Origin of the sequence: Caballeronia sp. LZ003, assembly GCF_031451465.1 — a bacterium.
Lineage (GTDB): Bacteria > Pseudomonadota > Gammaproteobacteria > Burkholderiales > Burkholderiaceae > Caballeronia.
Genome location: NZ_JARUXJ010000001.1, coordinates 2,524,628 through 2,579,273, shown reverse-complemented (window position 1 = coordinate 2,579,273; position 54,646 = coordinate 2,524,628). Strand labels below are relative to the sequence as shown.

55 protein-coding genes (2 of these 55 cut by a window edge) are annotated in these 54,646 nt (G+C 62.5%); 25 read left to right on the top strand and 30 right to left on the bottom strand.

Annotated features, from left to right (window positions below):
* From QCE79_RS11635 to QCE79_RS11625, 3 genes are all read right to left on the bottom strand, one after another.
* A protein-coding gene (locus tag QCE79_RS11635) for a phage holin family protein (protein ID WP_244826182.1) crosses the window boundary here: on the bottom strand, positions 1–275 show its 5' portion. It extends 106 nt beyond the left edge of the window; only the first 275 of its 381 coding nucleotides appear in the window; the start codon lies at positions 273–275; its stop codon lies off the left edge, out of view.
* A gap of 197 nt (positions 276–472) precedes the next feature.
* On the bottom strand, positions 473–775 hold the full coding sequence (locus tag QCE79_RS11630) for a YqjD family protein (RefSeq protein ID WP_244826181.1): 303 nt from the start codon (positions 773–775) through the stop codon (positions 473–475).
* Between the two features lie 250 nt (positions 776–1,025).
* Positions 1,026–2,216 carry an acyl-CoA dehydrogenase gene (locus tag QCE79_RS11625; protein ID WP_309844264.1) on the bottom strand — a complete coding sequence of 397 codons (1,191 nt, stop codon included), beginning with the start codon at positions 2,214–2,216 and terminating at the stop codon, positions 1,026–1,028.
* Positions 2,217–2,597: 381 nt separating this feature from the next.
* Here QCE79_RS11625 and QCE79_RS11620 point away from each other — a divergent pair, with 381 nt between their 5' ends.
* Entirely contained in the window at positions 2,598–3,350 is a 753-nt protein-coding gene (locus QCE79_RS11620) for an IclR family transcriptional regulator (protein WP_309845294.1), read from the top strand.
* A 124-nt stretch (positions 3,351–3,474) separates the two neighbouring features.
* Here QCE79_RS11620 and kynA read toward each other — a convergent pair whose 3' ends face one another.
* The 3 genes from kynA to kynB are packed head-to-tail and all read right to left on the bottom strand — an operon-like array spanning position 3,475 to position 6,302.
* On the bottom strand, positions 3,475–4,371 hold the full coding sequence (gene kynA / locus QCE79_RS11615) for a tryptophan 2,3-dioxygenase (RefSeq protein WP_309844262.1): 897 nt from the start codon (positions 4,369–4,371) through the stop codon (positions 3,475–3,477).
* 12 nt (positions 4,372–4,383) lie between these two features.
* Positions 4,384–5,634 (bottom strand): kynureninase, encoded by a 1,251-nt coding sequence (kynU, locus tag QCE79_RS11610; protein WP_309844260.1) that lies wholly within the window; start codon positions 5,632–5,634, stop codon positions 4,384–4,386.
* 35 nt (positions 5,635–5,669) lie between these two features.
* On the bottom strand, positions 5,670–6,302 hold the full coding sequence (kynB, locus tag QCE79_RS11605; protein ID WP_309844259.1) for an arylformamidase: 633 nt from the start codon (positions 6,300–6,302) through the stop codon (positions 5,670–5,672).
* A gap of 130 nt (positions 6,303–6,432) precedes the next feature.
* Here kynB and QCE79_RS11600 point away from each other — a divergent pair, with 130 nt between their 5' ends.
* Positions 6,433–6,939, top strand: coding sequence for an Lrp/AsnC family transcriptional regulator (locus tag QCE79_RS11600; RefSeq protein WP_244826176.1), 507 nt, complete (start codon positions 6,433–6,435; stop codon positions 6,937–6,939).
* Between the two features lie 33 nt (positions 6,940–6,972).
* Here QCE79_RS11600 and QCE79_RS11595 read toward each other — a convergent pair whose 3' ends face one another.
* Positions 6,973–7,485 carry a flavin reductase family protein gene (locus QCE79_RS11595; RefSeq protein WP_250465581.1) on the bottom strand — a complete coding sequence of 171 codons (513 nt, stop codon included), beginning with the start codon at positions 7,483–7,485 and terminating at the stop codon, positions 6,973–6,975.
* Positions 7,486–7,919: 434 nt separating this feature from the next.
* Here QCE79_RS11595 and msrA point away from each other — a divergent pair, with 434 nt between their 5' ends.
* A complete protein-coding gene (gene msrA / locus QCE79_RS11590; protein ID WP_244826174.1) occupies positions 7,920–8,480 on the top strand; it encodes a peptide-methionine (S)-S-oxide reductase MsrA in 561 nt (186 codons plus the stop codon).
* A gap of 244 nt (positions 8,481–8,724) precedes the next feature.
* Here the strand turns inward: msrA and QCE79_RS11585 are convergent, their stop codons facing one another.
* From QCE79_RS11585 to pdxH, 3 genes are all read right to left on the bottom strand, one after another.
* Positions 8,725–9,738, bottom strand: coding sequence for a DUF72 domain-containing protein (locus QCE79_RS11585; RefSeq protein WP_309845293.1), 1,014 nt, complete (start codon positions 9,736–9,738; stop codon positions 8,725–8,727).
* A gap of 155 nt (positions 9,739–9,893) precedes the next feature.
* On the bottom strand, positions 9,894–11,108 hold the full coding sequence (locus tag QCE79_RS11580; RefSeq protein ID WP_244826172.1) for a cyclopropane-fatty-acyl-phospholipid synthase family protein: 1,215 nt from the start codon (positions 11,106–11,108) through the stop codon (positions 9,894–9,896).
* A 139-nt stretch (positions 11,109–11,247) separates the two neighbouring features.
* Positions 11,248–11,889, bottom strand: coding sequence for a pyridoxamine 5'-phosphate oxidase (gene pdxH / locus QCE79_RS11575; RefSeq protein WP_250465577.1), 642 nt, complete (start codon positions 11,887–11,889; stop codon positions 11,248–11,250).
* A 267-nt stretch (positions 11,890–12,156) separates the two neighbouring features.
* Here pdxH and QCE79_RS11570 point away from each other — a divergent pair, with 267 nt between their 5' ends.
* Positions 12,157–13,002: a tRNA threonylcarbamoyladenosine dehydratase gene (locus QCE79_RS11570; protein ID WP_309844257.1), complete on the top strand. Its 846-nt coding sequence runs from the start codon at positions 12,157–12,159 to the stop codon at positions 13,000–13,002.
* Between the two features lie 274 nt (positions 13,003–13,276).
* On the opposite strand, the gene trxA is transcribed toward QCE79_RS11570, so the two are convergent.
* Together trxA and QCE79_RS11560 are read right to left on the bottom strand one after the other, a co-directional pair.
* Positions 13,277–14,125 (bottom strand): thioredoxin, encoded by an 849-nt coding sequence (gene trxA, locus QCE79_RS11565; RefSeq protein WP_244826170.1) that lies wholly within the window; start codon positions 14,123–14,125, stop codon positions 13,277–13,279.
* A gap of 97 nt (positions 14,126–14,222) precedes the next feature.
* A complete protein-coding gene (locus tag QCE79_RS11560; RefSeq protein ID WP_250465572.1) occupies positions 14,223–15,122 on the bottom strand; it encodes a pirin family protein in 900 nt (299 codons plus the stop codon).
* Positions 15,123–15,335: 213 nt separating this feature from the next.
* Between QCE79_RS11560 and QCE79_RS11555 the strand changes: the two genes are divergently transcribed.
* Both QCE79_RS11555 and QCE79_RS11550 read left to right on the top strand, forming a co-directional pair.
* The gene (locus tag QCE79_RS11555; protein WP_244826168.1) at positions 15,336–15,602 is read left to right on the top strand and encodes a hypothetical protein; all 267 of its coding nucleotides are present in this window, start codon (positions 15,336–15,338) and stop codon (positions 15,600–15,602) included.
* Positions 15,603–15,774: 172 nt separating this feature from the next.
* Entirely contained in the window at positions 15,775–16,656 is an 882-nt protein-coding gene (locus tag QCE79_RS11550; protein ID WP_250492687.1) for an EamA family transporter, read from the top strand.
* Between the two features lie 355 nt (positions 16,657–17,011).
* Here QCE79_RS11550 and QCE79_RS11545 read toward each other — a convergent pair whose 3' ends face one another.
* Both QCE79_RS11545 and tsaE read right to left on the bottom strand, forming a co-directional pair.
* Positions 17,012–18,547: an N-acetylmuramoyl-L-alanine amidase gene (locus QCE79_RS11545; protein WP_309844253.1), complete on the bottom strand. Its 1,536-nt coding sequence runs from the start codon at positions 18,545–18,547 to the stop codon at positions 17,012–17,014.
* Positions 18,529–19,092 (bottom strand): tRNA (adenosine(37)-N6)-threonylcarbamoyltransferase complex ATPase subunit type 1 TsaE, encoded by a 564-nt coding sequence (gene tsaE, locus QCE79_RS11540; protein WP_244826165.1) that lies wholly within the window; start codon positions 19,090–19,092, stop codon positions 18,529–18,531. The genes QCE79_RS11545 and tsaE overlap by 19 nt, the downstream gene beginning before the upstream one ends.
* An 18-nt stretch (positions 19,093–19,110) precedes the next feature.
* On the opposite strand from tsaE, the gene queG reads away from it, so the two are divergent.
* The 5 genes from queG (at position 19,111) to plsY (ending at position 23,023) form a co-directional block, all read left to right on the top strand.
* The gene (gene queG / locus QCE79_RS11535; protein WP_309844250.1) at positions 19,111–20,370 is read left to right on the top strand and encodes a tRNA epoxyqueuosine(34) reductase QueG; all 1,260 of its coding nucleotides are present in this window, start codon (positions 19,111–19,113) and stop codon (positions 20,368–20,370) included.
* Positions 20,367–20,843 (top strand): methylated-DNA--[protein]-cysteine S-methyltransferase, encoded by a 477-nt coding sequence (locus QCE79_RS11530; protein WP_309844248.1) that lies wholly within the window; start codon positions 20,367–20,369, stop codon positions 20,841–20,843. Before queG ends, QCE79_RS11530 begins: the two co-directional genes overlap by 4 nt.
* A complete protein-coding gene (xerD, locus tag QCE79_RS11525; protein ID WP_250465563.1) occupies positions 20,840–21,766 on the top strand; it encodes a site-specific tyrosine recombinase XerD in 927 nt (308 codons plus the stop codon). The genes QCE79_RS11530 and xerD overlap by 4 nt, the downstream gene beginning before the upstream one ends.
* Before the next feature lie 81 nt (positions 21,767–21,847).
* Entirely contained in the window at positions 21,848–22,339 is a 492-nt protein-coding gene (ybaK, locus tag QCE79_RS11520; protein ID WP_244826161.1) for a Cys-tRNA(Pro) deacylase, read from the top strand.
* A 39-nt stretch (positions 22,340–22,378) separates the two neighbouring features.
* A complete protein-coding gene (gene plsY / locus QCE79_RS11515) occupies positions 22,379–23,023 on the top strand; it encodes a glycerol-3-phosphate 1-O-acyltransferase PlsY (RefSeq protein WP_244826160.1) in 645 nt (214 codons plus the stop codon).
* Between the two features lie 140 nt (positions 23,024–23,163).
* On the opposite strand, the gene QCE79_RS11510 is transcribed toward plsY, so the two are convergent.
* Positions 23,164–23,649, bottom strand: a complete 486-nt coding sequence (locus tag QCE79_RS11510; protein ID WP_244826159.1) for a YajQ family cyclic di-GMP-binding protein — start codon at positions 23,647–23,649, stop codon at positions 23,164–23,166.
* Between the two features lie 149 nt (positions 23,650–23,798).
* On the opposite strand from QCE79_RS11510, the gene murB reads away from it, so the two are divergent.
* On the top strand, positions 23,799–24,833 hold the full coding sequence (gene murB, locus QCE79_RS11505; RefSeq protein ID WP_309844245.1) for a UDP-N-acetylmuramate dehydrogenase: 1,035 nt from the start codon (positions 23,799–23,801) through the stop codon (positions 24,831–24,833).
* Positions 24,834–24,989: 156 nt separating this feature from the next.
* Here murB and argF read toward each other — a convergent pair whose 3' ends face one another.
* Complete coding sequence (argF, locus tag QCE79_RS11500; protein WP_250465558.1) at positions 24,990–25,919, bottom strand: ornithine carbamoyltransferase; 930 nt, start codon at positions 25,917–25,919, stop codon at positions 24,990–24,992.
* 505 nt (positions 25,920–26,424) lie between these two features.
* On the opposite strand from argF, the gene QCE79_RS11495 reads away from it, so the two are divergent.
* On the top strand, positions 26,425–26,760 hold the full coding sequence (locus tag QCE79_RS11495) for a DUF3579 domain-containing protein (RefSeq protein WP_244826156.1): 336 nt from the start codon (positions 26,425–26,427) through the stop codon (positions 26,758–26,760).
* A gap of 134 nt (positions 26,761–26,894) precedes the next feature.
* Here QCE79_RS11495 and rpsT read toward each other — a convergent pair whose 3' ends face one another.
* A complete protein-coding gene (gene rpsT / locus QCE79_RS11490; protein ID WP_244826155.1) occupies positions 26,895–27,173 on the bottom strand; it encodes a 30S ribosomal protein S20 in 279 nt (92 codons plus the stop codon).
* A 499-nt stretch (positions 27,174–27,672) separates the two neighbouring features.
* Here rpsT and murJ point away from each other — a divergent pair, with 499 nt between their 5' ends.
* Entirely contained in the window at positions 27,673–29,223 is a 1,551-nt protein-coding gene (gene murJ, locus QCE79_RS11485; protein ID WP_309844240.1) for a murein biosynthesis integral membrane protein MurJ, read from the top strand.
* Positions 29,223–30,068, top strand: coding sequence for a SirB1 family protein (locus QCE79_RS11480; RefSeq protein WP_309844237.1), 846 nt, complete (start codon positions 29,223–29,225; stop codon positions 30,066–30,068). Before murJ ends, QCE79_RS11480 begins: the two co-directional genes overlap by 1 nt.
* Before the next feature lie 30 nt (positions 30,069–30,098).
* Here QCE79_RS11480 and QCE79_RS11475 read toward each other — a convergent pair whose 3' ends face one another.
* From QCE79_RS11475 to lpxK, 5 genes are all read right to left on the bottom strand, one after another.
* A complete protein-coding gene (locus QCE79_RS11475; protein ID WP_250509450.1) occupies positions 30,099–30,857 on the bottom strand; it encodes a 3-hydroxyacyl-CoA dehydrogenase in 759 nt (252 codons plus the stop codon).
* A gap of 150 nt (positions 30,858–31,007) precedes the next feature.
* Positions 31,008–31,670, bottom strand: a complete 663-nt coding sequence (gene adk / locus QCE79_RS11470; RefSeq protein WP_244826151.1) for an adenylate kinase — start codon at positions 31,668–31,670, stop codon at positions 31,008–31,010.
* A gap of 285 nt (positions 31,671–31,955) precedes the next feature.
* Positions 31,956–32,747, bottom strand: coding sequence for a 3-deoxy-manno-octulosonate cytidylyltransferase (gene kdsB / locus QCE79_RS11465; protein ID WP_244826150.1), 792 nt, complete (start codon positions 32,745–32,747; stop codon positions 31,956–31,958).
* 9 nt (positions 32,748–32,756) lie between these two features.
* Complete coding sequence (locus QCE79_RS11460) at positions 32,757–32,963, bottom strand: Trm112 family protein (protein WP_244826149.1); 207 nt, start codon at positions 32,961–32,963, stop codon at positions 32,757–32,759.
* Positions 32,944–33,960: a tetraacyldisaccharide 4'-kinase gene (gene lpxK / locus QCE79_RS11455; RefSeq protein WP_244826148.1), complete on the bottom strand. Its 1,017-nt coding sequence runs from the start codon at positions 33,958–33,960 to the stop codon at positions 32,944–32,946. The genes QCE79_RS11460 and lpxK overlap by 20 nt, the downstream gene beginning before the upstream one ends.
* Positions 33,961–34,433: 473 nt before the next feature.
* Here lpxK and xseA point away from each other — a divergent pair, with 473 nt between their 5' ends.
* From xseA to QCE79_RS11440, 3 genes are all read left to right on the top strand, one after another.
* A complete protein-coding gene (gene xseA, locus QCE79_RS11450; protein WP_309844231.1) occupies positions 34,434–35,801 on the top strand; it encodes an exodeoxyribonuclease VII large subunit in 1,368 nt (455 codons plus the stop codon).
* Between the two features lie 198 nt (positions 35,802–35,999).
* Positions 36,000–36,581: a superoxide dismutase gene (locus tag QCE79_RS11445; protein ID WP_250465492.1), complete on the top strand. Its 582-nt coding sequence runs from the start codon at positions 36,000–36,002 to the stop codon at positions 36,579–36,581.
* Between the two features lie 204 nt (positions 36,582–36,785).
* Positions 36,786–36,938, top strand: coding sequence for a hypothetical protein (locus tag QCE79_RS11440; protein ID WP_244826145.1), 153 nt, complete (start codon positions 36,786–36,788; stop codon positions 36,936–36,938).
* Positions 36,939–36,947: 9 nt separating this feature from the next.
* On the opposite strand, the gene QCE79_RS11435 is transcribed toward QCE79_RS11440, so the two are convergent.
* The 3 genes from QCE79_RS11435 to QCE79_RS11425 form a co-directional block, all read right to left on the bottom strand.
* Complete coding sequence (locus QCE79_RS11435) at positions 36,948–38,222, bottom strand: EAL domain-containing protein (RefSeq protein ID WP_244826144.1); 1,275 nt, start codon at positions 38,220–38,222, stop codon at positions 36,948–36,950.
* Between the two features lie 281 nt (positions 38,223–38,503).
* Positions 38,504–39,937 (bottom strand): multidrug transporter subunit MdtD, encoded by a 1,434-nt coding sequence (mdtD, locus tag QCE79_RS11430; RefSeq protein WP_309844228.1) that lies wholly within the window; start codon positions 39,935–39,937, stop codon positions 38,504–38,506.
* A gap of 19 nt (positions 39,938–39,956) precedes the next feature.
* Positions 39,957–40,703: a GntR family transcriptional regulator gene (locus QCE79_RS11425; protein WP_244826142.1), complete on the bottom strand. Its 747-nt coding sequence runs from the start codon at positions 40,701–40,703 to the stop codon at positions 39,957–39,959.
* A gap of 256 nt (positions 40,704–40,959) precedes the next feature.
* Between QCE79_RS11425 and QCE79_RS11420 the strand changes: the two genes are divergently transcribed.
* Positions 40,960–41,268, top strand: coding sequence for a type II toxin-antitoxin system RelE/ParE family toxin (locus QCE79_RS11420; protein ID WP_250492673.1), 309 nt, complete (start codon positions 40,960–40,962; stop codon positions 41,266–41,268).
* A gap of 3 nt (positions 41,269–41,271) precedes the next feature.
* Positions 41,272–41,577, top strand: coding sequence for an addiction module antidote protein (locus QCE79_RS11415; protein WP_250465486.1), 306 nt, complete (start codon positions 41,272–41,274; stop codon positions 41,575–41,577).
* Positions 41,578–41,582: 5 nt separating this feature from the next.
* Here the strand turns inward: QCE79_RS11415 and QCE79_RS11410 are convergent, their stop codons facing one another.
* Positions 41,583–42,797, bottom strand: a complete 1,215-nt coding sequence (locus QCE79_RS11410) for an MFS transporter (RefSeq protein WP_309844224.1) — start codon at positions 42,795–42,797, stop codon at positions 41,583–41,585.
* A 352-nt stretch (positions 42,798–43,149) separates the two neighbouring features.
* Here QCE79_RS11410 and xdhA point away from each other — a divergent pair, with 352 nt between their 5' ends.
* From xdhA to xdhC, 3 genes are read left to right on the top strand one after another with little or no spacing between them, the layout of a single operon-like run.
* Positions 43,150–44,673, top strand: coding sequence for a xanthine dehydrogenase small subunit (xdhA, locus tag QCE79_RS11405; RefSeq protein ID WP_309844221.1), 1,524 nt, complete (start codon positions 43,150–43,152; stop codon positions 44,671–44,673).
* 15 nt (positions 44,674–44,688) lie between these two features.
* A complete protein-coding gene (gene xdhB / locus QCE79_RS11400; RefSeq protein WP_309844219.1) occupies positions 44,689–47,052 on the top strand; it encodes a xanthine dehydrogenase molybdopterin binding subunit in 2,364 nt (787 codons plus the stop codon).
* Positions 47,049–47,555, top strand: a complete 507-nt coding sequence (gene xdhC / locus QCE79_RS11395) for a xanthine dehydrogenase accessory protein XdhC (RefSeq protein ID WP_244826133.1) — start codon at positions 47,049–47,051, stop codon at positions 47,553–47,555. Before xdhB ends, xdhC begins: the two co-directional genes overlap by 4 nt.
* Before the next feature lie 9 nt (positions 47,556–47,564).
* On the opposite strand, the gene QCE79_RS11390 is transcribed toward xdhC, so the two are convergent.
* The 4 genes from QCE79_RS11390 to QCE79_RS11375 form a co-directional block, all read right to left on the bottom strand.
* Complete coding sequence (locus QCE79_RS11390) at positions 47,565–48,485, bottom strand: AraC family transcriptional regulator (RefSeq protein ID WP_244826132.1); 921 nt, start codon at positions 48,483–48,485, stop codon at positions 47,565–47,567.
* A gap of 57 nt (positions 48,486–48,542) precedes the next feature.
* Complete coding sequence (locus tag QCE79_RS11385) at positions 48,543–49,514, bottom strand: LysR family transcriptional regulator (RefSeq protein WP_244826130.1); 972 nt, start codon at positions 49,512–49,514, stop codon at positions 48,543–48,545.
* 197 nt (positions 49,515–49,711) lie between these two features.
* Entirely contained in the window at positions 49,712–50,371 is a 660-nt protein-coding gene (locus QCE79_RS11380; protein WP_244826128.1) for a 2-hydroxychromene-2-carboxylate isomerase, read from the bottom strand.
* A gap of 129 nt (positions 50,372–50,500) precedes the next feature.
* Positions 50,501–51,943: a TAXI family TRAP transporter solute-binding subunit gene (locus tag QCE79_RS11375; RefSeq protein WP_309844215.1), complete on the bottom strand. Its 1,443-nt coding sequence runs from the start codon at positions 51,941–51,943 to the stop codon at positions 50,501–50,503.
* A gap of 676 nt (positions 51,944–52,619) precedes the next feature.
* On the opposite strand from QCE79_RS11375, the gene QCE79_RS11370 reads away from it, so the two are divergent.
* Together QCE79_RS11370 and QCE79_RS11365 are read left to right on the top strand one after the other, a co-directional pair.
* Positions 52,620–52,982 carry a BON domain-containing protein gene (locus QCE79_RS11370; protein ID WP_309844213.1) on the top strand — a complete coding sequence of 121 codons (363 nt, stop codon included), beginning with the start codon at positions 52,620–52,622 and terminating at the stop codon, positions 52,980–52,982.
* 256 nt (positions 52,983–53,238) lie between these two features.
* Positions 53,239–54,646, top strand: the 5' portion of a protein-coding gene (locus QCE79_RS11365) for a D-(-)-3-hydroxybutyrate oligomer hydrolase (protein WP_309844210.1). It continues 716 nt past the right edge of the window; only the first 1,408 of its 2,124 coding nucleotides appear in the window; its start codon is at positions 53,239–53,241; the stop codon falls past the right edge of the window.

Here is a 54,646-nt window from a genome sequence, read left to right as displayed (position 1 = left end):
ATCAGCGCATAAACGAGCGTGATGCCGCCAAGCGCCTGCCAGCGATACGTGTCCCAGAAGAATATGGCGATGAGCACGGTGAGGGAGATCAGCGCCATCATTGCCAGCATCATGGCGGCGAGACCAAGAAACAGTACGCCGATAAGCCGCTCCTTCTCTTCCTGAAGCTCGATACCGATGAGTTCAAGGCGCGTCTCGAAGATGGCGAAGGCAGAACTGATGATTCGTCGCAACGGTCCGGGGGACGATTGCTGCGGTGGCCGTTCGGTCGTCATGGCTTGGGTGCGAGAAGCGCGTTGGGTGCCGCTTTGATATTGTCCCGGTCGCCGCACGAGGCGGCGTTCCGGCGCGAGAGTCGATCCGCGCGCCCCGAGCGGGCGTTGGCGGTTCGGTCCTTTCTTGATGATGGACCGTGACTGTTACGAACGTAGCAATCACCGGGCCATTGTCGAGGAGCGTGAGGAAGTGCTGCTTATTTGCGGTTGATGAGAAGCCCGATCACCGTGCCAAGGCCTGCCGCAATACCAATGGATGCCCACGGGTGTTCGTGGACGTAATCGTCCGTGGCGCGTGCGGCTTTTCTGCCTCGTTCGATCACGACAACTTGTGCATCGGCGGCTTTCTCCTTCGCTTGCTTCAGTCGAGCGAGCGCGCTCTCGCGCAGTTCGGAAGCGCGTTCGCCCGTGGCGCTGGCGGCTTGCTTGAGAAGATCTTCGGCGTCAGCGAGAACGGTTTTGATGTCCGACATGAATCGCTCCTTATTGATTTCTGACATTAAAGGCTCCAATCGGTGAGGCTACCTGATTCGCAGCCAGAGATGCGATTGCTGACGAGCAGGCTGGAACCTGCAACACAGACTCCTTGCAGGTTTCATTCCACTCGATGCTAATCAAAGGAAATCGCCGCAGCCTTGTCAAACTCTCGACATCACTGACGGTGGGAGCCGATCTGACCCGTAAAAGTTTCAGCAAACTGATCGAAAGTTACAAAGAGGATCGATTAGTCCGAGTCGCACCATACGCCTTTCAGAAAAAAGCCTGAATCCCGGTTTGCGCGCGTCCGAGGATAAGCGCGTGGATATCGTGGGTGCCTTCGTAGGTATTCACCACTTCGAGATTGACGAGATGACGCGCCACGCCGAACTCGTCCGAAATGCCGTTGCCGCCCAGCATGTCGCGCGCGAGCCGGGCGATGTCGAGCGCCTTACCGCACGAGTTGCGCTTCATGATCGAGGTGATCTCGACCGCTGCCGTGCCTTCGTCCTTCATGCGCCCGAGTCGCAGCACGCCTTGCAGACCTAGCGTGATTTCCGTCTGCATATCGGCAAGTTTCTTTTGGATCAACTGGTTTGCCGCAAGCGGACGACCGAACTGCTTGCGATCCAGCGTGTATTGCCGCGCCATATGCCAGCAGGCTTCGGCGGCGCCGAGCGCGCCCCACGAGATGCCGTAGCGCGCCGAGTTCAGACAGGTGAACGGCCCTTTGAGCCCGCGAACTTCCGGAAACAGGTTTTCTTCCGGCACGAACACTTCGTCCATCACGATCTCGCCGGTGATCGACGCGCGCAATCCAACCTTGCCGTGAATGGCTGGCGCGGACAGTCCTTTCCAGCCCTTTTCGAGGATGAAGCCGCGAATCTCATCGCGTCCGTTTTCCTCCAGCTTCGCCCAGACGACGAACACATCCGCGATAGGCGAGTTCGAGATCCACATCTTCGAGCCCGAAAGCGAATAGCCGTTCTGCACTTTCTTCGCGCGCGTCGTCATGCTGGCGGGATCGGAACCGGCGTTCGGCTCGGTGAGCCCGAAGCAGCCGATCCACTCGCCGCGCGCGAGCTTCGGCAGATACTTTTCCTTTTGCGCGTCGCTGCCGAAAGCGTGAATCGGCACCATTACGAGCGACGATTGCACCGACATCATCGAGCGATAGCCGGAATCCACGCGTTCCACTTCGCGCGCGATCAGGCCGTAGCTCACGTAATTGAGGCCCGGTCCGCCGTATTGTTCGGGGATGGTCGGGCCGAGCAGACCGAGCTCGCCCATTTCGCGAAAGATCGACGGATCGGTCGTTTCCTCGCGAAACGCCTGCGTCACGCGCGGCAGCAGCTTGTCTTGCGCGTAGGCGCGCGCGGCGTCGCGGACCATGCGTTCTTCTTCGTTGAGTTGCTGATCCAGCAAGAGCGGGTCTTCCCAGTTGAAGCGAGCGGCGGCGGCCATATGCGTCTCCTCCCATGCAGTGTCGATTGAAAAGCGCCTCGCTTCGGCGCTTGACTTGCGTTCCGCTTAGCGGAACAATGTTTTGCAAATTAGCTTCGAGTTTAGCACCCGATGTCTGCTGCTTTCAAACGTGGTTCTGGGCGTGAAACCGACGGCGAATCTCGCCGGAAAGCCGAACGTGCACCTGATGGCAGAACCGAAGACGCATTGGCCGGCGGCTCCAAAGGCGCTTCTAGCCGCGAATCTGTCCGCGCTTCAGGCCGCGAATCGAGCCGCGAGTCCGGACGTGAATCCATCCACGAATTCGGGCGTGCGGATGAGCGTAATCCCGGACACGCGTCCGACCGCGCTTCAGATCACGAGTCCGGCCGCCACTCCCATCTGTCGCCCAACGCATCCGACGATCGCAAGTTCGTCGTCGCCCTCGCACGCGGTCTCGATATGTTGCGCGCATTTCGCCCTGGCGAGACGCTTCTCGGCAATCGCGATTTCGTCGCGCGCACGGGATTGCCCAAGGCGACGGTCAATCGTCTGGCCTACACGCTGACCACGCTCGGTTACCTGCGTTTCGACGATGCCGCCGGCAAGTACGCGCTCGACACGGGCGTGCTCTCGCTCGGCTTCTCGCTATTGGCGGGCGCGGACACACTGGAACTCGCCCGGCCACATATGCGGGCGCTGGCGCGTGAGATCGGCGCGGCGGTATCGCTCGGCTGTCGCGATGGCCTCGACATGATCTATCTGGAAACCATTCGTAGCGAAACCGCGCTCACGCTCGGCCTCGCGCCCGGATCGCGTCTGTCGATGCTCACGAGTTCCATGGGACGCGCCTATCTCGCCGTGCTCGACGCCGATGAGCGCGCGGCCTTGCTAAAAGAATTGCGGGAACGGGAAGGCGCCGAACGAGTGGCTTCGGCGCAGCGCGCGATCGAAGATTTCGCGCGCGACGGCTGCTGCTATTCATTCCGTGAATGGCACGACGACGTCAACGCGATTGCCGCGCCGTTTCGCGACGTGCGCAATGGGCGCTGGCTGGTGTTGAGCAGCAGCGGGCCGGCGTCGTCGATGGATGAGGGTTATTTCCGCGAGTCGATTGCGCCGAAGCTAAGGGCGTTGGCGGGACGGCTCGCCTGAAGGACCGCTCGATTGGGCTGCTCGCGGCATCGTGAAGCAGCCGTGCTCGAAGCGTCGCCGGGCGGCGAGGGTCGCGCGCGATTGCGCAGTCGCCGCAGCTTGAGCTCATCGACCGCACGCAACCTCAAAGCATCGTGCGCACATGCCAAAGCTCCGGAAACAGCACCACGTCCAGCATCTTGCGCAGATACGAAGCGCCCGCCGTGCCGCCCGTTCCTTGCTTGAAGCCGATGATGCGCTCCACCGTCGTCACATGCCGGAAGCGCCATTGCCGGAAGGCGTCTTCCAGATCGACGAGTTCCTCCGCCATCTCATAGAGCTCCCAGTAGCGTGACGGATCGCGATACACCGCGAGCCACGCCGCTTCGACCGACGCGTCGTGCGTCGTGGGCTGAGTCCAGTCGCGCTGCAGTCGTTCGGGCGCGATCTGGAAGCCACGTCGCGCGAGCAGTCGGATCACTTCGTCGTAGAACGAAGGCGCTTCGAGCGTCTGTCGCACCTGGGCGAGAATCTCCGGCCGATGCGCATGCGGCTTCAGCATCTGCTCATTCTTGTTGCCGAGCATGAACTCGATCTGCCGATACTGATGCGACTGAAACCCGGATGACGCACCGAGATACGGCCGCATCGCGGTGTATTCGGAAGGCGTCATGGTCGCGAGGACGTTCCACGCCTGCACCAGTTGCTCGAAGATGCGCGACACGCGCGCGAGCATCTTGAAGGCGGATGGCAGGGCGTCGGTATGAACCGCTTCGAGGGCAGCATGCAGTTCGTAGAGCGCGAGCTTCATCCAGAGTTCGCTCGTCTGGTGCTGCACGATGAACAGCATCTCGTTGTGGTCCGGCGAGCGTGGATGCTGCGCGGTCAGAATCGAATCGAGGCCGAGATAGTCGCCGTAGCTCATCGAATCGGAGAAATCGAGCTTGGCTTCGTGCCAGCCTGATTCTGCCGGATGCACCGCCCGTGCGGCATCGGCCGCACCGTGGCCGAACGGACATCCGCCGCCTTTAACCTCATTCATGGCCGTCACCTCTCAAGTCACCGAAGCGCGTTCGCCAAACTCCGGCGCACGCCAGCTTTCGGTCGCGAGCACATCGCGCAAGGTTTCAACCGCGTCCCAGACATCGACGAAACGCGTGTAAAGCGGCGTGAAGCCGAAGCGCAAAATACGCGGCTCGCGATAATCGCCGATCACGCCACGCGCGATCAGCGCCTGCATCACCTCATAGCCGTTCGGATGCTCGAAGCTCACTTGCGAGCCGCGCCGCGCATGTTCGCGCGGCGTCGCGAGCGTCAGCGGAAACTTGCCGCAACGCGCTTCCACCAGTTCGATGAACAGATCGCCAAGCGCAAGCGACTTGCGCCGCAAGGTCTGCATATCCGTTTGCAGGAATACATCGAGCCCGCACTCGACGAGCGACATCGAGACGATAGGCTGCGTGCCGCACAGATACCGACCGATACCATCGTCCGGGCGATACACCGGGTCCATCGCGAACGGTTTCTTGTGCCCCCACCAGCCCGAGAGCGGCTGCGAGAATGTGTCCTGATGACGCTTGGGCACCCACACGAACGCAGGCGAACCCGGTCCGCCGTTCAGATACTTATACGTGCAGCCGACGGCGTAGTCTGCGCCGACGCCGTTCAGATCGACCGGCACCGCGCCTGCCGAATGCGCCAGGTCCCAGACCGCGATTGCGCCCGCGCGATGAATCGTCTCGGTGAGCGCGGCCATGTCGTGCATGTAGCCGGTGCGGTAGTTCACGTGCGTGATCATCGCGATGGCGGTGTGTTCGTCGATGGCGGCAGGCAGTTCGGACGCGTCATCGACGAGACGCAGTTCATAGCCGCGATCGAGCTGCTCGATCAAACCCTGCGCGATATACAGGTCGCTCGGAAAGTTCGAACGTTCGGAGACGATCACGCGACGTTTCGGATCGCGCTCGTTCGCGAGCTTGAGCGCCGCGGAGAGGATCTTGAAGAGATTGGCCGAGATCGTGTCGTTCACCACGACTTCATCCTCGCCCGCGCCGATGAGCGGAGCCAGCTTGTTGCCGAGCCGTCGCGGCAGCGCGTACCAGCCGGCGGTGTTCCAACTGCGGATCAGCCCTTCGCCCCATTCTTCGGCGATCACGCCGGCCGCGCGCGCGGCAGCCGCTTTGGGCGGCACGCCGAGCGAGTTGCCATCCAGATAGATCACGTCGTTCGCGAGCACGAATTGATCGCGCAGGGCATTCAGCGGGTCGTCGCGGTCGAGTGCGGCGGCGTCGTCACGGTTTTTCATCGAAAAGTCCAATTGTTCAGGGAAGATCGGGGCGATCAGGAAAGCGGGCGCAGGACGGCGCGCACCGGACTCGCATCGAGCGTCGAAAATTTGAGCGGCAGCGCGATGAGTTCGTAGTCGCCGGGCGCGACGGCATCGAGCACGAGGCCTTCGAGAATCGCCATGCCGTGCGCGCGAATCCGGCGATGCGCGTCCATCGTCTTCGATTCCTGCGGATCGAGCGATGGCGTGTCGATACCGATGAGCTTCACGCCACGCGCCGCCAATAGATCGATGGTCGCGGGCGCGACGGCACAAAATGCGCTGTCCCAAGTGTCGAGCGGCGCACTCGCGTAGGTACGCAGGAGGATGCGCGGCGGGGCGTTGTCATCGTCGAGAAAATCGGCGATATGTTCTGGCAAAACGAGCGGCGCCGCGCCAATGCAATGCACGACCCGGCAAGCGCCGAGATACGTGTCGAGCGGCACCTCGCCAATAGCCGCGCCGTGTTCGTCGTAATGCAGCGGGGCATCGGCATGAGCGCCGGTGTGCGGCGAAAGCGTGAGACGCGCCACGTTCACGGGCGAGCCCGCTTCCATGCGCCAGACGCGTTCGATACCAACGGGCGTATCGCCCGGCCAGACCGGCGTGTCGGTGGAAATCGGCGGAGAAATATCGAGAAGCGTCATGTCGGCTAACAGAAAGCGCTGGGATGCGTCAAATCATAGCCGTGCTATCTCGAAATGTGATTGCAAAAAAACTACCCAAAAACGTTGTGGCTAGAACATAATTCGATGAAACGGGCTAGGGGACTAAAAAATGACCGGATTCACGCTCGATGCAACAGATTGCCGAATTCTGGCGGTACTGCAGGAAGATGGACGGATCAGTAACCTGGACCTTGCGGAGCGCATCGCGCTCTCGCCTTCGGCGTGTTTGCGCCGCATGCGCCTGCTCGAAGAAGAGGGCGTGATTGCGAGCTATCGCGCGTGTCTGGACCGTGAGCGGCTGGGCATCGAGCTCGAAGCCTTCGTGCACGTCTCCATGCGCAACGACCAGGAAAACTGGCACGAGAAATTCGCGGCGGCCGTGCGCGAATGGCCGGAAGTGGTGGGCGCGTTCGTCGTCACGGGCGACACGCATTACGTGTTGCGCGTGCTCGCGCACAACCTCAAGCACTACTCGGATTTCATTCTGAGCAAGCTGTATAAGGCGCCGGGCGTTATCGACATTCGCTCGAATATCGTCTTGCAAACCATGAAGGACGATGCAGGCGTGCCCGTCGCGCTGATCGAACAACCGGCGCGGCCAAGCAGCCCGCCTTGAGCCTCAGGCGTTGATACTCAAGCGTCGAGGGGCTTATTCGATCGAACCCAACGTGTGGAATCCGCCGGCGTGAAACACGAGCGGAGGCGCGCTGTCGTCTTTCGCGCGCACGCCACAGCGCTCCACTTCGCCGACAAAGATCACGTGGTCGCCTTCGTCGTAGCGGCTGCGATTGTGGCATTCGAACCAGGCAATCGCGCCGTCGAGCACTGGCATGCCGGTGTCGCCCGCCGCGTGCGAGACGCCCGCGAAGCGGTCACCCTTGACCGTGGCGAAGCGCCGGCAAAGCTCCAGTTGCGATGCCGCGAGCACGTTCACCACGTAGTGACTATTGGCGCGAAACACCGGCATCGAAGCCGACTTGGTGGCGAGGCTCCACAGCACGAGCGGCGGGTCGAGCGATACCGAGTTAAACGAACTGGCCGTGATGCCGATCAACTGCCCGGATTCGGTGCGCGTGGTGATGACGGTCACACCCGTCGCAAACTGGCCGAGCGCGGCGCGGAATTCTTTCGGATCGAAGTTCGGGGTTTTGGCGCTTGTCATCGGGCAAAGTCGTCTTGTTTTTTCGCCGACCTGACGAGTTTCGCTTGGAGCGAGAGGACTTGTCATCGGTTAGAAGTGTCTTGTTTTATGCCGATCCGGACGCGCGTTTCCTCGGGGCGAAAGGGCTTGTCATCAGGTGGTGGTATTTCGTCTTGCCGAACCGGATACGTGTTGCATTCGAATCGGAAGGACCTGTTCTCGTGTGTCTAAAAGCTGGAGATTGGCTCGATTCTAGCGGAATCAGCCGTCCGGAACCGCCATAAGCCAGCGTCGGCAGTGTGGCCAACGCCGCTTTGTAAAAGCCGGTAAGCTCGGAGCAAGCCCTTCGCGCGCATCGAAACATCGAAGAAACCGTGGAATGTTGAAGAAGCGGCGAGGCGCATCCATATGGATGATCCGCGGCATGGCCGCATGCACTTGACGAGGAGTTGCGCATGACCCAGCAGAATGAGCAGGCGAGAACCGAAACCGCGACGCTCGGCGGCGGTTGCTTCTGGTGCACGGAAGCGGTGTTTCTGGCGGTCGAAGGCGTGGTGTCGGTCGAATCCGGCTATGCGGGCGGCAAGGTGGTCGATCCGTCGTACGAACAGGTCTGCGACGGCGAAACCGGGCACGCGGAAGTGGTGAAGGTCGTGTTCGATCCGGCGATCATCAGCTACCGCGAAGTGCTCGAGATTTTCTTCGCGACGCACGATCCGACGCAGCTCAATCGCCAGGGTAATGACGTGGGCACGCAGTATCGCTCGGCGGTGTTCACGCATTCGGACGAGCAACGAAAGGTCGCGCTCGAAGTGATCGATGAACTGCAGCGCGAGGATGTCTTCGGCGGCAAGATCGTCACGCAGGTTACCGCGCTCGACAACGACTACTATCCGGCCGAAGCGTATCACCAGAACTACTTCGAGCAGCATCCGAACCAGGGGTATTGCGCGGCGGTTGTCGGCCCGAAGGTCGCGAAGTTCCGCAAGAAGTTCGCGCATCGGTTGAAGAAGTGAAGGGCGGGGCGGTGTGGAGGCCGCGCTCGAGGGCGGTCTGCATACCGTGTCGGAGCCGGGAAGTCGCCGCGTTCAGTCCATGCCATAAGGCGAGGCATCCTGGCGCTCAAGTCGCGCTTGAAGCAAAGACGTGACGGCATGCGAGCCGTGCCTGAAGTGCGGCTCGATAGCGGTGGATAGAGCGTTCAGCCAGTACGCCGGGGAGCCCGGTCGATTTCAGCCGTCGCATGTTATAGGTATACCGCTAGCCGCGTTGTACGCGCTCGCATTCCCGCGCAATCCCACGCGCAAGCTCGAAGCACGTAAGCGGCGCGGAACCCTCCGCCTTGTTGTTCGCCGCGATGACCACCGGCTGGCCCGCGATCGCATATCGTGCGGCCAGTTCGGCCAGCGCCTCGCGCGTGTCGCGGTCTTCATCGACTATTTGGTCGAACGGCTCGTACTTCGCCTTCGCCTGTTCGTAGCGAAAGCCGCTGTGCAGACTCCAGCGCACGACGAGCGGCCCTAGCGTTTCTTCGTCCAGCAACGCGAGCGCCTTCGCCTGGCGACGCACGTCCGGCATGCGCGCGTGCACGCCGATGCAATAGCGCACGTTCGCGTCCCGCAGCGCGCGTATGAAGCGCGGTGTCAGCATGACGGCGTCGCGCAATTCGACGGCGTAACGCGTCTCGCCTTCGAGCGGCGGAAGCGCGCCGAGAAACGCCGCCAACTGGTCGATGAAGCGCGATGGCTCGACGATCATCGCATCCGGCAGCGGCGAGAACTGGAACACGAGCGCGCCGGCTTTCGTCCCAAGCCCGCCGATGCACGGCGTCACGAATTCGTCGATGGCAATCCGCGCGTTCAGAAACGCGGGGTTCTCCGCATCGGGCGCGCCGCGCTGGCCGCGGATAAAGGCGTCGGTGACGGCGGCAGGCGCCTTCACGATGAAGCGAAAGTGCTCCGGCACCTGGCTCGCATACCGCGCGTAGTCGGCGAGCGAAAGCGGTGCGTAGAACGAGCGGTCGATGGACACGCAGCGCAACAACGGATGCGCGCTGTAGGCGGTGAGGCCGTCGCGCGAGAGCTTCGCGTTCGAATACGCGTCGCCGTAGACAATTCCGCGCCAGCCCGGAAACGACCACGTCGATGTGCCGAGATGAATGGCTTCGGGCAGTTGTTTCGCGAGCGCGTCGAGATCGGCGTTCAATGGCGCGGGCAGGACGCCGCGTGCCTTCGGCTGGCTCGCGGGCTTGCGCGGCGCGGGTTCGTCGAACAGGTCGGGTTCTGTTGCTTGCCCGTTTTCCGCCGACGCCGGCAGGCACTCTGGCTCACCGGCTGGCGCAATCTCACTCGGCGCCGTGTCGTCGAGCAGGGAGCCCTGCGCGTCGCCGTCACGCGCAGCGTCCTCTTCCGGAAACCTCGATCCCTGCTTCAGAGCGCCTTCTCGTAGATGTATTTCCGCGACCACGGCAAGGTCGTCGCGCTGCGGCCCGCCTTGCGGCACACCACTTGATAGATCGACACGTCGTCGTTCTCGAACGCGTACGCGCAACCCGCGAGATACACGCGCCAGATGCGGAATTTCTCGTCATCGACGAGCTTCTTGGCTTGCTCGGCGTTTGCCTCGAAGCTCTCGGCCCAGATGTCGAGCGTGCGGGCGTAATGCCGGCGCAAGCTTTCGATGTCGATCGCTTCCAGCCCGCCGCGCTGCATGCTTTCGAGCGCGAGACCGATATGCGGCAACTCGCCATCCGGAAACACGTAGCGGTCGATAAACTCGCCGCCGCCGAGCGCGGTCTCGCCGCTGTCGGCGTCGGATGACGTGATGCCGTGGTTCATCGCGACGCCGTCATCGACCAGCAGATCGCGAATCTTTGCAAAGTAGCCCGGCAGATTTTTGCGTCCGACGTGCTCGAACATGCCCACGCTCGTGATGCGGTCGAATTGCCCCGGCACGTCGCGATAATCTTGCAGACGAATTTCGATCTGATCTTCGAGGCCCGCATCTTTCACGCGCTGCGTCGCGAGCTTGAACTGGTTTTCCGAGAGCGTCACGCCCACGCACTTCGCGCCGAACTTCTGCGCGGCGCGGATCACGAGCGCGCCCCAGCCGCAGCCAATGTCGAGCAAACGATGGCCCGGCTGCACCTGAATCTTGGTCAGGATGTGATCGATCTTCTTGATCTGCGCGGTGGCCAAATCTTCGTCGCCGTTTTCGAAGTACGCGCACGAGTACACCATGTTCTTGTCGAGCCAGAGCTGATAGAACTCGTTCGACACATCGTAGTGGTACTGAATGGCCTTCTTGTCCGACGCCTTCGAGTGATTGAAGTAGCGCCGCACGCGAGCCAGCTTGCCCGCGCTCGTGACGGTGTTCTTCGCGAGCGAATAACCGACGTTGATGATGTCCGAGAGCTTGCCCTCGATATCGATCTTGCCTTTCACGTACGCTTCACCGAGATTGTCGAGACTCGGTTCCAGCAGATAAGGCAGCGCCGTCGCGCTCTTTACATGCAACGTGACTTGCGGCGCGGCGAACTGCCCGAAGTCGTGCTGCTGTCCATCCCAAAGCACGAGGCGCGCAGGCAGGTTGGCCCTGGCCCGCACTTCCTCGACCCATTGCGTCAGCTTCTTCTCCCAGAACATGCTTGCTTCTCCGCGCTAAAGAAAATCAAGGGGAAGGCCCGCCGTGCCGGTTCTGGATGCCCGTGCATCGACGCGCCTTCATGTTCGTTGCCGTGGTGCTGCGTTTTATGACGACGTACTGCCTGCTACCGGACCCGTCTTAGGGTGCGAGCCTCTTGATATCCCACGGGCCGTCCGCGCGCTCGCGCTCATAGACGATGCGGTCATGCAGCCGCGACGGACGTCCCTGCCAGAATTCGATGGTGTCCGGCACGAGCCGGTAGCCGCCCCAATGTGGCGGGCGCGGCGGTGCGTCGCCGAATTTTTCGATCATTTCGCGCTCGCGCGCTTCGAGCGCCTCGCGGCTTTCGAGCGGCTGACTCTGTTCCGACGCCCACGCGCCAATGCGCGATCCGAGCGGCCGGGACTGAAAATAGGCATCGCTTTCCTCGGCGCTCGTCTTGACGATCACGCCTTCGACACGCACCTGACGTTCGAGCTCGATCCAGTGGAACAGCAGACTTGCCGCGGGATTGGCGGCGATTTCGCGGCCTTTGCGGCTATCGTAATTGGTAAAAAAAACGAAGCCACGTTCGTCGAACCCCTTGATCAGCACGATGCGCGCGGAGGGCCGGCCGTTCTCGTCGACGGTGGCCAGGGTCATGGCGTTGGGTTCGGGCAGTTTCGCGTCGAGCGCCTGGGCGAACCAGGTGTCGAACTGGCGCACCGGGTCCGGCGCGACGTCGGCGGCGTCGAGTGAGCCGCGAGAATAATTTTTGCGAAGGTCTGCGAGGGTGGTCATTTTTATGCAAACGCTACAGTCGGCGTCAGTATAGCCAAGGTGGTTCTTTCTTGCCCTTGCCGTGGTGAATCCGGTCCGGCTATCACCCCTTGGGTTTCGATAAGGCAGAATACGCAATTCGCGCGCTTTCTGCATGAATGGTCTACCAACTTTGTCAATTAGACAGGCGCTTGTAAGCTATGCCTGACGGGCCGCAGCGGCGTTTGGCTTGTTTTTGCCCATGCTCCGCGAAGCCCTCCCGCGCTTTTTCGGTTTCTGCTTCCACCTATGACTGCCACCATCGCTCCCAACGAGTCACCTTCCGCCGACGAGATCGCCGACCGCGACCGACGCTTCGGCGGCATCGCGCGTCTGTATGGCGCGCCTGCGCTCGCGGCGTTCGAAGGCGCGCATGTCGCGGTGATCGGCATAGGCGGCGTGGGATCGTGGGTGGCTGAAGCGCTGGCGCGCAGCGCAATCGGCAAGCTCACGTTGATCGATCTCGACAACGTCGCCGAAAGCAACACCAACCGGCAGATCCACGCGCTCGACGGCAACTACGGCAAGGCCAAGGTCACGGCGATGGCCGAGCGCATCCGTTTGATCGATCCCGCCTGCGACGTGCGGCAGATCGAGGACTTCGTGGAGCCGGGTAACTTCGATGCGATGCTCGGCGGCGGTTTCGACTTCATCGTCGATGCCATCGACAGCGTGCGCACGAAAACCGCGCTCATTGCGTGGTGTGTTGCAAACAAGCAGCCGCTGATCACGGTGGGCGGCGCGGGCGGGCAGCTCGATCCGACGCGTATTCGCATCGACGACCTGGCGCTGACCATTCAGGACCCGCTGCTTTCGAAAGTGCGCGGCCAGTTGCGCAAATTGCATGGCTTTCCGCGCGGACCGAAGGCGCGTTTCAAGGTCAGCGCGGTATATTCGGACGAGCCGCTCATTTACCCGGAAGCGGCCGCTTGCGATATCAGCGAGGGCGCGGAGCATCTGGAAACCGGCGCGGGATACGCGGGCCCGGTCGGGCTGAATTGCGCGGGTTTCGGGTCCAGCGTGTGTGTAACGGCGAGCTTTGGGTTCGCGGCGGCGGCGTTCGTGCTTCGGGCGTTGGCGAAGAAGGCGGCTTAGGGCGGCAGGTTCTTACGAGGACGTAACAACGGCGTGCCATATAGTCACAGAAGCATGAATGGTGGTGGCTTGCGTCGATGGCAGGTCGGTTTTCGCACGAATATGACGAGCGGGCGTCGCGGCAAATCCGCCAGTTGCTTGCATGCACGCGAGTCGACGTGGCCGCACGGCGAACATGCGCTGTTTGACGTCACGCGGCCAACCGCAGCCAACAAAAAAACGGCCAGCTTCCACGAGCTGGCCGTTTCTGCATCCACGAGCCGATCATGCATGCTCAATTCATCGCGGCACTCAGCCTGCGCCGCCAGTACGCCACGACATCCGGCTGATTCGCCGCGAGTTCGAACACCGATAGCATCGTCTTGCGGCCGACGTCGTCCATGAACGCGCGATCGCGCACGACGATTTCGAGCAGATGTTCCAGCGCACCACCGTAATCGCGGCCGGCGATCAAACGGTTCGCAAGCGCAAAGCGCGCTTCGAGATCGTCCGGTTTCGCGTTCACCGCCGCGATGAGATCGTCGGCGGGCGGCAGTCCGGCGGCTGCATCGGCGGCGTCGAGTTCGGTCTTGAGCGCGTTGTAGCGCGCGTCGATGCCCTGCGTCGTCTTAGGCGAAAGCAGCTTGTCTTCTTCCTTCGCTTCGTCGATCCGCCGTTCCGCGATCAGCCATTCAATCAAATCGAGGCGCGCATCTTCGTAACTCGGATCGAGCGCGATCGTGGCCTTGATGCGATCGATCGCGTCCTTGCGGTTACCGCTCGCCCACGCGTCGTGCGCGGCGCGGCGCTCGGCTTCGGCGCCAGCAGGCACCAGCCGGTCGAGAAACTCGCGCAATTGGCCTTCGGGCAACACGCCGATGAACTGGTCCACTGGCCGGCCTTCCGCGAACGCGATCACGTGCGGAATGCTGCGCACCTGGAAGTGCTGCGCGAGTTCCTGATTCTCGTCGACATTCACCTTGACGAGCTTCCAGTTGCCGGCGGCTTCGGCTTCGAGCCGTTCCAACATCGGACCGAGCGTCTTGCACGGGCCGCACCACGGAGCCCAGAAATCGACGAGAACGGGCGCGAGCATCGACGCGTTGATGACGTCGTTTTCAAACGTAGCGAGGGTCGTTTCCATGCGTTCTCTCCTAATGCCTGCAATGTGTCTTGAAATTAGATGGGGACGCTTGCATAACTCTCAACGGCCACGGCGTTGATTCACGCCGATGCACGTCTCATGCCTCGGGCGCGCGATTCTCGCGGCGCGCGGGCGGCAGCGGAATGAACTCCGTCTCGCCGGGAACGTGCCCCATGCGCTGCTCGCTCCATGCCTGTTTCGCGGCCTCGATCTTGTCGCGCGAACTGGCGACGAAATTCCATTCGATGATGCGTGCGCCGTCGAGCGGCGCGCCACCGAGAATCATCACGCGCGCGCCGTTCGTGCTCTCGAAACGCACCGGCGCGCCCGGTTCGAGCACGGCCATTTGCTGTTCGGGCAGCGCTTGGCCGTCGATGGACAGATCGCCTTCGACGAGATACACGCCGCGTTCCTCGTGTTCGGTATCGAGCGTGAGCGCGCTGCCGCGAGCGAAATCGGCGGCGACGTAAAGCGTTGGCGAGAACGTGCGCGTGGGCGCTTGGGCGCCGAACGCGGTGCCCGCGATTACGCGCAAAGTCACGCCGTCGCGCTCGATTTGCGGCAAGGCGGACGCCGCATGATGCTCGAACGAAGGCTCGACTTCCTCGCTTGCCACCGGCAGCGCGACCCAGGTCTGGATGCCATGCATCGTCTGGCCTCGCTCGCGTTCCTCGTCGGGTGTACGTTCCGAATGGACGATGCCGCGCCCGGCGGTCATCCAGTTGACGTCGCCGGGCACGATCTTCTGCACGGAGTCGACGCTGTCGCGATGCATGATCGCGCCTTCAAAGAGATACGTGACGGTTGCGAGCCCGATATGCGGATGCGGCCGTACATCCAGTCCCTGTCCGGGCACGAGGGTTGCGGGACCGATGTGGTCGAAGAAGATGAAGGGTCCGACAGTGCGTGCTGCCAGTGCGGGGAGCACGCGCCTCACCGTGAGGCCGCCGACATCGTGTTGATGTGGTTTGAGCAGGACGCGGATCGACGTGGACATTGGCGGTTCCGGGAGCTGACGCGCCGGTTGCGCGCCTGGAACCGCCGATTCTACCGGCCGCTACGGCGATGCGCTCTCATCGGGGATGTGGAAAACGCTTCATCGACTTCGTGCGGAGTTACGCGTGCTTCACGTGTTTTTTACGAAGGGACCGCGCTTTTTGCAGCATGCGTGCAGAATTTGCGCAAACGTCAATTGATAGGAGAGGAAACCATGAGCAAGAATAAACTGTTGATCGCCATCACCGCAGGTCTTTTGAGCGCCACGGCTGCAACCGGCGCAATGGCCCAGACTTCGTCGGGCAACTCGTCGGCGGCCATGGGCCAGACCGATACTGGCGCGTCGACCGATGGCACGTCGTCGTCGGGCACGACCAAGCACAAGATGCGCAAGCACAGCGCGCATCCGTCGGCAGGCAAGAAGACGCCGGACGTCGAAACCGGCAACAATGCGGCAGCGGAATCCGGCCAAAGCAAGTAAGCGGTCCGGATTGCTGTGAAGCGCCCGCGCTTCCCTTGGGAGGCGCGGGCGTTTTTTTGTCTGCATGCGCCAAGACGGCAAGGCGTTGTGAGCGCAGTTTTTCACAAGCCACCGCAGAGTGCGCCCCGCTAAACTCGTGTGACTTTCAATCGAAGTGCACGAAGGAGCGGCGATGTCGCCAAGGGATTTGTTGATTGCGTCGGTGGTGATTCTCGCGTGGGGCGTGAATTTCGTTGTCATCAAACTGGGTTTGCACGGCGTGCCGCCGTTCTTGCTGGGCGCCTTGCGATTCGCGCTGGCCGCGGTGCCGGTCTTCTTCGTCAAGCGCCCGCGGATTCCGCTGCGCTGGCTTTTCGCTTATGGCCTTTCCATTTCGTTCGGCCAGTTTGCGTTGTTGTTCTATGGCATGTCGGTCGGCATGCCGGCGGGACTTGCTTCGCTCGTCTTGCAGGCGCAGGCGTTCTTCACCTTGATCTTCGCCGCCTTCATGCTTGGCGAGCGCATCCGCGCGATGAACATAGCTGGACTCTTGATCGCGGCGGCCGGGCTAGCGCTGATCGGCATGCAGGGCGGCCACGCGATGACCCTCACAGGGTTCTTGTTCACGCTTGGCGCGGCGTCGATGTGGGCGCTTGGCAATGTCGTCACGAAGCGCATGGGCAAAGTCGACTTGCTGTCGCTCGTAGTGTGGGCGAGCCTGATACCGCCGCTGCCGTTTCTTGCGTTGTCGTTGATTTTCGAGGGCCCGGCGCGCATTGAAGCGAGCCTTGCGGCGATCCCGTCGATATCGATTTTCGCGATCGTTTATCTCTCGTTCATCGCGACCATCATTGGCTACAGCTTGTGGGGCAAATTGCTTGCGCGCTATCCGGCGGCGCAGGTCGCACCGTTCTCGTTATTGGTGCCGGTGATAGGCATTGCATCGGCGGCGGTGTTTCTGGGCGAGGCGCTGACACCGGCGGAAGTAGCGGGTGCGGCGCTGGTAATGGCGGGATTGGCGGTCAATGTATTCGGCGCACGCTTGAAACAGAGACTATTCCCCGTCCCGCGATAAAAAAAGCCGCAAAAAATGAACCCTTAAAGAAGGCGCTAAAGAAAAAAGCAATACAACGGCCGACTTCCTTGAAAGTGCCAGAGAAGAAACTTGAACAGCGACTCCGAAAAAAGCTTTGATCTTGTGAGTTTTACCGAGAGCGTGAGTGGAGGGGGAGTGCACAAGGGGCTTGTGGTAAATAGCGGGGAACCAGTTGTGCTTCAGAAGCCGGTTCCAAAGCTGCTTTCTTTGGTTCCTTTCTTTGCAGCAGCAAAGAAAGGGACCCCACCGCCGGGGAGGCGGCTACTGAACGAGACTGCCCGAGAACCGCAAAAGAACCGCAAAAGAACCGCAAAAGAACCGCAAACCAACGTCTTCAAGTCATGCGACTCTTAGCCAAAGGCGGATTAGCAGCAAAATACCGCCTGATGCCTTTCATAATGGCGCTAGCCATCTTGTCCCGATAGGCATCATCGTTGAGGCGAGTCTCCTCATCCGGGTTACTGATAAACGCGGTTTCGACGAGAATCGAGGGAATATCGGGTGCCTTGAGCACGGCAAACCCTGCCTGCTCGACCGACCCCTTGTGCAGTTTGTTAATGCCCCCGATTTCATTCAGCACGAAACTCCCATACCGCATGGAATCGCGAATCTGCGCTGTAGTGGACATGTCGAAAAGCGCGCGATTCACGCTAGCGTCTTGCGATTTCACGTTGATGCCACCGACCTGATCCGACGAATTTTCCTTGGCGGCCATCCACCGCGCCGCCGCGCTCGACGCACCATGTTCCGACAACGCGAAAACGGAAGAACCACGCGCCGAAGACTCGGTAAACGCGTCCGCATGAATCGACACGAATAGATCGGCGCCGACACGCTGCGCCTTCTGCACACGCACATTGAGTGGCACGAAGAAATCGGCATCACGCGTCATCATGGCGCGCATGTTGGGTTGCGCGTCGATCTTCGCGCGCAGCTTCTTCGCGATATCGAGCGCAATGTGCTTCTCATACGTCCCCGCGCCGCCGATAGCGCCGGGATCTTCGCCACCGTGACCCGGATCGATGGCCACAGTCAGAAGGCGCGTCGTCCCCGAGCGATCCTGCTTGGGCTGCGAGAACGTGTATTGGTCGCTGTCGTCGTCATCCTTCTTCGCGATCACGGGCGGCACGACGCGCGACGGCTTCGGCACGGATGGCGCAGGCACAGGCGCGGGCTTCGGCGCCACCGACGCGGCGTTGTCCGGGGCATCGCCCTGAGCGTACTTCTGGAAAAACTCGTCGGTCGAATCCTGCGAGAGCGATTTCTGCGGCGTGGCCGGCCCCGAAAGCGTGGCGGGCGGCGGCGCGGAAGGATTCGGATTGGCGCGGTCGAAGGCCTCCTGCTTGTGCTCGGACTGCGCGAGCAGTTCCATCAGCGGATCGGGCGCGACGGCCGGATAAAGATCGAACACGAGCCGATACTTGTAGCTGCCAATCGGCCCTAGCGTGAAGACCTGCGGCTTCACCGAACCCTTGAGGTCGAACACCATGCGCACGACATGCGGCTGGTACTGACCGACGCGCACCGATTGAATCTGCGGATCGTTCGGCGTGATCTTCGAGACGAGATCGCGCAGCGACTGATCCAGATCGATGCCGTTCAGATCCACGACGAGTCTGTCCGGGCCTTGCAGCGTCTGATTGCTGTTCGTGAGCGGCTGGTCGGATTCGATGGTCACGCGCGTGTAATCGCGCGCGGGCCACACGCGCACGCCGAGCACGGAACTCGCGTGCGCGAGCTTCGGTGCGACGAGCGCAAGCGCAAGCGTCGATGCGCCCGCGCGCAGCACCTGACGCCGCCGCCAGTTGTGCGGCGCGCTCGCACCCGATTCGATCGAATGAAACGGCTTGATCAGCATCTTTCGAGACATGTCTTTCCTGTTTCGCTAAACGCCCGCGCATTCAGCACGCGGCCTTCTTCGACTTCACGGCTCTCGTCGGGCAAGGCAAGTTCGAACACGAGGTCCGGCACGCCGAGCAGTCCGCCTGCTTGCTGCGGCCATTCGATGAGGCACACCGCGCCGCGATCGAAATACTCGCGAAAGCCGGCATCGGCCCATTCGGCGGGATCGGCGAAGCGGTAGAGATCGAAGTGATAGACATCGAGCGGCCCGCCTGGCGTGTCGAGCGAATAGGGCTCGACGAGCGTGTAAGTCGGACTCTTCACGCGGCCCGCATGACCGAGCGCGCGCAAGGTCGCGCGCACGAGCGTGGTCTTGCCCGCGCCCAAGTCACCGATCAACTGGACCTGCAAGCCCGAAAAACGTTCGGCCGAGGTTTGCTTGCGCGTCTCGTCGATGGCGCGTGCGAAGCGTTCCCCGAAGGCGAGCGTTGCCGCTTCGTCGCGCAGATCGAAGCGGCGTTCGAGGAGCGCGGAAGGAAAATCAGGCGTCGTTCGTACAGGGCTTTCGGGCATTGCTCGTAAAATGTCGTGATGAACCGATTGCCGGAACATTCCGTTGAAATCACGACCGCGTCCAGCGACGCCGCCGATGAGTCGCGCGCCTTGCATCACGTCGAACTAGGCGATGAGGCCGCGCTGGCGGAACTCGCGCTACGCATCAAGACGTGGGGGCGCGAGTTGGGATTCGGTGCGGTTGGTATCGGCGATACCGACCTGACGGATGCCGAGGAAGGCCTTGCCAGTTGGCTTGAAGCAGGCTATCACGGCGAGATGGATTATATGGCCAAACATGGGATGAAACGCGCAAGGCCCGCCGAGCTTGTGGCCGGCACGCGACGGGTCATCACGGCGCGCATGGCTTATCTGCCTGGCGCGACGCTCGAGCACAAGGGCGCTGAAAGTGTCGCGACAGCCGATGGTCAGAAGAACGACTGGCGCGCCGTCGAATGGTCGCGCCTGAGCGATCCATCGCAGGCGATGGTCTCGATCTACGCGCGCGGCCGCGATTATCACAAGGTCATGCGCAACCGGCTGCAGCAACTGGCCGAGCGCATCGAAGCTGCCATCGGGCCGTTCGGGCATCGCGCGTTCACGGACTCCGCGCCGGTTCTCGAAGTCGCGCTGGCGCAGAAAGCAAGCGTCGGCTGGCGTGGCAAGCATACGTTGCTGCTCGATCGCGATGCCGGTTCGCTCTTCTTCATCGGCGAGATTTACGTCGATATTGCATTGCCCGTCGACCCGCATCCCGAGACGGACGGCGCGCATTGCGGGCAGTGCACGCGCTGTATCGGCGCATGTCCGACTGGCGCGATCGTGGCGCCGTATCGAGTGGATGCGCGGCGCTGCATTTCGTATCTGACGATAGAGCTGCAAGGCAGTATTCCCGAGGACATGCGGCCTTTGATCGGCAACCGCGTGTACGGGTGCGACGATTGTCAGCTAGTGTGTCCGTGGAACAAGTTCGCGGAGGCCGCTCCGGTCGTGGACTTCGATGTGCGGCATGGGCTCGATCGTTCCACGCTCGTCGAGTTGTTTGCGTGGAGCGCCGAGGACTTCGACACGCGCATGCAGGGCAGCGCGATCCGGCGTATCGGACACGAGCGATGGCTGCGCAATATCGCGGTGGCGATGGGCAATGCACTGCGCGCGTCGCTCGAAAGCGTGGAGCGCGAGCGTATCGTGCAAGCGTTGCAGGCGCGCATGGACGATTCTTCCGCGCTGGTTCGCGAGCATGTGCAATGGGCGCTCGCGCAGCGCGCGGCGCCAGACGAAATAGCGAGGCCGGCATGAAGCATTTCGATGCAGTGATCGACGCGCCCTTCGGCAAAGTCGGCATTCGTGCCGACGAGCGCGTCGTGCGCGAGATCGTCTATCTTCCGGCCGAGGTCGAAAGCATCGAGTCGGACAAGCCGCTCGTGCAACAAGCCATCGCACAGATTCGCCAATATTTCGAGCAACCCGCCATGCGTTTCGATCTGTCGCTCGGCACCGGCGGCACGGCGTTTCAAGAGCGCGTGTGGAAGGGCATTTCTGGCATCGCGGCGGGACAAGTGTGGACCTACGGCCAGCTCGCGCGCGAAGTCGGCAGCGTGCCGCGCGCGGTCGGGCAAGCGTGCGGCTCCAATCCGCTGCCGATCGTGATACCGTGCCACCGGGTGGTTTCATCGAGCGGGATAGGCGGCTTCGCGCATACGCCCGGCGATGGCTTTTTTCGTGACGTGAAGCGCTGGTTGCTGGCGCATGAGGGTGTATCGATCGCATGAGCGCAATCGCCGAGGAACTGCCGACGCCGGAACTGATCGCGAGTTCGGACTCGATCGATCTCTTTTGCGACGCGCTCTGGCTCGAACACGGGCTCGCCAAGAATTCGCTCGAAGCGTATCGCCGCGACCTGAAGCTCTTCGCCGAATGGCTCGCGAAGACGCGCGGCGGGTCCATCGACACGGCGAGTGAAAGCGACCTGAACGGCTACATGGCTGCGCGCCGTGGCGACAAGGCGACCTCCGCGAACCGGCGTCTGTCCGTGTTCCGCCGATATTACGGCTGGGCGTTGCGCGAGCATCGCGCGACGATCGATCCAACCTTGAAGCTGCGCTCGGCGAAGCAGCCGCCGCGCTTTCCATCGACGCTCAACGAAGCGCAAGTCGAAGCGCTGCTCGGCGCGCCGGACATCGAAACGCCACTCGGTCTGCGCGACCGCACCATGCTCGAACTGATGTATGCGAGCGGCCTGCGCGTCACCGAACTCGTCACCTTGAAGACGGTGGCCGTCGGCCTGAACGAAGGCGTGGTGCGCGTGATGGGCAAGGGCTCGAAGGAACGCCTCGTGCCCTTCGGCGAACAAGCGCATGAGTGGCTGATGCGTTATCTGCGTGAATCGCGTCCCGCGTTGCTAGGCGCGCGCGCCGCGGATGCGCTCTTCGTCACCTCGCGCGGCGAGGGCATGACGCGGCAGCAGTTCTGGAACATCATCAAGCGTCATGCGCTGAACGGCGGCGTGCAGGCGCCGCTTTCGCCGCACACGCTGCGTCACGCGTTCGCGACGCATCTGCTCAATCACGGCGCGGATTTGCGCGTCGTGCAGCTTCTGCTCGGTCACTCCGATATCTCGACCACGCAGATTTATACGCACGTCGCGCGCGAGCGCTTGCAAAAGCTGCATCGGGAGCACCATCCGCGCGGTTGACTTGTTCGCCAGAACGATCGTGCCGCTGCATTGGCCGTTCAGCCGATGGTGAGCATGAAGCCGCGCCGCTACAATGCCTCCATGTCGAAAACCAAACATGTCTCCGAAACCCCGGCGACGCAGTTTCTGCGCCGTAACAAGGTCGAGTTCGGCGAGCATCCCTACGATTATGTCGAGCACGGCGGCACGGAGGAGTCCGCGCGGCAACTCGGCGTGGACGAGCATCGCGTCGTCAAGACACTCGTGATGGAAGACGAGAACGCGAAGCCGCTCATCGTGCTCATGCATGGCGACCGCACGGTGTCGACCAAGAACCTCGCGCGGCAGACGGGCGCGAAGCGCATCGAGCCATGCAAGCCCGAAGTGGCGAACCGGCATTCGGGCTATCTCGTGGGCGGCACGTCGCCGTTCGGCACGAAGAAGGCAATGCCGGTGTTTGTCGAATCGAGCATTCTCGAACTGGACATCATCTATCTGAACGGCGGCCGGCGCGGCTATCTCGTCAGTCTCGATCCGGCGGTGCTCACCGGCTTGCTCAACGCGAAGCCCGTGCAGTGCGCGAGCGTCGATTAGAATGCTGACCGCATTCGCCACGTCAAAGAAAGAGCCAACATGATTCCTCTGATCGTCGCCGTCGTGTCCTATTTGATCGGCTCGATTTCATTCGCCGTCGTCGTCAGCAAGTCGATGGGACTCGCCGATCCCCGTTCGTACGGCTCGGGCAATCCCGGCGCGACCAACGTGCTGCGCACCGGCAACAAGAAAGCGGCCATCCTCACGCTGATCGGCGATGCGTTCAAAGGCTGGCTGCCCGTGTGGGTCGTCGTGCACTTCGGCGCGGGCTGGGGGCTCGATCCGGCCGGGCTCGCGAGCGCGATCGCGCTGTCGGCCATCGCGGTTTTTCTCGGGCATTTGTACCCGATCTTCTTCAAGTTTCAGGGCGGCAAGGGCGTCGCGACGGCGGCGGGCGTGCTGCTCGCCATTCATCCGGCGCTCGGGGCGGCTACCTTGCTGACCTGGCTGATCATCGCGTTCTTCTTTCGCTATTCGTCGCTCGCGGCGCTCGTCGCGGCGGTCTTCGCACCGTTTTTTCAGGTGTTCCTGTTCGGGCCGAGCCGCATCTCGCTCGCCGTGCTGGCGATGAGCGCGCTGCTCATCTGGCGGCATCGGGCCAATATTTCGAAGTTGCTGGCGGGGCAGGAGAGCCGTATCGGCGACAAGAAAAAAGCGGCGCAAGCGGCGAGCGAGGCGGACTGAGCGCGGACCGGCGCAACGCTCGGCCTACCAAACAAAACGCCGTTCCACAGGCATGCGGAACGGCGTTTTTGCGTGCGCTGCATGGCGCTGCGGGAAAGTCCTGCAGTGCGCCGTTGGCCCGCTTGCTAAAGGTGAAAACCTCAGTCGCGGAAGTTGTTGAAGTCGAGCGGCGTGTCCGTGACTTCCTTTTTGAGCAGCGCGATGGTGCTTTGCAGGTCGTCGCGCTTCGTGCCTTGTATGCGCACCGCGTCGCCCTGAATGCTCGCCTGCACCTTGATCTTGCTGTCCTTCACGATTTTCACGACCTTCTTCGCCAGATCGCCCGACACGCCTTTCTTGATGGTCACGACCTGCTTGAGCTTGTCGCCGCCGATCTTTTCCTGCTTGCCGTAGTCGAGAAAACGCACGTCGACGCCGCGCTTGGCCAGCTTGCCGACCAGCACGTCCTTGACCTGGCCGAGCTTGAAATCGTCGTCGGCGTAGAGCGTGAGGTCGCGCTCCTTCTGTTCGACGCGAGAATCCGAACCCTTGAAGTCGAAACGCGTCGAGATTTCCTTGTTCGATTGTTCGATCGCGTTCTTCACTTCGATCATGTTTGCTTCGCTGACGACGTCAAACGATGGCATCTTGTTTTCCCCTTCAATGAGGCGAGCGCGCAGCGGGCGCGGCTCGCGCAATCGCTATAATCACAGACCTGACGTCATTCTACCGACGCGCCTGCGGTTCCCCAAGGTTGCGCCGATTCTCCCGGTTCGCCACGCGGTTTTTCCCTGTCATGTCCCACGCTTCCTTCACGCCGCCACCGTTGCTCGACGACTATTCGCTGCGAGCGCACAACACGTTCGGCTTCGACGTGCGAGCGCGTCACGCCATGCACGTCGATAGCGTCGATGCCGCGATCTCGCTCGCCGCCGATGCGCGCATCGCCAACATGCAGCAGTTCGTGCTCGGCGGCGGCAGCAATGTCGTGCTGACGCGCGAATTCGATGGCGTCGCGCTGATCGTCGGCATCCGTGGCAAGCGCGTGATCCACGAAGACGACGACGCCTGGCTCGTCGAAGCGGGCGCGGGCGAGAGCTGGCACGAGTTCGTCGCGTGGACGCTTGCGCAAGGCATGCCGGGCCTCGAAAACCTCGCGCTCATTCCCGGAACGGTCGGCGCGGCGCCTATCCAGAACATCGGCGCGTATGGCCTGGAAATGGGCGAGCGCTTCGAACGGCTGCACGCGGTGGAACTCGCGACTGGCGCGCACGCCCGTTTCGACCGGGCTGAATGCGCGTTCGGCTATCGCGACAGTTTCTTCAAGCGGGCAGGGCGCGGGCGTTTTCTGATCACGTCGGTGGTGTTCCGGCTGCCGAAGGCGTGGCAGCCGCGCGCAGACTACGCGGATGTCGCGAGGGCGCTGGAAGGCGCATCCAGCCACGATGCACGAGCCATCTTCGATGCCGTCGTCGCCGTGCGCCGCACCAAATTGCCGGACTGGACCGTGCTCGGCAACGCGGGCAGCTTTTTCAAGAATCCGGTGATGAGCGCGGAAGCGTTCGATGCATTGCACGTGCGCGAACCCGGCGTCGTGTCGTATCGTCAGCCGGACGGAGCGGTGAAGCTGGCCGCGGGTTGGCTGATCGACCAGTGCGGGTGGAAGGGGCGTGGCGTCGGTGGCGCGGCGGTGCATGACCGGCAGGCGCTCGTGCTCGTGAATCGTGGTGATGCGACCGGCGCGCAAGTGCTCGAACTCGCCGAAGCGATCAAGCGCGACGTGCTCGCGCGCTTCGACGTCGAACTGGAGATGGAGCCGGTTTGCTTGTGAAACCGATGAGCGCGGGTTCGTGCGTCGAGGGCCGACGTTGGCGGCATGCGGTCGCGTTGACCGCGATGAGGTCAGCCACGCGCGTGACCAGACCCTGACAAACGCCGCGAAGAAGGGCGGCACTTCGATTCGAACCCCGCCCTTCCCGACAGCAACTCAGTGATTGAGCTTGCCCAGCAGCAAAAACTCCATCAACGCTTTCTGCACATGCAGACGGTTTTCCGCTTCGTCCCACACGACGCTTTGCGGGCCGTCGATCACTTCGGCGCTCACTTCCTCACCGCGATGCGCCGGCAAGCAGTGCATGAAGAGCGCATCCGGGTTGGCGCGCGACATCATCTCGCTATCGACGCACCAGTCCGCGAAGGCCGCCTTGCGCGCTTCGTTTTCCGCCTCGAAGCCCATGCTGGTCCAGACATCGGTGGTGACGAGATCGGCGCCCGCGCACGCTTCGTTCGGGTCTTCGAATGCTTCGTAGAACGGCTTGCTGTCTTCAGAAACCAGCGCGTGATCGAGCGTGTAGCCGGGCGGCGTCGAGAGGCGCAATTTGAAGCCCAGAATCTGCGCGGCTTCTATCCACGTGTAGAGCATGTTGTTCGCGTCGCCGACCCACGCGACCGTCTTGCCGTGAATCGGCCCGCGTTGTTCGTAGTACGTGAAAATGTCCGCGAGCACCTGACACGGGTGATACTCGTTGGTCAGCCCGTTGATGACCGGCACGCGCGAATTTTCCGCAAAGCGCTCGATGATCTCCTGCCCGAACGTGCGGATCATGATGATGTCCACCATGCGCGAGATGACCTGCGCCGCGTCCTCGACCGGTTCGCCGCGCCCGAGCTGCGTGTCGCGCGTATTGAGGAACACCGCGTGGCCGCCTAGCTGGAAGATGCCCGCCTCGAAGGAAAGGCGCGTGCGCGTCGAATTCTTCTCGAAGATCATCGCGAGCGTGCGGTCGTGCAGCGGATGATAAGTCTCGTAGTTCTTGAATTTGCGCTTCAGAATGCGCGCGCGTTCGAGCACGTACTCGTAGTCGTCGAGTGAAAAATCCTTGAACTGAAGATAATGGCGAATTTTTTTGGCGGTCATGAAACGCAAGCGGCGGCTTCGACCCGGTGCCCGCCGATGCGCGAAGCGGCATCGAAAAGACCGGACGGCGCCGCCGTCGGGAGTGGTATCGCGTTCGAGCATAAAGGATTTTGCGATGTTTGACGAGGCTACCGAGGAGCCGATCGCTTTCTCCAGAAGGCTTCTGGACGGCCTTGCAGGGCGCTTGCAAGCATTGGTGCGCTGCGGAAGAAGGGTCGCTGCTGTATAATTGCACTCGCTCGTTTCAACCGCTCTGCAACATTCAGCACCGTTTCACGCGTATGTGTACGAAGGCTCGCAAGAGCCGCTCGTGTTACCCCTTGCGTGTCTGGATTCAACAGTGCAGTCGAGTCCGTCTTCAGGGTGCGGGCGTGGCCAAGTCGGAAATTTTCTGTGACTGCCGCGTTCAGAGCCGCTAGTGCCTGCCAATGCAGGGCTCGTGGTTTCCGCGTCCGGTCGGCGCGTTCGCCGGTGTGCATCACCGGCTGTCAAAAGGTAATGCTACATGGCTGAATCATCCCCTACCGAGTACTTCATACAAGGCATCACCAAGAGCGGGCGCACGTTTCGGCCAAGCGACTGGTCCGAGCGCCTGTGCGGAGTGATGTCGGCTTTTGGGCCGGGGAAGAAAGGGCCGAACGCGCGCCTGCAATATTCCATCTATGTGCGGCCGACCATCATCGGGGACATCAAGGTCGTCATTCTCGACTCGCGCCTGCGCGACATCGAGCCAATGGCTTTCGACTTCGTGCTGAACTTCGCGAAGGACAACGATCTGGTCGTGACCGAGGCATGCGAGCTGCCGCCGCATCACGGCACGCAGACGCAGCAGAAGCGTTAATCAGCGCTGTGGACCGACGAAAAAAAGCCCGCGTTTGCGGGCTTTTTCTTTACTGCGCAGCGGAAACAGGAAGCTGCTTCCAGTCAACTGCGGCAATGCATTGCATGCGCGCGTTTTCCGGAAGCAAGCCGGAATTACTGGGCAGCGGGGGCCTGCAAGCCCTTGATGGCTGCGGCCAGGCGGCTCTTATGACGAGCAGCCTTGTTCTTGTGGACGATCTTCTTGTCCGCGATGATGTCGATCGTCTTGACCGACGACTTGAACAATTCGGCTGCCTTGGCTTGGTCGCCGGCGTCGATCGCCTTGCGAACTGCCTTGATGGCCGTGCGGAACTTCGAGCGCAGCGCCGAGTTGTGCGAGTTGGCTTTGGCACCCTGACGGGCGCGCTTGCGAGCTTGTGCGGTATTTGCCATGACGGTTCCTTATCCTGTTTCTGCTGTTACTTGTCTGGAGCGCGTTACCCTTGTCTCGATGACTCCGGCGTCTTGCCAGGAGCGCCCGAAATGAGCACGAGAGGGCGATTCTTAACGCACTGCCTATGATCGGAATTCCCGGGAACGATTGCCCGAGAGCCTTGAAACTTGGCCTGACAGCGTGAATCTTGCTGTCGACTCTATGCCATTTCCACGTGTCTCCCTTGTCTCCCTTGCCTGTTAGGCAAGAAATGACATGAAGCGCCGAACTGTGCGAACTGTAAGTGTGTCACGACTGCGTGGATTGTAGCAGTGCGCGAAAGCCGAGCTTCGAAACCCGCGATTATAGCAAGCAAATACGAGATGTGACAAGAAAAGCCTCGCTCTGACGCCATTGCGCCGCAAATTCGATGCAATGGGTCAAAGTGACGTGCGCGAACGCCGATGCGGCCGCCGCGATCCGAAGCGCATCGCGCACGCCCCGTATAATAAGCGCCCCATGAATCTATTCCGAGCCCTCCTGACGGTCAGCGGCTTCACGCTTTTGTCGCGCGTGACCGGCCTGATCCGCGAAACGCTGATCGCCCGTGCCTTCGGCGCCAGTCTCTACACCGACGCGTTCTATGTCGCGTTCCGCATACCGAACCTGCTGCGGCGTCTGTCCGCGGAAGGCGCGTTCGCGCAGGCGTTCGTTCCTATCCTCGCCGAGTTCAAGAACAGTCAAGGTCACGATCCGACCAAGGCGCTCGTCGATGCCATGTCCACCGTGCTCACATGGGGCCTCGTCGTGCTGTCGCTCGTCGGCATGGCCGGCGCGAGCTGGGTCGTCTTCGCGGTCGCGTCCGGCCTGAAGCACGATGGCCAGGCGTACGTCCTTGCCGTTGAGATGACGCGGATCATGTTCCCGTACATCATCTTTATCTCGCTGACGACGCTCGCCTCGGGCGTGCTCAATACGTACAAGCAGTTTTCGTTGCCCGCGTTCGCGCCGGTGCTCCTGAACGTGTCGTTCATTTTCGCGGCGGTGTTCGTCGCGCCGCATCTGAAAGTGCCGGTGTACGCGCTGGCCTACGCGGTGATCGCGGGTGGCGCGTTGCAGTTCCTCGTGCAGTTTCCGGGGCTGCGGAAGATCGACATGGCGCCCCGCATCGGACTCAACTTCTTGCAGGCGCTGCGGCATCCGGGCGTGAAGCGCGTGCTGCTGAAGATGGTGCCCGCCACGTTCGCGGTGTCGGTCGGACAACTGAGCCTCATCATCAACACGAATATCGCGTCGAATATCGGGCAGGGCGCGGTGTCATGGATCAACTACGCCGACCGGCTGATGGAGTTTCCCACCGCGCTCCTCGGCGCGGCGCTCGGCACGATCCTGCTGCCGAGTCTCTCGAAAGCCCACGTCGATGCCAACAACGACGAGTATTCCGCGCTGCTCGACTGGGGTTTGCGCATCACCTTTCTGCTCGCGGCGCCGAGCGCGGTCGCATTGTTCTTCTTCGCCGAACCGCTCACCGCGACGCTCTTTCACTACGGCAAGTTCGACAGCCATTCCGTCGTGATGGTCGGCCGCGCGTTGTCGGCGTATGGCATCGGGCTGATCGGGCTGATCCTCATCAAGATCCTGGCGCCGGGCTTCTACGCGAAGCAGGACATCAAGACGCCGGTGAAGATCGCCATTGGCGTGCTCATCATGACGCAGGTGAGCAACTACATCTTCGTGCCGATCTTCTCGCACGCGGGTCTTACGCTCTCTATCGGCCTCGGCGCGCTCGCGAACGCACTGCTGTTGTTCATCGGCTTGCGGCGCCGGCAGATCTATAAGCCGTCGCCGGGCTGGCTGCTATTCTTCGTGCAGATGATCGGGGCATGCCTCGTGCTGGCTGGAACCATGCACTGGGTCGCTGGCAACTTCGACTGGATCGCCATGCGCGCAACGCCGTTCACGCGGATCGCGTTGCTGGGTGCGAGCCTTGTCGTGTTCGCCGCGTTATATTTCGGTATTCTGGCGGCGATGGGCTTCAAATACGCCTATTTCAAGAGACGAACGCTTTGATGACGACAACGCGTATCCTCGATTACTTCACTTCGCTCGTGGCGGACGACGAGAGTCTTCCGCTCACGGAAGCGGCTTTGTCGCTTGCGCAGGACGCGTATCCCGATCTCGACATGCAAGCGGTGCTCGCGGAGATCGACGAACTCGTCGTGCGGGCGCGCCGCCGCATGCCCGACGACGCGGACATGAAGCAAAAGGTCGAGGCGCTCAATCGTTATTTCTTCCGCGAGCTGGGTTTCTCGAGCAACCTCAACGATTACTACGACCCGGACAACAGCCATCTGAACGTGGTGTTGCGACGGCGTCGCGGCATTCCGATTTCGCTTGCGGTGATCTATCTGGAAATGGCCGATCAGCTCGGTCTGCCCGTGCGCGGCGTGTCGTTTCCCGCGCATTTCCTGCTGCGTGTCTCGACGCCCGATCACGATCTCATGCTCGATCCGACCACCGGCCAGACGCTTTCCGAAGCGCAGATGGTCGAAATGCTGGAGCCGTACGTGCAGCGCGTGGGCGAATCCATTGGCAGCGCGTTGCGCGTGTTGTTGCAGCCTGCGACGCGCCGCGAGATCGTCGCGCGCATGCTGCGCAATCTGAAAAGCATCTACTTGCAGACGGAGCGCTGGCAGCGCTTGCTCGCCGTGCAGCAGCGGCTCGTCATCGTGTTGCCGGGAAGTATCGAGGAAGTGCGCGACCGTGGTTTTGCCTACGCGCGGCTCGATTATCTGCGTCCGGCGCTCGAAGATCTGCAGCGTTATCTGGAAGATCGTCCCGATGCGGAAGATGCAACCGTCGTCGAAACCGAGTTGCATGAACTGAGGCAGCGCACGCAGCACGACGGCGACTAAGAACGGCGGAGCGATCCGCCGTTTTTTTGCTTACTTCGGCTGCATGCGAATTGCGCCGTCGAGACGGATGACTTCGCCGTTGAGCATCGGGTTATCGAAAATCTGTTTGACGAGCAGCGCGTATTCGTTCGGCTTGCCAAGACGTGGCGGGAACGGAACCATGGCGCCGAGCGCGTCCTGTACGTCTTGTGGCATGCCGAGCAGCATCGGCGTTTCGAAGAGACCAGGCGCGATGGTCATCACGCGGATACCGTTTCTCGACAAATCGCGCGCGATGGGCAACGTCATGCCGGCCACGCCGCTCTTGGACGCGGCATAGGCCGCCTGACCCATTTGCCCGTCGAACGCCGCGACCGACGCCGTATTCACGATCACCCCGCGTTCGCCCGTTTCGTTGGGCGCGTTCTTCGACATGACCTCGGCCGCGAGCCGGATCATGTTGAACGTGCCGATGAGATTAACCGCGATGACCTTGCTGAACAGATCGAGCGGATGCGGCCCGTCGCGGCCCACCGTCTTCGATGCCGGCGCGATGCCCGCGCAATTCACCAGTCCACGCAGAGTGCCGCGTTGCGTGGCGGCTTCGATGGCGCGCTGGCCGTCGCTCTCCTGACTGACATCGCATTTGACGAACTCGCCGGACAACTCCTTCGCCAGCGCGGCGCCCGCCGCTTCGTTCATGTCCGCGATGACGACCGTTCCGCCTAGCCCGGCGACGAGCCGCGCGGTGGCCTCACCCAGGCCGGACGCGCCGCCGGTGATCAGAAAAACGTTGCCTTGTATCTCCATGTCTCTTCTCCTTGATATGAGGAAGTGCTGCATTCGCGGCCCTCGTGAGGCCGTTCGATTTTATGGCTCGCCGTTTTAGCTTGGCGAGGAAGTTTGAAGGCGTAAAAAAACCCGCTCGGCGAAGAGCGGGTTTTCCGTGACGCGGGCAAGTTACTTCAAAGCATCGAACACGCGCGTGCGAATTTCATCGACCGCGCCGAGCCCGGAAATCTTGCGATATTCCGGCGCCTTCAGCCCGTTCGTTTCACCGCGCTTCGCCCAGTCGTTGTAGTACGCGATGAGCGGCTTGGTCTGCGCTTCATACACGTCGAGCCGCTTCTTCACGGTTTCTTCCTTGTCGTCGTCGCGCTGGATCAGCGGCTCGCCGGTGACGTCGTCCGTCATGTCGTTCTTCGGCGGATTGAACTTGACGTGATACGTGCGGCCCGACGCCGCGTGGACGCGACGCCCGCTCATACGCGTGATGATCTCGTCGAACGGCACGTCGATTTCCAGCACGTAGTCGATTACGACAGCCGCGTTCTTCATGGCTTCCGCTTGCGGAATGGTGCGCGGGAAACCGTCGAACAGATAGCCGTTCTTGCAGTCGTCCGCGAGCAGCCGCTCCTTTACGAGATTGATGATGAGCGTGTCCGGCACGAGCTCGCCCGCGTCCATATAGCCCTTGGCCTCGACGCCGAGCGGCGAGCCCGCCTTCACGGCCGCGCGCAACATGTCGCCGGTCGAGATCTGCGGAATGCCGAACTTTTCCTTGATGAAGTTTGCCTGGGTGCCCTTGCCCGCGCCGGGTGCGCCCAACAGGATCAAACGCATGGTGATATCTCCGAATCGTCTAGAAACCGCGCGGCGAGTCTGAATCTGCATCCGGTGGCCAGGCTCGCGCGGCGTCGACGACAGAGCGCGCAGCCGATTCGAAAGTCGGCGCGGCACCCGCGGACAGCGGCGCAACGTTGAGCGTGGCGCTGACCGGAAGGCTCGCGCAATCGCTTGATTATGCCACGGCTCATTACGAACGCGGCCGTAATAACGGCGATAGAAATCGCTGTGATTCCCGCCGCGCAAGCGTTTGGCGGGGGTATACACGGGTTGTGCGAGCTTTCAGCCGGCGCTGGAAAAGAGCGCCTGGACGCGCGCGAGATCGGCGGGTGTATCGACGCCCGGTGCAGGTGTTTCATGCGTGACGCGCACCGCGATGCGCTCGCCATGCCACAACGCGCGCAGCTGTTCGAGCGCCTCGGCGGCTTCGATGGGCGCTTGCGCGAGGTTCGGAAACTCGCGCAGGAACTTCGCGCGATACGCGTACAGGCCAATATGCCGCAGCACGTTTTCGGGCACCGCGGGCAGCGCCGAAAGCGCGGCGACGTCCGGCCAATGCGATTGCCATGCGTCGCGCGTCCAGGGAATGGGCGCGCGCGAGAAGTAGAGCGCGACGCTCTTCGCATCGAGCACGACTTTCACGACATTCGGATTGAACACGTCGGCGGGATCGTGAATGGGATGCGCGGCCGTGGCGATTGCGCATTCGGGATGCGCCGCGAGATGCGCGGCGACATCGCGCACGAGTTGCGGGTCGATGAGCGGCTCGTCGCCCTGAACGTTCACGACGATGGCGTCGTCGGGCCAGTTCAGACGCGTCGCTACTTCGGCGAGACGGTCGGTGCCGGTGGGGTGATCCGAGCGCGTGAGCATCACTTCGATGCCGTGATCGCGCGAAGCCTCGACCACGCGATCGGAGTCGGTTGCGACGATCACCTGGCTCGCGCCGGACTCGCGCGCGCGTTCGGCGACGCGCACGACCATCGGCTTGCCGCCGATATCGGCGAGTGGTTTGTTCGGCAGCCGCGTGGAAGCAAGACGCGCCGGAACGACGGCGATGAACGGCACGGACATGATCGGACCTTACGCGCCGCCAACCGGCTTCAACGGCTCGACCGGCGTGCCTTCCACCGTTTGACGCGCTTCGTCGACGAGCATCACGGGAATGCCGTCGCGAATGGGATAAGCAAGCTTGTCCGCGCTGCAGACGAGCTCCTGCGCCGCGCGGTCATAGGTGAGCGGACCCTTGCAGATCGGGCAGACGAGGATTTCAAGCAGACGTGCGTCCACGGAGTTTCTCCACAACTAGAGCGATGAGGCGAGGCCTGAGCACGGCTTGCACGGGAACGACCCAGATGCGCGCATCACGCCAGGCCCCAAATTTTACTGCATCCTTCTCGGTGATCAGGATGGCGTCGGCTTTCACGTCCTCGAAAGGATTCTCGCGATACGAATAGTGATCGGGGAACGCGCGCGTGCCAGGCGTGATGCCGGCGGCGCGCAAGGTCGCGAAGAAGCGCTCGGGCGAACCGATGCCCGCGGCGGCGACCACTTTCTCGCCTGCGAACTGCGCGAGCGGACGGCGCACCGATGGATCGTCGAGCAGCCAGGCATCGCCCGATTCGAGTTCGAGCGCGAAGGTGTTGGGCCACGGCGGCAAGGTGCGGTCGTAGGGGCTGTTGATGAGCGTCGCGTCGCGATGGCGCGACATCGGTTCGCGCAACGGGCCGGCGGGCAGCAGGAAGCCGTTGCCGCCGAGGCGGTCGTCGAATACGACGAGCTCGAACACGCGCGCGAGCCGATAGTGCTGCAGGCCGTCGTCGGACACGATGACATCGACTTCGGGATGCGCCTCGACCAGCGCACGCGCCGCCGCCACGCGATCCGGGCACACGAAGACCGGCGCGTGAGTGCGGCGCGCGATCAACAGCGGCTCGTCGCCGACTTGCGCGGCGGCCGAGGTCGGCGCGACGCTCGTCGGCTTCGCGATCTTCGCGCCGTATCCGCGCGAAACGACGCCCGGCTGATGCCCTGCCGCGCGCAGAGCCTCGACGAGCGCGATGACTGTCGGCGTCTTGCCCGTGCCACCGACCGTCACGTTGCCGACGACGACCACCGGCACGCCGACATCGACGCGCTTGATCCAGCCGAGTTCGAAGAACGCTCGGCGCGTCGCGGCAATCGCGCCGAAGATGCAGGCGAAGGGCGTGAGCGCCCACGCAACGGGACCGCGCTTGCGCCATTCGCGTGCGAAAAAGTTTTCGATGGGCGGTTTGAAGTCAGACATGGTCCGCCTTCGCGACGATGGCGTTTGAGCCGGTCAACGGGTGAAGCTTGGCGCGCAACGGCAACTCCTTCTATACGGTCAGCGTTGAACGGAATGCATGGCCGGCGATGTTTGCTACGCAGGGTCAGGCCGGTGCTCGAACCCCGGACTCTATCGCGCGGACGGCCTCGACGCCAGCCGGTTAGCCAAACGGCCGAGGGCACGCGCCTGTGGATAACTCTGTGAAAAACTCGCGGCCGAAGAGCAGCGATTCCGCGTCAGGAAAGAGTTGCTTCGGATAATGCAGACATAAGACGAATATAAGCGAGTTAAATCAACGAGTTGCAACGTACTCAAAGGCTCGCCGGGGTGCTTGCGATCAGCAAGCGGTAAGTCTTTCTGTGTGGACACTTGCTACACTGGCGTACCTTATCCGGCGGATCTTGTCCATCAGTCAGATGGTTCTTCCGGCCCGATCTTTCGCTTTCTCGCCCATGACTCCCGATTCTTTGATGCCGCAAGGCAGCGATGCCGTCATCCCCGTTTCCGTGCTCAATCGTGCGATCAACACGATGCTCGAACGGTCGTTTCCGCTCGTGTGGGTATCGGGCGAAGTCTCGAACTTCACGCGCGCCGCGAGCGGACACTGGTACTTCTCGATCAAGGATGCGGGCGCGCAGATGCGCTGCGTGATGTTTCGCGGCCGCGCGCAATACGCCGAATTCACGCCGCGCGAAGGCGACAAGATCGAGGTGCGCGCGCTCGTCACCATGTACGAGCCGCGCGGCGAACTGCAACTCAACGTGGAAGCGGTGCGGCGCACGGGGCAGGGGCGGCTTTTCGAGGCATTTCTGCGGCTGAAGGCGCAGCTCGAAAGCGAAGGCTTGTTCGCGGCGGAACGCAAGCGCGCGCTGCCGACGCATCCGCGTGGCATAGGCATCGTGACATCGCTGCAAGCGGCGGCGTTGCGCGACGTGTTGACGACACTCGCGCGCCGCGCGCCACATGTGCCGGTCGTCGTTTATCCCGCGCCGGTGCAAGGAACGGGCGTCGGCGCGAAGCTCGCGGCCATGGTCGAAGCGGCGAGCGCGCGGCGCGAAGTCGATGTGCTGATCGTGTGCCGGGGCGGCGGGTCCATCGAAGATTTATGGGCGTTCAACGAGGAAGTGCTCGCGCGCGCGATCGCGGCGAGCAGCGTGCCGGTGGTGAGCGGCGTCGGCCATGAGACCGACTTCACGATCGCCGATTTCGCCGCCGACATGCGCGCGCCGACGCCGACCGCCGCTGCCGAACTCGTCAGTCCGCAGCGCGTGGTGTTGCTGCAGGAACTGGATCAGCGTCACGCGGCGCTCGCACGAGGTTTTGGCCGGACGATGGAGCGTCGCGCCCAAGAACTCGACTGGCTCGCGCGCCGCCTCGTGAGTCCCGCCGAGCGTCTGGCAAGGCAACACGTGCATCTGCGGCAACTGGCGAGCCGGCTCGCCGCGGCGGGCGCCCGCCCGGTTCGCGATGCACGCGCGCATTTCGCGCTGGTGCAGTATCGATGGCAACGCAGAAGGCCGGATGTCGCGACGCAGATCGAGCATCTCGGCCGTTTGGCCGAGCGCATGCAGCGTGCGCGCGAGCGTCGTCATGAGCGTGCGAACGCGCGTGTGTCCGAGCTTGCGGCGCGCTTGCAGGTGCTGAGTCCGCAGCGCACGTTCGAGCGCGGTTACGCCGCCCTGATCGATACCCAAACCGGCCGTGCGCTGCGCGCGCCGAACGCACTCAAACCGAAGCGTCCGATGACCGTGCATCTCGCGGAAGGCTCTGCCGATGTCCTTCTCGCCGATGTCCAGCCGCGTTTGTCCGACGAATTCTGATGGCCTCGACACCGGCCTTTTGACGAAGCCGCCAAGTGCCGCAGGAGCACTTTTGACGCTGCATTCAAGCTTTGGAAAGCAATCTTGCTCATAAAGGCAGGCGGTTTGCGGGGTTATCCCAAGTCGCCTACAATCCATTGCTCCAGCGCTTCACTCCCCACAGTCCCTACAAATCACATAGAAAAGGAAGCTGCAATCATGGAACATACCCTCCCGCCGTTGCCGTTCGACAAGAACGCGCTTGCTCCGCACATGTCGGAAGAAACGCTCGAGTATCACTATGGCAAGCATCACCAGACCTATGTGACGAACCTCAACAAGCTGATTCCGGGCACCGAATTCGAGAACCTTCCGCTCGAAGAGATCGTGAAGAAGTCGTCGGGCGGCGTGTTCAACAACTCGGCGCAAGTCTGGAATCACACGTTCTTCTGGAACAGCCTGTCGCCGAACGGCGGCGGCGCACCGACGGGCGCGCTGGCTGATGCGATCAACGCCAAGTACGGCTCGTTCGACAAGTTCAAGGAAGAGTTCGCCAAGGTCGCGACCGGCACGTTCGGTTCGGGCTGGACGTGGCTCGTGAAGAAGACGGACGGCTCGCTCGATATCGTCTCCACCAGCAACGCCGCCACGCCGCTCACGACGGATGCCAAGCCGCTCGTGACCATCGACGTGTGGGAACATGCTTATTACATCGATTACCGCAACGCGCGTCCGAAGTTCATCGAAGCGTATTGGAACATCGTGAATTGGGACTTCGCTTCGAAGAATTTCGGGGCTTAAGGCTTAAGGCTTACGGTTTGCGCCAATCCCGCATCGTCGTTCGCGATGTCGGATCGAACGAAAAGCCCTCTACGGAGGGCTTTTTGCATGGCGAGGAACGTTCGCGCGTCGGCGGTTTCTGCGTCTTGCCGCCGGGAAATCTAGAATGTCGCTTTGATCGGCCGTGCCGCATCGCTTGGGTCGGCCCTCACGCGTGATATCACGATGAAACGCTTTCTCGCCCTCTGTCTCGCCGCATGGTCCGCTGCGGCGCTTTTATATTTCGGACGCCATTCCACCGCGTTGATCGTGCTGTCCGGCGTGCTCGCGCTTGCAGGGTTCGATATCGTCAAGCCCGACGCCGAGCGCCGGTCGTAATCCCGCGATTCAGCGCCGCCGCGGCACCGCTTCCCAGTTGATATCGACGCATAGCACCTGCAAGCCATACGGCGTCTGCGCGGCGATGGATGCCGTCACGCAAAGATGCGCCTCGTTGATGGACAGATACGGCGCGGTCAACTGCACGCGTCCTGGCGCGCGCAACGCCTCGATGAAATACGGCCGACGCTCCCAGCTCGCGCCTTCCGAATGCAGCAGCGGACTGAAACGCTTCGCGCGCTGCGATGTACGCACGACCGGCACGACGTTATCGCCGATCTGCCGGCCTTCCTGATCGAGCAGAAAACAGCGCGCCGTATCGACCAGTTGCAGCAGCTCGCTCGTCGCGGCGGCCAGCGTTTCGCCTTCCATGAGCTTGACTGCCGCGCGTTCGAGGCCGCTCACGTAGGGTTCGAGACGCGCGGCTTGCGCCCGGTCGCGCGCGCCCACGCGTTCGCGCGACGCAGCCGACAACGCATCCATCACGCCCGCGGCGACTTGCGGATGCACGGCATCGACGCTCGGCTGCGCGAAGTACGCGCCCTGCACGAAATCGACATTGCATTCGAGCGCGATCAGCGCGTCGCGCTCGGTCGCGAGGCCGCCCATCAACACGAGTTGCCCGGATTCATGCAGCAGCGATACGAGCCGGGGCAACACACGCTCGATATGCGAATGCTCGGTCGCCTGCTGGAGAATGCAGCGGTCGAGCGTCACGATGTCAGGCCGCAACTGCCACACGCGATCGATATTCGAATGCTTCACGCCGAAGCCATCCAGCGCGATCAGAAACCCCGACTTGCGCATGGAGTCGATGATTTCGGTGAAGCGCGTCGTCTCGCCGCCCGCCTGTTCGGGCACTTCCAGCACCACGCGTTGCGGCGGCAAGCCGATGTCCTTCAACGCGGCGAGGAGCGCGTCGCCGTAGCTCGTGTCCATCAGCGCGGCGGGGTGGAGGCTCAGAAAGAGCCATTCGTCGTGGCTGTCGAACGCGTTGAAGTTGCCCAGATGAAGGGACTCGGCCAATCGTCCCAGTTCCAGAAGATCGCCGCGCCGTGCCGCCTGGGTGAACACTTCGTGTGACGGTACATGACGATGTGTCTCGTCCCGTGCACGCAAGGACGCGTGATAGCCGATCGCACGCCGATGCGACACCGAGAACACCGGCTGAAACACGCTGAACACGGTGTACTCGCCGTACAGCACGGTGCGACGCGAGCCGTCATCGCCCGCGACGGGACGCGGAGACTGGAAGCGGGGTGGATCGATGTCAACCATGCTCATGGTGTCGAGGGCCGGGCAATTTACTTAATGAGACAGTTTACAAGATCGGGCACATCACGTTCGAGCAAAAAGCGTGCGAATTCAATGTGCAAGCGGGGGAGCGCGATTAATCGGCGCGCTTTTGTGTGTACATTGGCTCGGCGCACGGCCGGACGGTAATGCACGATGCGGCGGCATGCCGCTTGAAGGTTGTGTAGCGGTGCTGTCCGCACTCTGTCGGTGCGAAACGCACAATCGGATGGCGCGGCGGAAATTTTCGGCCGAGCCGACGAAACCCCGCTTTAGTTCGCCTCGGAAGGATCTGTCTTTCGCTTCGTCGAGCGCACTTCCGGCGCAAGCTGTCCGAAAATCCACGCCGTTGCCGCCGTGATGATGCCCACGCAAAGGAAGGTTGCGTGAAACGCGGGCAGCGAATTGGTTTCCGTCACGCGCGTGAGGATGCCGGTGAAGGTGGCGAGGATCGCGCCGGCGATGGTCACGCCAAGGCTCATCGACAGCATCTGCACGAGCGAAAACAGACTATTGCCGCTGCTCGCGCCGCCGGTGCCGAGGTCTTTCAGCGTGAGCGTGTTCATGGCGGTGAACTGCATCGAGTTGACGCCGCCGAAGATCGCCAGTTGCACGAGACGCAGCCAAAGCGGCTGATGTTCGCTCGTGAGTCCGAAGCTCGCCATCATCAGCCCGACGAGCACGGTGTTCACGACCAGCACGCGCCGATAACCATGCTTTTCGATCAGCCGCGTCACGAGCCGCTTGCACAGCATGCCGGCCGCGGCGACCGGCAGCATCATCATGCCCGCCTGAAACGGCGTATAGCCGAGGCTCACCTGCAAGAGCAGCGGGATCAGATAAGGCATCGCGCCGCTGCCGATGCGCGCGAAGAGATTGCCGAGCAGGCCGACGCTGAACGTGTGGATCTTGAACAGATCGAGCGAGAAGATGGGTTGCGCGGCGCGCGTTGCATGCAAACCATAGGCGACGAAGCATCCGAGGCTCAACACCAGCAACACGATGACGATGGCATGCGGCAGACCGAGATCGGCCAGGCCATCGAGCGAGATCGTCAGCGCGACCATGCCGACTGCGAGCAGCAGATAGCCGGCAAGATCGAAGGGCGCGGTGGCGGGATTGCGGCTATCGGGCAAAAACATCTTGGTCGCGATGCAGCCCACCACACCCACCGGCAGGTTGATGAGGAAAATCCAGTGCCACGACGCGATCTGCACGAGCCAGCCGCCGAGCGTTGGCCCGATGAGTGGCCCGATAAGCCCTGGAATCGCGACGAACGCGAGCGCCGACAAATAGCGTTCGGCGGGAAACACGCGCAACACGGCCAGACGTCCGACTGGCAACAGCATCGCGCCGCCGATGCCTTGCACGACGCGGAACGCGACCAGCGCCGTCAGCGACTGCGCGTTCGCGCACAAGAGCGAGCCGATGGTGAACACGAGAATCGCGCTGAAGAACACGCGCTTCGTGCCGAGCTTGTCGGCGAGCCAGCCGGACACGGGGATCATCATCGCCATCGTGAGCGAATAGCCGATCACGACGCCTTGCATGCGCAGCGGCGCTTCGCCGAGACTTTTCGCCATCGCGGGCAAGGCCGTGTTGACGATGGTCGAGTCGAGCGTCTGCATGAAGAAGCCCGTGGCGACGAGCCACAGCATGACGGTGAGTGAGCGTTCCGAAGGCGGCGTGGCGGCGATGTCGGTCATGGGCGCGTCGGCGCGTGAGTCACTTGCGCAACTCGGCGACGAAGTCGTAGTAGTCGTTGCGGCAGTAGGTGTCGGTGAGTTCGATCGCGCGTTGATCGGCGGTATAGCCTACGCGCGTGATGAGCAAAAGCGCGTCGTGCGGCGCGATGCCCATTTGCTGCGCGATCTCCGCGCTCGCGTTCACCGCGCGAAAGTGCTGCAACGCGCGCACGATCGAGAGGCCGCGCGTGTCGAGATAACTGTAGAGCGAGTCGCCGATGACCAACGGATCGGGAATGAGCGAGGCCGGAAACGTGGAGTTTTCGACCGCCATGACGATGTCGTCGGCGAGACGCAGGCGCTTAAGGCGTGTGACGGCGGCGGCGGGCGAGAGGCCGAGTTGAATGACTTCGTCGCGATTGGCAGGCTCGATCTTGCGCGAGAGCCATTGCGAGCTCGGCGTAAAACCTCGGCGGCGTAGCATCTCCGAGAAGCTCGACAGACGCGAGAGCGGGTCTTCGTAGCGCGGCGTGATGAAGCTGCCCGCGCCTTGTTCACGGCGAATCAGCCCTTGTTCGACGAGCAACGCGATGGCTTTCCTCGATGTGATCCGCGAGACGCCCAGCGCTTCGGACAGCACACGCTCGGAGGGCAGGGCTTCGCCTGCGTTCCAGCGATTGTCGTGGATGGCGTTGGCGAGCTTGCGTGCGAGTTGCAGATAGAGCGGAGTGTCGCTGTCCGGGTCCGGGCGCAGGTCACGCCAGCGGTCTTCCGAGGTCTGGTTCATAAAGCGGACGCTTGTGGGCCGAGCGGTGATTTTAAGGCAAAGGTGTGCGGATCGTTCGGGGGTTTTTGATGAGCGGCGCGATGGCTCGGCGGCTGGCCTCTAGCGGCGATCGATTCGAGACTTACTCCCTGACGCGGGTGGCGACTTTTACGGTGTCCCTGCGAAAAATAGACAGAGGCAAATCCTTGCCGTGAACTTCTTATTAGATAGACTGACCTGTCAACTGTGGTTGACGGTTTGTGAACCATGGATTACGATGACTTCCAGGCTTAACATTCGGACCACGGAGCTTTTTGACGACTGGTTCGTTGCATTGAAGGACCGCATCGCAAAACGCCGAATTCAAGCTCGTATCGACCGACTCGCGTCGGGCAATCCAGGCGACACTAACTCGGCCGGCTCACCGGTGATTGAAATGCGGATCGATCATGGACCAGGCTATCGTGTTTATTACGTTAATCGTGGAGACGTGTTGGTGATCCTGCTATGTGGGGGCGATAAGTCGACTCAAGACAGAGACATCAAGTCCGCACACGCCATGCTGCCTCACCTGGACATGGAGTAATCAATGACCCCAACCAAGATCAAAACTCGTCCCTGGGACTCGGTCGAGCACCTTAAGACCGAGGAGGACCTTGCTGAGTATTTCGATGCATGTCTTCAAGAAGGCGGCGACGATTCCGCGTTTATCGCACACGCGCTTGGCGTGATTGCGCGAGCGCGCGGCATGGCGCAGGTGGCGCGCGATACAGGCATCAGCCGCGAAGGGCTTTACAAAGCGCTCTCGGAAGACGGCAACCCCAGCTTCGCAACCATCCTCAAAGTAGTCAAAGCCCTCGGCCTGCAATTGCATGGCTCGAAAGCCGGCGCCTGATCAACTCACGCCGTTGCGGGCCCACCTAGACCGCGCCCGCCACGCATATAAAGCGCCACCGACAAGCCCACCGCCAACGCCGCAGCCAGCGCGGCAAACAAGAACACCGACCCGTATCCAAACTCGCCAGCGACATAACCCGCCAACGGCCCGGTCAATCCCAGCGACAAGTCCAGAAACACCGAGTAGGCCGACAACGCCGCGCCGCGCGAAGCCGGCGGCACGAGTCCCACCGCCTCGACGCCCAGCGCCGGAAACACGAGCGCGAAGCCGAAGCCGGTCAACGCAGCGCCTGCCAGCGCGAATGTCGGCTCGGCTGCGAGCCATAGCATCAGCAAGCCCGCGCATTCGAAACAGAACGAGACAATCGCCACGCGGAAGCCGCCATACACCTTGATCGTGTTGGCGAACAAAAGCCTCGCGCCGACGAACGTCGTGCCGAACACCGTGAGCGACAGCGCCGCGTGCGGCCAGTTGTGCGCGGCATAGAAGAGGGTTATGAAAGTCGCAATGGAACCGAAGCCCGCCGAACCCAGCGCAAGCCCGATCCCGTGCGGCAGCACGCGGAAGAACACGCTGCGGTACGACATGCGCTCGCCATGCACCACCGGCACGCTTTCCATGCGCTTCGCGAGCCAGTAACCGAGGCCGCCCAGCGCGATCACGATGAGCGCAAGCGCGGAAAAGCCCAGCGAATTGTCGATCGCCACGCCGAGCGGCGCGCCGATAGCCAGCGCGCCGTATGTCGCAATACCGTTCCACGAAATCACTTTTGCGTTGTGCGAGACGCCCACGCGGCCGATTCCCCACGTGATCGATCCCGTGCCGACGAGACTTTCGCCGACTCCGAGCACGAGCCGCGCGATCACCAGCAGCACGAGACTCACCGCATGCCACTGCGTCGCGAGCGCGGAGGTCAGGAGCATTGCGCCGCTGATCGCGCAGGCCACGAGACCGTAGAGCACGGTTTGCTTGGGGCCGGCGGTATCGGCTGAACGACCGGCGAGCGGCCGCGACAATAAGGTGGCGAAGTACTGAACGCTGATCGCGGCGCCCGCCATCACCGAGCCGTAGCCCAGCTCCGTGTGCACGAAGCCCGGCAAGACCGCCAGCGGAATGCCGATGGTCAGATAGCAAAGGAACGTGTACACGACGACCGACACGATTCGAAGCGTGACGGCGAAGTCGCCTTGCGGCGCGGTGGCGGGTTGGGTGGACATAGAAAGGCGCGGGTTACTACGGGGTTGATTTCGACGCGAAAGCGTGATTGTCACATAGCTTGCGACCCGATGTCGCGCCAGTTTTGTAACCACGTGGTCCAAATTGCCTGTCCGAACGGTCGGGCGGCATGTCGGGAAGCCGCGCTGCTTAAGGGTTTCACGACTTATCGCGATGGGAGTATGTCGTACATGCAATGTCGCCTATGGGTTCCGGATTTTGGCGGTGATAGCTTTCGAATCATCGAAGCGCTAGGAGTAATCCGAGAAAGCGCCGGAACCATCCGAAGCCACCGGCTGCGCACTCCGCGCAACCAGCAAAAAGAATCATCGAAGCCCCGCGAGACAGAATTTCATGACCCAGCCGATCCGCTTTTACCATCGCAATGCGATCCGCGAAGTAAGCGGCGCGTCGACCACGCGCACCGTCCTGCAATACCTGCGCGAAGACGCGCGCTGCACCGGCACCAAGGAAGGTTGCGCCGAAGGGGATTGCGGCGCGTGCACGGTCGTCATCGGTGAGCCGGACGGCGCGGGCGGCGTCGCGTTCAAGGCGGTCAACGCGTGCGTGCAGTTTCTGCCGACGCTCGACGGCCGCGCGCTCTTCACTGTCGAAGACCTGCGCCAGCCGGATGGTTCGCTGCATCCGGTGCAGCAGGCGCTCGTCGATTGTCACGGTTCGCAGTGCGGGTTCTGCACGCCCGGCTTTGCCATGTCGATGTTCGCGCTCTACGAAAAGCATGGTCATGCAACGCAAGGCTGTGCGCAGGCTTGCGACAAAACGCGGCCGTCGCGCCAGGAGATCAGCAACGCGCTGACCGGCAATCTGTGCCGCTGCACGGGGTATCGGCCGATCATCGAGGCTGCCGAGCAGATGTTCGATCACGCGCCGCTCGCGCCGTTGAACGTCGAGGCGCTGGCGCGTTCGCTCGACGGCATCGCGCGTGACGACACTTTCCACTACGAGCACGCGGGCCGCCAGTTCGACGCACCGCGCACCGTCGACGCGCTTGCGCAACTCAGAGCCGAAAAGCCCACGGCGCGCATTCTCGCGGGCAGCACGGACGTCGGCTTGTGGGTGACGAAGCAGTTGCGCGATCTCGGCGACATCGTCTATGTCGGACAGATCGAGGCGCTCAAGCATGTCGAGACGACCGAGGAGTGGATCCAGATCGGCGCGGGCGTGTCGGTCGAGCGCGCGTATGCCGAACTCGTGAAGACGTATCCCGAACTCGAAGAGACGCGTCAGCGCTTCGCCTCGCTGCCCATCCGCAATGCGGGCACGCTCGGCGGCAACGTCGCCAACGGCTCGCCCATCGGCGATTCGATGCCCGGTCTCATCGCGTTGAACGCACGCGTCGTGTTGATGAGCGTCGATGGCCCGCGCGAGATGCCGCTCGAAGATCTCTACATTGCATATCAAAAGAAGGACATGGCGGAGAACGAGTTCGTCGCCGCCATCCGCGTGCCGACGCGCGGCGACCAGCGCGCGAAGCTGCAATTTCGCGCCTATAAGCTCTCGAAGCGCTTCGATTCGGACATTTCCGCGGTGTATGCCGCGTTCTCGTTTATCGCGGATGGCGACACGATCCGCGAGCCGCGTCTCGTCTTCGGCGGCATGGCCGCGACACCCAAGCGCGCCACGCACGCCGAAAGCGTGCTCGCCGACGCGCACTGGCATGAAGCCACCGCGCAGGCCGCGATGCTCGCGCTCGGCAAGGACTACGCGCCGCTCACCGACATGCGCGCGAGCAGCGACTATCGGCTGGATACCGCGAAGAGCGTGCTGTATCGATTCTGGCTGGAGACGCGCCCGCACAATCCGATGCCCAAGTCGAAGCTGGATGTGCGTGCAATCGAACTCGTCGAAGTGAAGTAAGGAGCCGATAAGAACATGAACCAACAAGCCGAAGCCTTTCTCGCCGAAGCCCAGTCGCTCGCCAACGAAGCCGACGATTTCAAGCAGGTCCACGTTTCGCGTCCGCACGAGTCGGCGCATCTGCATGTGAGCGGGCGCGCGAGCTATACGGACGACATCCCCGTCGTCGCGGGCACGCTGCACGCCGCGCTCGGCATGAGTCCGAAGGCGCACGCGAAGATCGTGTCGATGAACTTCGACGCCGTGCGCGCCACGCCCGGCGTCGTCGCCGTCTTCACCGCCGAGGACATCCCGGGCGTGAACGACTGCGGCCCGATCATCCACGACGATCCGGTGCTCGCGCCGGGTATCGTGCAATACGTCGGGCAGCCGATGTTCATCGTCGTCGCGACGTCGCACGATACGGCGCGGCTCGCGGCGCGTCGCGCGAACATCGAATACGAGGAATTGCCGGCCGTGCTGACCGCCGAAGACGCGCGCAAAGCCGAATCCTACGTGCTGAATCCGCTCAAGCTCTCGCGCGGCGATGCAGCGAGCCGTCTGCAAAAAGCCGCGCATCACGAACGCGGCGCGATGAAGCTCGGCGGTCAGGAACAGTTCTATCTCGAAGGACAAATCGCGTATGCCGTGCCGAAGGACGACGACGGCATGCACGTGTACTGCTCGACGCAGCATCCGACCGAAATGCAGCATCTGGTGGCGCACGTGCTTGGCGTGCATTCGCACAACGTGCTGGTCGAATGCCGGCGCATGGGCGGCGGCTTTGGCGGCAAGGAATCGCAGTCGGGCATTTTCGCGTGCTGCGCCTCGCTTGCCGCGTGGAAGCTCTTGTGCCCGGTGAAGCTGCGTCCGGACCGCGACGACGACATGATGATCACCGGCAAGCGCCATGACTTCCAGTACGACTTCGAAGTCGGCTACGACGATCGCGGCGTGATCGACGGCGTCGCGCTCGACATGACATCGCGTTGCGGTTTCTCGGCGGACCTTTCCGGCCCGGTGATGACACGCGCGGTCTGCCACTTCGACAGTGCGTACTGGCTCGCGGATGTGAAGATCGAAGGGTATTGCGGCAAGACCAACACGCAGTCGAACACCGCGTTTCGCGGCTTCGGCGGGCCGCAGGGCGCGTTCGCCATCGAGTACATCATGGACAACATCGCGCGGTCGGTCGGTCGCGATTCGCTGGATGTGCGCTTCGACAATCTGTACGGCAAAACGGAAAACAACAAGACGCCTTACGGACAAACCGTCGAAGACAACGTGCTGCAGGAGTTGATTGGTGAGCTGGCCGAGTCGAGCGAGTATCGGCGTCGCCGCGAAGCCGTGCGCGAGTTCAATGCGAACAACGAGATCCTGAAGAAAGGACTGGCGCTGACGCCAGTGAAGTTCGGCATCGCGTTCAACGTGACGCACTTCAATCAGGCCGGCGCGCTGGTTCATATATATACCGATGGCTCGATGCTCGTGAACCACGGCGGCACCGAGATGGGCCAAGGTTTGAACACGAAAGTCGCGCAGGTGGTCGCGCATGAACTCGGCGTGGATTTCGGCCGCGTGCGCGTGACGGCGACCGACACGAGCAAGGTGGCGAATACATCGGCGACGGCGGCTTCCACCGGCACCGATCTGAACGGCAAGGCCGCGCAGGACGCCGCGCGTCAACTGCGCGAGCGGCTCGCGAAATTCGCGGCGGAAAAGTTCGGCGGCGGCAAGGTGGAAGCGTCGCAAGTGCGCTTTGCGAACGACCGCGTGATCGTCGGGGAAGATGTCATTCCGTTCGGCGAGATCGTGCAGAAGGCCTACCTCGCACGCGTGCAGTTGTGGTCCGACGGCTTTTACGCCACGCCCAAGCTCTACTGGGATCAGGCGACCATGCAGGGCCGTCCGTTCTTCTACTACTCGTATGGCGCGGCGGTCGCGGAAGTGGTGATCGACACGCTCACGGGCGAAATGCGCGTGCTGCGCGCGGATGCCTTGCACGACGTGGGCGCATCGCTGAATCCGGCGCTCGATGTTGGCCAGGTCGAAGGCGCGTTCGTGCAGGGCATGGGCTGGCTCACGACCGAGGAACTCTGGTGGAATCAGAACGGCAAGCTGATGACGCACGCGCCGTCCACCTACAAGATTCCGACGATCAACGACATGCCGCCTGATTTTCGCGTGTCGCTCTTCAAGAACCGCAACGCGGAAGACAGCATCCATCGCTCGAAGGCGGTGGGCGAGCCGCCGTTGCTGCTGCCGTTTTCGGTGTTCTTCGCGATTCGCGACGCCGTATCCGCCGTGGGCGATCACAAGGTGAATCCGCCGCTGAACGCGCCCGCGACCGCCGAAGAAATTCTTAAGGCAGTGAACGCGGTGAGGCGCGCGCGGACATGATGCATATCGTTCTGTTCGGCGCGGGTCACGTCGGCCACGCGCTCGTGAAAGTGCTCGGCACGCTGCCGTGCGTCGTCCAATGGGTCGACGCGCGCGACGAACTTTTCCCCGACGAAGTTCCCGCGAACGTACAGGTCGAAGCCACGGATCTGCCCGACGCCATCGTCGATGAAGCGCCGGCGGGCGCGTATTTCATCGTGATGACGCACGATCACTCGCTCGACTTTTCGTTGACGCAGCGGATCATGCGCCGCGAGGACTTTGCGTACTTCGGCCTCATCGGCTCGAAGACCAAGCGCGTGAAGTTCGAGAGGCGCCTGATGGAGCGCGGGCTTTCGGCGGAGCGTCTGCCGGAAATCACGTGTCCGATCGGCGTCGAGGGAATCGTCGATAAAGCGCCGGGTTCGATCGCGCTGGCGGTGGCGGCGCAGTTGCTGCGCGTGAGGGAAATGACGGCGCGGCTCGGTTTGCCGGCGCTCAAGGCGGCGCGGTTGGCCGCCTGAAACGCGGATTCAGCTCAGGCCGTTCGTCTGCCGGAAACGACCCGGCGCCACGCCGTACAACTCCTTGAATCGCTTCGAGAAAGCCGCCTCGGACTGATAGCCCACGTCCGCGGCGACATCCGCGACGCTTTTCCTCGTGTGCATGAGCATGGTGCTCGCAAGCTGCATGCGAACGTGGCTCAGCAACGCGAGCGGCGAGCTGTCCGAATGCGCCGAGAACGCGCGCATGAAGGTGGCGCGCGACATCGCCGCTTCCTTCGCCAGCATTTCGAGCGTCCACGGATCGGCAGGCCGTTCGAGCATGGCGATCACCGCCGCGCCCAGACGCCGGTTCGCCAGCAAGCCCAGCACGCCCGCGAGCGACGGCTGCTCGGTGAGCCATGCACGCAGCACCATCGTGAAAAGCGCGGTGGAGAGCGCCGTGACGATCGACGGCGCACCGGGCTGCGCTTCCTCCGCCTCGCGCCGCATGGCCGCGACGAGCGGCCCGAGATAGGGCGCCGATGCATTCGTGAACGACACGTGCACGAAGTCGGGCAACACGTCGATGAGAAGGGCGCGCGGCGCATACAGAAAGCGTCCGCACAACAAATCCAGCGCCGCTTCCCGACCGTCCACATTGGTCCGCACCGTGATGGCGCCGTTATCGCGCGAAGTCATGGCGCCGATTTTCTCGCTGGCATCGACGGGACCGACGCTCACCACGTGTGCATCGGCGCGCGGCAGCATGAAGATATCGCCCGCGTTCAACGCGACGCTCGCATGTCCCTTGCGCTCTACCGTGCACGCACCTTCCAGCACGACGTGATAGAGCGCCTCACCTGGCGCACCCGGCGCGTGGTCGAGTTCGAGCGGCCCGGCAAGCAGGCAGCGGAGATCGAGCGCACCGGAAAGGCGCGCAAGCTGAATGAGTCGATCGAGGGCGTCCATGCGCGAAAGAATAGTTCTTGTTTCGCCGATGGTAGCGGAGATGCGCCCGCGCCGTCACTACTTGGCGGCGAGGCTCAGCAGTTCTTCGATGCTCGCATTTTTCTTGCGCCCGGTAAGCGTCTCGGAGACGCTCGCGATCATTTCGCGCAGCCATGCGACGTCTGTCGGCTGATCGGGTTGCGGCAGCGAGAGCTGATAGCACTTGATGCGCGGAAACGGCACCGGCGAATCGAGCACCGCAAGCGGCAGCATGGACGCGTAATGCTGCGCGAAACGGCGCGGTGCGGTGAAGATCAGATCGGATTGCAGCAGCACTTGCGGCACGAGTCCGAAGTACGGAATGGTCGCGACGATGCGCCGCTTCACGCCCGCGCGCGCCAGGCCGATATCGATCGGATGCCGCTTCGCTCCGCTATAAGGCGTCGGCGCGAGATGCGCGGCGAGTGCGTAGCGCTCGACCGTGAGCGGCTCGCGCGCGAGCGGATGGTTCGCGCGCATCAGGCAGACGAATACGTCGGCGAAAAGGTCCTGCTTTTCGAAGCGCGGCTCGGGCTTGGTCCAGTTGGCCATCATCACGTCGATCTCGCCTTCGTCGAGCGCGCGTTCGTGATCGCGCATCGGATTGAGCGATTCGATTTCAAGCCGCGCGTTGGGCGCTGCATCGCGGAAGGCGGCGACGAGCGTCGGCATGAAGAAATCGTTCAGATAATCCGGCGCGGCAAGGCGAAAAGTGCGACGCGAACTCGCGGGATCGAATTCGCCGTGCGGTGTCGCGACGAATTCGACTTCGCGCAAAGCGCGCTGCGCCGGCGCAAGCAGCGATTCGCCGTACTCGGTCGGCACCATGCCCTGCTTGCCGCGCACGAGAATAGGGTCGTTGAGGATCTCGCGGAGCCGCCGCAGCGCGGTGCTGATGGCCGGCTGCGTCTGGTTCAGCCGCTGCGCGGTCTGCGTCACGCTGCGCTCCAGAAGCAGCGTGCGCAAGACGCGGATGAGCCAGATATCGAGTGAGTCGGCGGGATCGTTCATGGGCGAAGCTGCGGTTTGAAGACGGACACGGCGGCTGATCGCAACGAACGCGGAATGCCGGGGCGTGCGTTTGCGCGCCCCGATGCATCACCGTTCACAAATTAGTCACGCAGCTTAACCCGAGGTTAAACGCTTTCCGCTTTTTAACGCCATAGCGCATGCGCTATGCGTGGCATCAGCCGCCGAGCCGCGAAGCGTCAGCTGAAGTCCGCGTCTCGCGGCGCGACCGGCAGCGCGCTGATGCGTTTCACTTCGGCGCCATCGAGCCAGTTCGGCGAGCGCGCGACATAAAGCACCATCGGCAAGGTGTCTTCGCCCCAGAAGAGCTGGTCGTTGACGACGAACGTCGGCACGCCAAAGACGCCCATCGCGACGGCGCGGTCGGTGTTCTCGCGCAGCTTCGCCTTGATGTCTTCGTCTTCGACGCGCGTTTCCGCTTCGGGCATGCCGACCCGCTCGCACAAGCCGCGAAAGCCTTCTGGCGTCGACGGATCGCGTCCTTCGCGCCAGATATAGCGGAAGATTTCGCGCACGCAGACGAGATCGCCCTTTGCGATTACCGCGAGCCGCAGCGCCTTGAGCGGATCGAACGGATGCGCGGGCGGCATCTTGAACGGAATGCCAAGCTGCTCGGCGCGAAAGAGCGCATGCCGATACGTAAACACGCGTTTCGACGGAATGGTCGCCGCGTGCGGCTGTCCCCAGCGGTCGAGCAGCTTCAACAACTGCACCGGCACGAACTCGAACGGCATGTCGGGCCACTTTTCGTGTTGCTCCAGCAGCAGATACGAGAACGGCGATATGAAATCGAAGAAAAAGTACGGCTGGCCAGGGCCGTTGGCATGCGCTGCGCTCATCTAGATTTCTCCCTTGATCCTGCCGCGCCCGGCTTTTCGGGCTTATTCATTGTCCGACCGCATCGCGCAGGCTGCTACGTGGACCCGCGCCTTTATTCCGCTCGCATCTTTCGATCCTACCTGGCGATATTACGTGCTGCTCGGCTCGCTGTCTGCCTGCGCCGGTTCACGGCGCGGCTCCGTTTCGGCGACGGGCGCATGCGCGAGCCGTTCGCGCACGAAGCCGATATGTTCGCGCAGCACGTAGAACTGATCGGCGAAGGCAAGCGGCATTTTCATGCGATTGACCGCCGATTCGATCGCGTCGATCCGGTCGATCAGGGCGTCGCGCTGCGCGGTGTCCGGGCCGCTGATCGCTTCCCGTTCGATTGCAATGAGCGCGCCATACCACTTGTAGATACGCGATTTCACGCGCCAGCGATAAAGCCCCGGCACCAGCCGCAAGCCCGGAATGAGCACGACGATCAACGGCACCAGCACGACTAGCACGCGATCCGCGAGACTCGCCATCCAGAACGGCAGCGTCCGGTAGATAAAGCTCTTGCCCGACTTGTAATAGCGCTCGGCGTTGTCGCTGATGCGAAATTCGTGGACGAGCGGCGCGGGAAATTCGTTTGCGCGCTGCAGCAGGTTGGCGCGGCTGTGCACTTCGCGCGCCGCTTCGATCAAAAGATCCGAGAGCGCGGGATGCAGACTGTCGCGCGCCACCAGTTCGGCCGTCGGCGCGATGGTGTGGACGGCGCGCGGCGGCAGATTGCGGGCGAAATCGAATGCACCCATCGGCAGTTCGATTTCGGTGAGATAGGGGAAGCGGCGCGCGTAGGCATCGGCTTGAGTGAAGTCCATGAAACGGATGCCGGATGTGCGCAGGAGCTTGGCCATCGTCGGCGGTTGCGCGGAATCGCCGGTCAGGAACACGGCGTCGATCGTGCCGTCTTCGAGCGCGGCCGCGGCCTTGTCGCCGGCGAGCGGCAACAGTTCGGTATCGCCGCCCGGCTCGATGCCATTCGCCTTCAGAAGCGTGAGCGCAAGCGCGCGCGTGCCGCTGCCTTCCGCGCCGATGGCAAGCCGCTTGCCCTTCAGTTCGGACAAGCGCGTGACGGTCGCGCCACGATAAAACACGGCGAGCGGCACATACGACACGCTGCCGAGCGATTCCAGGTTTGCGTGCCGATCGCTCGCCGCGTCCGGCGTCATGCCGCCTTGCACGAAACCGACATCCACGTCGGATTTTGGATCTTCGAGGCGCGTGAGGTTGTCGAGCGAGCCTTGCGTTTCCAGCACGTTGAGCGTGACGCGGTTGCGCGCGAGGATTGCCTTGTACTTCTGCGCGCTGTTCCAGAACGAGCTGCCCTTGGGGCCTGCCGCTATCGTCAGCGTGCTTGGCGGCGCGGGCTGGATCAGCCGCACGGCAAGATAGAGCGCCGCGATACTGACGAGCAGAATCGGACCGAAGGTCAGCGCGAGATCGCGCCAGGAAATCGCGACGAAGCGCGCGACGATCCTCTGCGGCTTGCGTCCCGTGGCTTTGTGAGCGGGGTCTTCGGGTTGGTGTCCTGGAGGTTGAATCATCGCGGCGGCAAACTTGAATAAGCATGGAAGTTTCGAGGTTTCCGCGAGCTTACCTGAAGCCATCCGCATTCAAGATGCCGTCGAGTTGCGCCATGCCACGCGTGCGAGTCGTTGGCTCGGCGGCCGTGCAAACCACGAGTGTGACACGCGTGTGTGCATGCCGCAGCACTCGTGCCGCCGATGTTGCGCCACGCCGCATCCAGTTCCTTGCAACGTTAAATGTTTTGCGCTTAAGGCCGCGCTGGGCTAAATTGACGTTCGCCGCCAGTTGGCGGGAACCATGCGCGTCGTAGCCCGCTCATGCGCCGGACAGTTTCCCGGCATGTGGGTAAATTGGGCGAACGCCATGCTCTTCGGAGTGTCGCGCGACGGTTTCCTGTTCCGCATCCGCCATACGGCAGGCCACATATTCGAGCCGACGGGCACTTGCCCCAAGTAACCGGCCGTAGTCAGTTTGTTAATTTCGCCAGTCTCTCGCAGCACCGCATTGCAGCATCAGGCCGCATCGAGCGTCTTGTCATCGAGCCATTCTCGGTGGAAGGCGCATTCGAGGCTGCGGCGTGTCCTTCGGGGCCGCCGCCGGGCTGTTGCACGAAAGCGGTTCGGTTTGTTTTGATGTGCCAACGAGTGAAGTAGTAACTGTGCGAAGTCAATAAGCGAAACAAAAGGAGAAATCATGAAAGCTGTCGATCTGTTGAAGGCGCTGGGCGTGGTGGTGTGCGTGGCCGTGGCGTCGAGCGCTTATGCTGAAGCGAGCGATGCGGACGCCACGTCGGCCGCGCCGACCAAGGCTCAGAAATCGGCGACCAAGAAGACCGACCGCAAGCTCGGCTACGACGTGCGCCGTGCGTTGTCGAAGGCGCAAGGCTTCGACGTGTCCAACGTATTCGTCCGCGCGCGCTCCGGCGCTGTCGTGCTCTCGGGCACCGTGCCGGAAGGCGGCCAGATCGCCCAGGCAGAAGAAGTGGCCAAGGGCGTTCCGGGCGTGAAGTCGGTTTCCAACAAGATTTCGCTCGGCGTTCAGAACGGCGGAGGCTAAGCACGCCGTTGCGCCGTTTCTGGCGGCGCGGTTTAGCGCTGTCATCGGCGGCGCTTCATGCGGGTCACTCGACGGGCTCCGGCATCACGCCGGGGCCCGTTGTCGTTCTGACATCCTCTGACTTCTCTTTGCTCTAAGGGAAGTTCAGCAATTACGCGATGGCTGTTTGCGCGTAATACTTGTTGTCGGCAAAGCCGTGCATGCGGCACGTGCAGAAGTCGATCAACAACAAGCGACCGGATGGCGGAGACACACAATGAAAAGATTCGCACGAGTCCACGGGTTGTCACGCGCGGCGACGCTCGCCGTGCTGGCGGCATTTGCGGCGACCACGCTCGTCGCCTGTCACGGCGGCGATGACGACGGCCCGCAGTTCCCGTCCAACACCTTGCCGAGTTTCGTCTTGGGAACGGTGAAGACGCAGACTTACGACGGCAATACCGACGACCTGCTGACCGCCGGACTCGGCAAGACAGGACTTGCGTCGGCGACGCCGCCTTCAATTGCCAATGCGGCCGCGCCGACAGCGGCGGAACTGCGGCGCCTGGCTATCTATTCGAACTATCGTGCGCTCGTCGATATGTCGGCGAACGGCGGCTACGGGCGCTTCTGGGGACCGAATGTCGATCTGAACGGCGGCGACACGCTCGGCGAAGGCAAAATCGCGGGCAAGGAGTATCTGGCCTTCTCGGACGACGGTTCGGGCACGAAGAACGTCAGCCTGCTCGTGCAGATTCCGACGAGTTTCAATCCGGACCAGCCTTGCATCGTGACGGCGACATCGTCGGGATCGCGCGGCATATATGGCGCGATTTCGGCAGCGGGCGAGTGGGGCTTGAAGCGCGGCTGCGCGGTTGCGTACACGGACAAAGGCAGCGGCAACGGCGCGCACGAGTTGTCGACCAATCTCGTCACGCTGATCGACGGCACGCTTTCCAATGCGACCTTCGCGGGCAATTCGGCAATCTTCAAGGCGAACCTGAGCCAATCGGCGCTTTCGGCTTACAACTCGGCGTATCCGAATCGCTACGCTTTCAAACACGCGCACTCGCAGCAAAATCCCGAGAAGGACTGGGGCAAGAATACGTTACAGGCGATTCAGTTCGCGTACTGGGCGCTCAACGATACCTATGGCGTGGTCAACGGCTCGACGCATTCCGCGCGCTACTCGAAGGGCAGCATTACGACGATCGCGGCATCGGTGAGCAATGGCGGCGGCGCGGCGCTTGCAGCCGCCGAACAAGACACCGATGGCTGGATAAGCGCGGTCGTCGTCGGCGAACCGCAGATCAACATGAATCTGCCGGCGCAGGTTGCGGTGCGCGAAGGCGGCCAGGCCGTCGGTTCGTTCGGGCGTCCGCTTGCCGATTACATGACCTACGCGAACCTGCTTCAGCCATGCGCGGCGCTAGCGACGGCGGCGGTCGGCGCGCCGTATCTGACGGCACTGCCGCTCGCGACCACCGTGGCGATTCGCACCGCACGCTGCGCGACGCTCGCGGCGAGCGGCGCCATTGCCGGCGGCGATACGCTCTCGCAAGCCAACGACGCGCTGGCGAAGCTGCATCAGGCGGGCTACGAAGCCGACTCCGACACGCTACATGCGCCGATGTGGGACTCGCAGGCCGTGCCTGCCGTCGCCGTGACTTACGCCGATGCCTACA

Excerpts from the sequence above, each read along its gene's own strand:
- QCE79_RS11630 (WP_244826181.1), bottom strand. The coding sequence starts at position 775 with ATGTCAGAAATCAATAAGGAGCGATTCATGTCGGACATCAAAACCGTT.
- QCE79_RS11625 (WP_309844264.1), bottom strand. The coding sequence starts at position 2,216 with ATGGCCGCCGCCGCTCGCTTCAACTGGGAAGACCCGCTCTTGCTGGAT.
- kynA (WP_309844262.1), bottom strand. The coding sequence starts at position 4,371 with ATGAATGAGGTTAAAGGCGGCGGATGTCCGTTCGGCCACGGTGCGGCC.
- kynU (WP_309844260.1), bottom strand. The coding sequence starts at position 5,634 with ATGAAAAACCGTGACGACGCCGCCGCACTCGACCGCGACGACCCGCTG.
- kynB (WP_309844259.1), bottom strand. The coding sequence starts at position 6,302 with ATGACGCTTCTCGATATTTCTCCGCCGATTTCCACCGACACGCCGGTC.
- QCE79_RS11600 (WP_244826176.1), top strand. The coding sequence starts at position 6,433 with ATGACCGGATTCACGCTCGATGCAACAGATTGCCGAATTCTGGCGGTA.
- QCE79_RS11595 (WP_250465581.1), bottom strand. The coding sequence starts at position 7,485 with ATGACAAGCGCCAAAACCCCGAACTTCGATCCGAAAGAATTCCGCGCC.
- msrA (WP_244826174.1), top strand. The coding sequence starts at position 7,920 with ATGACCCAGCAGAATGAGCAGGCGAGAACCGAAACCGCGACGCTCGGC.
- QCE79_RS11580 (WP_244826172.1), bottom strand. The coding sequence starts at position 11,108 with ATGTTCTGGGAGAAGAAGCTGACGCAATGGGTCGAGGAAGTGCGGGCC.
- pdxH (WP_250465577.1), bottom strand. The coding sequence starts at position 11,889 with ATGACCACCCTCGCAGACCTTCGCAAAAATTATTCTCGCGGCTCACTC.
- QCE79_RS11570 (WP_309844257.1), top strand. The coding sequence starts at position 12,157 with ATGACTGCCACCATCGCTCCCAACGAGTCACCTTCCGCCGACGAGATC.
- trxA (WP_244826170.1), bottom strand. The coding sequence starts at position 14,125 with ATGGAAACGACCCTCGCTACGTTTGAAAACGACGTCATCAACGCGTCG.
- QCE79_RS11560 (WP_250465572.1), bottom strand. The coding sequence starts at position 15,122 with ATGTCCACGTCGATCCGCGTCCTGCTCAAACCACATCAACACGATGTC.
- QCE79_RS11555 (WP_244826168.1), top strand. The coding sequence starts at position 15,336 with ATGAGCAAGAATAAACTGTTGATCGCCATCACCGCAGGTCTTTTGAGC.
- QCE79_RS11550 (WP_250492687.1), top strand. The coding sequence starts at position 15,775 with ATGTCGCCAAGGGATTTGTTGATTGCGTCGGTGGTGATTCTCGCGTGG.
- QCE79_RS11545 (WP_309844253.1), bottom strand. The coding sequence starts at position 18,547 with ATGTCTCGAAAGATGCTGATCAAGCCGTTTCATTCGATCGAATCGGGT.
- tsaE (WP_244826165.1), bottom strand. The coding sequence starts at position 19,092 with ATGCCCGAAAGCCCTGTACGAACGACGCCTGATTTTCCTTCCGCGCTC.
- queG (WP_309844250.1), top strand. The coding sequence starts at position 19,111 with ATGAACCGATTGCCGGAACATTCCGTTGAAATCACGACCGCGTCCAGC.
- QCE79_RS11530 (WP_309844248.1), top strand. The coding sequence starts at position 20,367 with ATGAAGCATTTCGATGCAGTGATCGACGCGCCCTTCGGCAAAGTCGGC.
- xerD (WP_250465563.1), top strand. The coding sequence starts at position 20,840 with ATGAGCGCAATCGCCGAGGAACTGCCGACGCCGGAACTGATCGCGAGT.
- ybaK (WP_244826161.1), top strand. The coding sequence starts at position 21,848 with ATGTCGAAAACCAAACATGTCTCCGAAACCCCGGCGACGCAGTTTCTG.
- plsY (WP_244826160.1), top strand. The coding sequence starts at position 22,379 with ATGATTCCTCTGATCGTCGCCGTCGTGTCCTATTTGATCGGCTCGATT.
- QCE79_RS11510 (WP_244826159.1), bottom strand. The coding sequence starts at position 23,649 with ATGCCATCGTTTGACGTCGTCAGCGAAGCAAACATGATCGAAGTGAAG.
- murB (WP_309844245.1), top strand. The coding sequence starts at position 23,799 with ATGTCCCACGCTTCCTTCACGCCGCCACCGTTGCTCGACGACTATTCG.
- argF (WP_250465558.1), bottom strand. The coding sequence starts at position 25,919 with ATGACCGCCAAAAAAATTCGCCATTATCTTCAGTTCAAGGATTTTTCA.
- QCE79_RS11495 (WP_244826156.1), top strand. The coding sequence starts at position 26,425 with ATGGCTGAATCATCCCCTACCGAGTACTTCATACAAGGCATCACCAAG.
- rpsT (WP_244826155.1), bottom strand. The coding sequence starts at position 27,173 with ATGGCAAATACCGCACAAGCTCGCAAGCGCGCCCGTCAGGGTGCCAAA.
- murJ (WP_309844240.1), top strand. The coding sequence starts at position 27,673 with ATGAATCTATTCCGAGCCCTCCTGACGGTCAGCGGCTTCACGCTTTTG.
- QCE79_RS11480 (WP_309844237.1), top strand. The coding sequence starts at position 29,223 with ATGACGACAACGCGTATCCTCGATTACTTCACTTCGCTCGTGGCGGAC.
- QCE79_RS11475 (WP_250509450.1), bottom strand. The coding sequence starts at position 30,857 with ATGGAGATACAAGGCAACGTTTTTCTGATCACCGGCGGCGCGTCCGGC.
- adk (WP_244826151.1), bottom strand. The coding sequence starts at position 31,670 with ATGCGTTTGATCCTGTTGGGCGCACCCGGCGCGGGCAAGGGCACCCAG.
- kdsB (WP_244826150.1), bottom strand. The coding sequence starts at position 32,747 with ATGTCCGTGCCGTTCATCGCCGTCGTTCCGGCGCGTCTTGCTTCCACG.
- lpxK (WP_244826148.1), bottom strand. The coding sequence starts at position 33,960 with ATGTCTGACTTCAAACCGCCCATCGAAAACTTTTTCGCACGCGAATGG.
- xseA (WP_309844231.1), top strand. The coding sequence starts at position 34,434 with ATGACTCCCGATTCTTTGATGCCGCAAGGCAGCGATGCCGTCATCCCC.
- QCE79_RS11445 (WP_250465492.1), top strand. The coding sequence starts at position 36,000 with ATGGAACATACCCTCCCGCCGTTGCCGTTCGACAAGAACGCGCTTGCT.
- QCE79_RS11440 (WP_244826145.1), top strand. The coding sequence starts at position 36,786 with ATGAAACGCTTTCTCGCCCTCTGTCTCGCCGCATGGTCCGCTGCGGCG.
- QCE79_RS11435 (WP_244826144.1), bottom strand. The coding sequence starts at position 38,222 with ATGAGCATGGTTGACATCGATCCACCCCGCTTCCAGTCTCCGCGTCCC.
- mdtD (WP_309844228.1), bottom strand. The coding sequence starts at position 39,937 with ATGACCGACATCGCCGCCACGCCGCCTTCGGAACGCTCACTCACCGTC.
- QCE79_RS11425 (WP_244826142.1), bottom strand. The coding sequence starts at position 40,703 with ATGAACCAGACCTCGGAAGACCGCTGGCGTGACCTGCGCCCGGACCCG.
- QCE79_RS11420 (WP_250492673.1), top strand. The coding sequence starts at position 40,960 with ATGACTTCCAGGCTTAACATTCGGACCACGGAGCTTTTTGACGACTGG.
- QCE79_RS11415 (WP_250465486.1), top strand. The coding sequence starts at position 41,272 with ATGACCCCAACCAAGATCAAAACTCGTCCCTGGGACTCGGTCGAGCAC.
- QCE79_RS11410 (WP_309844224.1), bottom strand. The coding sequence starts at position 42,797 with ATGTCCACCCAACCCGCCACCGCGCCGCAAGGCGACTTCGCCGTCACG.
- xdhA (WP_309844221.1), top strand. The coding sequence starts at position 43,150 with ATGACCCAGCCGATCCGCTTTTACCATCGCAATGCGATCCGCGAAGTA.
- xdhB (WP_309844219.1), top strand. The coding sequence starts at position 44,689 with ATGAACCAACAAGCCGAAGCCTTTCTCGCCGAAGCCCAGTCGCTCGCC.
- xdhC (WP_244826133.1), top strand. The coding sequence starts at position 47,049 with ATGATGCATATCGTTCTGTTCGGCGCGGGTCACGTCGGCCACGCGCTC.
- QCE79_RS11390 (WP_244826132.1), bottom strand. The coding sequence starts at position 48,485 with ATGGACGCCCTCGATCGACTCATTCAGCTTGCGCGCCTTTCCGGTGCG.
- QCE79_RS11385 (WP_244826130.1), bottom strand. The coding sequence starts at position 49,514 with ATGAACGATCCCGCCGACTCACTCGATATCTGGCTCATCCGCGTCTTG.
- QCE79_RS11380 (WP_244826128.1), bottom strand. The coding sequence starts at position 50,371 with ATGAGCGCAGCGCATGCCAACGGCCCTGGCCAGCCGTACTTTTTCTTC.
- QCE79_RS11375 (WP_309844215.1), bottom strand. The coding sequence starts at position 51,943 with ATGATTCAACCTCCAGGACACCAACCCGAAGACCCCGCTCACAAAGCC.
- QCE79_RS11370 (WP_309844213.1), top strand. The coding sequence starts at position 52,620 with ATGAAAGCTGTCGATCTGTTGAAGGCGCTGGGCGTGGTGGTGTGCGTG.